This window comes from Paenibacillus sp. ClWae2A, from assembly GCF_032452295.1.
Lineage (GTDB): Bacteria > Bacillota > Bacilli > Paenibacillales > Paenibacillaceae > Paenibacillus.
The window spans coordinates 1-57,671 of the sequence record NZ_JAULSQ010000002.1; the positions used below are offsets into that span (position 1 = coordinate 1).

The window sequence follows — 57,671 nt, forward strand, 5'->3', positions numbered from 1 at the left end:
ACCTCCAAATAATTTATAGTTATTTGGAGGTTTTTCTCTACACTTTTAGATTATTTCTTGGATTGAACCTCGACAGCACATCCTTCTTCCGCTCAACAGACACCTCTGTATAAATTTGGGTTGTGCTAACGTTGGTATGCCCAAGAATTTCCTGAACTGATCGTAAATCTGCACCATTATTCAGCAGATGTGTAGCAAAGCTGTGTCTGAGATAATGCGGTGTTGATTTTTTGCTAACCTTAGATAAGTCCCTGTATTTAGAGTAAATATCCTCAATGGAGTAAATGGAGAGTCGATCACCGTATTTATTGAGGAACAAGGCATCAGATTGGGGATCGAAATGTTCGCGGGCATGCAACCATGTTTTAATTTTATGGATGACTTCGCTACTTGAAATGTAGAGCAATCGCTCCTTACGACCTTTTCCAAAAATCAACACGGTTTTCTCTTCGAGATCGATGTGCTCCATATCAATATTCACTAGTTCTCCAATACGAATTCCAATAACATAGAGCAGTTCAATAATAGCATCGTTGCGAAGGTTGATTCTTCTTCTAAAACTCGTGTGTAATTGTTTCATGTGCTCTTGAGGTGCATTTAATAACTTTTCTACCTCATTGACAGAGAGTGTCTTTGGAATACGTCTTGCCGTTTTGAATTTTTTTCCGAAACCAATAATTGGGGACTCGATTATATCACCGTTTTGAACCAAATAATTAAAAAATGCTTTGAAGCATATGTACTTTCTTTTAATGGTCGAGTCTTTAAGTGTGTGTTCACTGTTTAATTGTTCCAGATACATGCGTAAATTTTCTCTGGTTACATCGTGGATATGTTTAGTATCAAGCCATTCTACAAGTCTGTTGAGATCAGACAGATAGGCTTTAATGGATTTAAGGGATAGATTTCGCTCTACGCTTAAATAAGTCTCATATTGCTTAATATAGCTGTTTAGGTTACTTGTACTAAGTCTCATGATGCCTCCTGATGTCGATGTCATATGTTGCCAATGGCCCGACCTACATTATTACGCATTGAACTCCATTTGTGAAGATGCCCAAAGGCATATATACAATATCCGAGATTTGAAAAACAAAAAAGAGCCGGATTCCCTCCGACTCGATACGTTCGCACTTATATAATTTTGCGGAACAGCTCCATCACTTCATCCTTGGATGGTTGATAGGGATTGCCTGGTGCACATGCATCTTTCATCGCGTTATCCGCAAGCAGTTCCACATCGGGATCTTTTACACCCAGTTCAGACAGTTTCTCAGGGATCCCGACTTCCTTCGATAGCTGACGTATGGCCTCAATGACGTAATCGGAACACTCCTCATCACTTCTTCCCTTCACATCCATACCAATTGCCTTAGCAATATGACGGAATTTGCCGGGTACATGCTTGGCGTTCAACTCTTCCACATAGGGGAGTAACATTGCGTTACAGACACCATGCGGCAGATCATATACGCCCCCCAGTTGATGCGCCATTGCATGGACATAACCTAATCCTGCATTATTAAAAGCAATCCCGCCAAGGAAACACGCATACGTCATGTGTTCCCGCGCTTCCAGATCACTGCCGTCTCTCACGGCTCTTGGCAAATATTCAAAGATCAGTTCAACAGCTGCTGCAGCTGTCGCACTTGTCACTGTAAATCCACCCGGTGTAACCATCGCTTCTACGGCATGGGTCAACGCATCCATTCCTGTGGCCGCTGTGAGACTTGCAGGTTTGCTGAGCATCAGCTCCGGATCATTAACCGACAGGGAGACTAGACTATTGCGGTCCACCATCACCATCTTCACTTTACGTTCCTCATCTGTAATCACGTAGTTTATTGTCACCTCGCTCGATGTGCCAGCCGTTGTGTTAAAAGCCACGAGTGGCACGGACTTATGTTTCGATTGATGCAATCCTTCATATTCACGGATATGTCCACCATTGGTAGCTACAATGCCAATGCCTTTGGCAGCATCCTGAGGCGAACCTCCGCCTATCGATATAATGGCATCACAGCCATGATCCTGGAATACTCGAAGTCCGTCATGTACATTCTGACATGTTGGATTAGGCTGAACCTCATCATATACTACGTAGTCTAACCCTAATTTTCTTAGTATAGACAGTACCTGCTCTGCAACGCCTGAAGTAATCAATTGGCGATCACTTACAACCAGCGCCTTGCGGATACCCATCTGTTCAATCATCTGGCCTGCTTCCTGTAAACATCCTCTACCCATCAAGTTCACGGGCGGAACATAATATGCATGTGTTGCCATCTGAACCAGCCTCCTGTAACCCCTGATTTACTATCTCCATTGTAACTGAATCCGTTTTCAGATATAGTGAAATAAATCACAATGAATTCGATAAATGTTACACTTGAGGGTGATTTTTCCCCGTAATGAAAAAGACGCCCCAGACACCCGAAGGTCTCCAAGCCGTCTTACTTATCTATCTTAAAGCTTTATCCACTACTTATACCTACCGAAGGTACTTACACTAAAAGCATCCTTACGAAGGCTTACAGCGCCTTATCGTTCACGCCGTCAAGCCATGCCTCAATATCGCCAATCACGGAGGATACACAACCGTCTTCGAATGGAGAGTTCAATCCAGCCAGTTCAACCAATCCGGTGAAGGACAGGCTTCCTCCCGCTTTGCACAATGTCAGATAGTCGGCCCATGCGGACTTCATGTCCTCATTGCTGCGTTTCCAGAACTGGAATGCACAGATTTGTGCTAACGTATAGTCAATGTAATAGAATGGCGATGAGAAAATGTGGCCCTGCTTATGCCAGAAACCACCTTGCTCCAAATACGCATTATCTTTGTAATTGATGTGTGGCAAATAGGTCTTCTCAATGTTGCGCCAAGCCTGCTTACGCTCCGTTGGTGTTGCATCCGGGTTCGCATACACAAAATGCTGGAATTCATCCACAGCTACACCATACGGAATGAACAACAGACCGGAAGACAGGTGATCAAACTTGTACTTGTCCGTATCTTCCTTGAAGAACAACTGCATCCACGGCCATGTGAAGAACTCCATACTCATGGAATGAATCTCAGCCGATTCATATGTCGGCCAGTTGTACTCAGGCACTGCAAAATCACGGCTCTCATACACCTGGAAAGCATGACCTGCTTCATGTGTCAATACATCAATATCACCGGATGTACCGTTGAAATTGGAGAAGATAAACGGCACTTTGTAATCGTTCAGGAACGTACAATATCCGCCGCCCTGTTTACCTTTTTTGCTGACCAGATCCATAAGCTCGTTTTCGGTCATCATCTGGAAAAATGCATCCGTCTCTGGTGATAATTCAGCGTACATTTTTTTACCATTATCAATAATCCAGTCCGCGTCACCTTTAGGTGTCGGGTTACCCGTCTTGAAGCTGAAGCCCTGATCGTAATAATACAGTGTATCCACATCAATCCGGTTACGCTGGCGCTCTCTGAGCTTGGTCGCTACAGGTACAATATAATCACGAACTTGTGCCCGGAAGTTGGCTACCATCTCAGCGTTGTAATCTGTGCGGTTCATGCGATCATAGCCGAGTTCTACATAGCTTGGATAACCCAGTTTCTTCGCGATTTGTGTACGAACTTTAACCAGTTCATCGTAAATGCGATCGAATTCAGCTTCATGTTCAGCCATGAAAGTATATCTGGCTTCCGAAGCACGCTCCCTCATGGAGCGATCCGTGGACAGTTCAAATGGATGAAGCTGTGGCAATGTGCGCTCTTCACCTTCGAACGGAATTTTGGCGGATGCGATCAACTGATTGTATTCTGTGGAAAGTTTGTTCTCCTTCTGGAGTTCTTCAATAATTTCCGGGCTGAATGTTTTCAGTGAAAGATCCGCGAGCTGGAACAGCTGTGAACCCCATTTTTGTTCCAACTCATTGCGGAATTTCGAGTTAACCAGTGCACGGTAAAAATCCGTGATATATTCTTGCACAATGGGTGCATTCTCATCCAGAAATTCGTTCTCCGCTTTGTAAAACTCATCATTGGTATCAATGGAATGACGGATGTAGACCAATTGGGCTTGCGTCTCAAAATCACTGCGCAGCGCGTTAATCTGATCCATGAATCCGCTCTGTTCTTCAACCGTTGCCGCAGCTTCAAAACCGCTCAACAGCTCACGGAAAGATGTCTTGATATGTTCCAGATTCGGACGTGTATACGTATACTCACTAAATTTCATTTATGTACACCCTTTCCTGTTTGGCAGAATTTCGGGAGTATCCCGAGTTAAACTACCCCCTATTATACAAAAGAGCAGCTAAAAAATCCCATAATTACGAAAAATATTTGTCCAACGGTCAAATTGTACAACATGAATGGTTACATATATTACGTGCTTATGTAAGGTCAGTGCCTCACAATTTTCCCCACACAAATAAGCCCGCCTCGCGTTAGCGAAGCCAGCTTATAGGTTGTCTCTTCTTTTCACATGAAAAATACTAGCTTTGGTCTTTATCCATAATCTGATAGAACCAGCCCATTCCGACCATGCCCACGACCATAATAACGGCCATAATAATGATATATGTCATGAATGTAACCTCCCTGCTTCCGTATATTCATCACACTACTACTAGTGTACACGGTGAAACGCCGTTTGAATTGACCGAACATTGACAAAAATACGAAATCTTTAATTTTAATAAATGGATTATTTCCTCGATCACACTAAATCATACGTACCTCACTGCACGGTTCAAAGTTTCATCCGCCATGCTTACGGTGTATACTATACTTCTATGAAATGGAATTTGGATTTTTACGTAGAAAGGTTGAAAGACATGTCAACTCGTATCCCCTTACGTCAGTTATTTCTTACTGTTTTATTAGCCCTTATGTTATCTGTTTTAACCGCCTGTGCTGATGGAGAAGCCCATCTAACGGTAAATATGGATGGATCAACGGATCTGGATCTCAATCTCAACGTAAAGAACTCGGCTCTTGGAAAAATTGGACAAGACAATCTCATGCCTCTGATCGCAGATGCATTGAATCGAAATAACTTCCAGGCAGAGGTTTCGGAACAGGGAGATCAGAAGCAACTCACAGCGACCACCCATTATGAAAAAAGCAATACAACCAGCTTTGATACATCCAAGTTACCACAAGGGATCAAGGTTGAACAATCAACTACACCCGGCTTCTTCACTTCCAAGATGCACATTACAGCGGAAGCCGACCTCATGGAGTCCATGCCCGATGGTGAGATCAAAAATCAGATTAACAAGGTGCCTAGTTTTCTCAAGAACCTCTTGTTAAAAGATGTTAACTTTGACTTTAAGTTGTCTTTGCCCATCAAAGCAGCCGATTCCAATGCGGATCAGGTGGAGGATGGCGGGAAAACGCTCATTTGGCACGTTTCACCACTCCAGATGAATAAACTGGATCTGACTGTACAGGTTCCCAATATTCGGAACATCATCATAATTGCAGTCATTGGTCTATTATTAATCGTTGCTCTGCTCATTTGGTTTTTTGTTCGTCGCAGACGGGCCAGACAGCGCCATAGTGCAAGATCACATCGCGGAAAAAATTAATTCCTTCACACCAATTTTATTTGTGACTTGCCAAACGGTGTTATGGATAGTAGAATACATCCGTACTGTGTGAACGGTTAATTTTTTATTAAGCAAAGCTAAAGAGGTGACAGGTTTCATGAATATCCGCGAATGCCCACTACCTGGTATCGGAGTTAAGTACCAGTTTGATACAAAGGGCGGCCATCAGTTAGTCATTATTGTGCATGAGGACGGACGCCGTGAATTATTCTCCGTTGATCCACAAGACAACGAAGAACTCACTCTGATTGCAGATTTGGAAGATGACGAATGCGTAACCCTCTCCGGTTTAATCGGAGGCTGGTCCTGATTCTTGATGTCAGGTGCCAACTAATTTGAGTAAATGACAGAATAACCTGTACCTTGAATATCAAGGCGCAGGTTATTTTTCTGTTACGTTACCCTTTGAGAGCGGATATATGGAACCCATGTATTCAGTACGCGGCTAATCTCCGTGGAATGAAACGGTTTGCTGATAAAGTCCTGCATCCCGCATTTCAGACACTCCTCACGGTCACCAGCGCCTGCAAAAGCTGTAATCGCTGCAATAACCGGTATTTCTGGGTGGGTCTGTCTGATTCGGCAGGTCGCTTCAATCCCATCCATAACTGGCATTTGAATATCCATAAACACCAGGTCATATTGAACCTTGTTCAATGAATCGACGGCCTGTGCACCATTCTCAACGATATCACACACTCCGCCAAACTTGCGCAGCATCTCCTCCAACAGATGACTGTTGACCGCTTGATCCTCAGCAATCAAAATTTTGATGTCATGGGCAAGACTAGCTCGATCCAATTGCAGGTCATCATTCGCGGTGATTTCGATCAGGTCATTACTTTCCTCTAACCACCGTTCAACCACGAGGGTGAACTGGAATTCTGCCCCTTCACCGATCTCACTCTGTACACCAATCGCTCCGCCCATTAACTCCACCAGTTTCTTGCTGATCGCAAGCCCTAGACCTGTCCCGCCAAACTTGCGATTGATGGCCGGATCAAGCTGTGAGAAGGATTGGAACAACTGATGCTGCTTTTCTATTGGAATGCCGATCCCCGTATCTCTCACCTTAAAGGTCAACATCAGGTTATCCTGACCATGCTCATCTGAGTAATCAGCACCTACGCTCACCATAATACGGCCCCGCTCTGTGAATTTAACGGCGTTACCCACGAGATTAATCAAAATCTGCCGGATTCGTGTCTCATCCCCTCGAATGCGTTCAGGAATCTGATCCGATACTTCACAATAAAGTTCAATATTTTTCTCTGATGCCTTCAGGGCAAACAGCTCCATCACCCCACCCAGCATCGCCTTAATATCTACAGGTGCGCGCTCAATATCCATTTTGCCTGCTTCGATTTTGCTGAAATCCAAAATTTCGTTCAAAATGTACAAAAGGGATTCGCCGCTATCAATCATGATTTCCGCAAAACCTTTCTGTTCATCATCCAGCTCGGTTTCCATTAACAGATGGGCCATGCCCATGATACCGTTCAATGGCGTACGAAGCTCATGACTCATGATGGCGAGAAACTCGGACTTTGCCCGGTCTGCATGCTCTGCTGCTTCCTTGGCACGTATGATGTCTTTAACAGATGTCATATCACGGAAGACCAGAACTGCCCCGCGGGTTCTACCCTGATCCATAATCGGCTTCAATTGGAACTCCGCCAGGAAACTGGACCCATCCTGTCTCCAGAATACGGATTCGGTACGCGGCAGACCTCGTCCCTCACGAACAGCCTGTAGAATTGGTGTATCCTTGGATGGGTAGGGGATGCCTTCGCTCTGCATTTGGATCATCATCTGCTCTAATGGTTTGCCATTCATTTCACTTGGACAGAAGTTCATGATCTCCGCAGCGGCCGGATTGGCAAAGTTCAGATTCCCATCCAGGTCCAGTCCAATAACCCCCTCAGACATGCCATTCAAAATCAATGCCCGTTCATAACTGAGATTCTCGATTTCCTCGACGTAACGTTTGGACTCTGTAATGTCACTGGTAATCCCATATACCCCAACAACTTTGTCCTCAAGTATAATAGGAACATTAATCACATTTGTTTCAATTCGCTGCCCATTTTTGTGAATTAAACCTATCTCGTAGCTCTGTGCAGTACCCTTCACCGTTTCCTCAAAATGATAGCGAGTCTTCTCCAGATCCACAGGATCAATGAGGTGATCAAAAGGTCGACTCAGCAGTTCCTCCTTGGTGTGTCCTGTCAACTGTTCTTGACCCATATTGGCTTTCAGCAGATTGCCTTCCAGATCAAGAGAAGCCACACCTAGGGGATTACAGTCAAATAACGATCTGTACTCCTGCATGCTTAACTGTTGTTGCTGGCTGGCTGTGATATCCCGGGTTACAGCGACGAGTTCTATCAGTTCACCTGCACTGTCATACACATAATGTGTAATGGTATCTGCCCACACCGTAGATCCATCCTTATGCAAAAGACGATAACTGATCCGTTTGGGAGCCAGACCCTTCCTCTGCTCTTCCACGTACGCTTCAACCAAAGGTACATCCTCCGGATAGATAACGAATGTTCCCGGCTTACCTATAACTTCTTCCAACTCATAGCCCAACATGCTCTTACAAGCATTCGATACATATTTAAATGTACGACTCGAATCGGCATCATGTATTGCAATCAGATCTAATGAAGACTCCGCCAGCAGGCGAGAGATGCGACTGCTCTCTTCCAATTGCTTACGTTGTACAATGAGGATTTCCTCTGCATCTTTTTGTTTCGTAATATCAGCAGCTTGTACTAGCAGATACAAAGGCTCACCATTTGTTTCATCCCTAACAATGCAAGCTCTAATGGTTGCCCATAATAACGAACCATCCTTTCGTTTCAGACGAACCTCCGTCTCGTACATCGGACTTGTTTCATGGGTCATTTCCCAGAACTTGCTGCGGAATTCCTCCATGTGCAGATCTTCTTCGTAGATCATATGTATGACCGAAGTATCGATCAGTTCATCTTCACTGTATGCAAGCATCTCGCAAAATGCAGGATTAAGCTGCAACCATCGTCCATTTACATGCGATGCGACAGCAATGCCAATTGGAGCGTGCGTATACAATTGTTCGAACAGAGATCGGCTCTCTGTAATGGATTTCGACATCACATGTCCTCCTTTATGAGATTCTGAATGTATTTCGTATGAATAGATCCACCTGAACATAACTTCATCTATAGAGTACTACCCCAAATGCCATGATTGATAAACGAGGTCAGACAAAAGTCCACATGAATCGACATCTTTAATTATCGATATGAACGACTTTCTTTAAAATATACCAATTCGAACACATCACGTCATATACTACACAATACCCGTGCTCTCCTGATTATACAATGTTGAATATTCGAATAGGAACGGAGGTTATGGATTATGATCATTGTCGCGAATCAACCCGCCCTGCTGAACCGCTCGGAATGGTCTGATTTTGAATGGTATTGGTTACAACAACTCCAGAATCGTCCAACGAGGTATGTGTACCAGTCCATGGATCATCTTCGATTTGAATGGGACTTGAGGGGCTCTCTCGTGGATGCCGCGGAAGGACTCGATCGAAGCGGTGTGAGCTTTGCATCCTTTGAAAAATCCAGATGTAATCCTGCTTACTGGAATCGTAATGCGGAAGGTGGGTTTGAGCTAAGATCAAACGTGACCCCCGCCGACGGCATCCGGGATATCTGGAGGAATGGACACTTATATGCCTTTGAATGTGCAACAGCTACCGTTATTGTGCTGTACGGTGGCGTCCTGGGAAGCATTCGCGAAGATGCCTTTAATTCCCTGTTTCGAAATCTGTTACTCTTTGATTGGCATTATGACGGTGACCTGCGATTGACCGAAAAAAACGGTAGTGAGACCGCCCTACCAGGGGATGTACTGTATTTCAAAAATCCGGATGTTTCTCCCGAAACCCCCGAATGGCAGGGAGAGAATACAATCATGCTGCGCGAGAACTGGTATTATGGTCATGGCATTGGTATTGCAAGCGGCGAAGAAATTATACGTACCCTGAATCAGTTCCGCGTTCCAGGTAGCCGGGTCTCCGCCTACTTAATGGATATGGTTATCTATCCGGACTTCTTTTATTTATCCCGATTCGCCAAAAACAGCCAGAATAATATTGCCGCTGGTTCCACGCCTGTATTACCCGGACAGTTATATGTACGACTTGGTTGTAGCCGTTATTTACGCAGCTGAACTACTGGAACGGAAACGGCTTTTGCATTAAATTGCACGATACCTCAAACCAAGTGACGACAAACAAGCCCAATACAGCAGCAGTTCGACTGCCACCTCATTGGGCTTTCTTCACATCCATGGGATCATTATTGTATCGACATTCGCCTTACCTTTGTGCTACATCGAGGATCACTCCTGACAGTTTACGCATTCGGGTCCAGTTGTACCACAACCTGTTTACCACTTACCTGAACACCCGTGGTTTTGCTACCGAATTCAGCCAGCGATTTACTGAGTTGCTCTGCCCACTCCTTGCCTGCAACTCCTTCTTTGGCTCCATGCACCTGAATGACGAGTTTTACCGAATCACCCTTCTTCAGAATGCGTTCCGCTTGAGATTGCTTCGTATCCCGGTCATGATCCTCCATCGCAAGGTTCAATCGAATTTCCTTTACTTTCCGTTTATCGGGGGATTTACTCGCTTTTTTCTTCGCCTGCTGGGCTTCCACTTTGGCCGCTCCAGCTCCAATCAGCTTGCATGGCGGTGGACTCGTCATCAAGGACAAGCACACCAGATCTACTTTATGCTGCTTCGCAAGTAGAAGTGCTTCCTGCGTGGACATGACCCCCAGATCTTCACCATTCAGGCCGGTCAGCCGCACTTCGGCTGCTTTAATCTTTTCGTTTTTGATCATGATTCTTCCTCCTCTACATCAAAAGCCTGTCCTGACCATTTACGGATCAGAGCAGGCTAGGATGGTGTTGCTACTTATTTGTAATACATATCAGCGTACAAATACGCCAATCGGCTTGATTTACAACGTGTTGAATGCTTCCGTCAGAACCGGTACAATTTGTGATTTGCGTGATACTACGCCTTTCAAAATAGCTCTGCTATCAGACAGCGTCACATTGTAGGCTTTCTCCACAGCTTTAGTGGATGTACCATATGCCAGAGCTACGGAATCGTTGTTCAAAATGTCTGTTACGACAAATACAAACAGGTCGAGACCTTTGCTGGAAATGATCGCATCAATAGCTGCTTCAAGCTCAGGTTGTTTCACGAGAACATCATTCACGTCAACAGCATTAACCTGTGCAATTTCCACTTTGGATTGACCCATTACGAATTCTTTTGCATCCAGGGAGATTAGTTCAGCAATTGTTTTTTGGCTCAGATCCGCACCGGCTTTCAGCATGTCCAGACCATAGCTGTCTGCATCTACACCAGCAATGGCAGCCAGTTCACGCGCAGCGGCTACGTCCTGCTCTGTGCAAGTCGGGGATTTGAACAACAGGGAATCGGAGATAATAGCAGACAGCATCAGGCCAGCAATCGGTGCACTCACTTCGATGCCATTTTCTTTGTACATTTTATTCAAAATAGTTGCTGTACAACCTACAGGCTCTGCACGGAAATACAGAGGTCCGCTTGTCTCAAAGTTAGCAATACGGTGATGGTCGATAACTTCAACAACAGTTACTTCCTCAATATCGCTTACACTTTGCTGACGCTCGTTGTGGTCAACCAGAATAACTTTGTTTACTTCATTTGCAGCTGTTTTAATCAGACGTGGTGCTGCAATTTTGAATTGATCCAGTGCAAACTGGGTTTCACCATTGACTTCGCCGAGACGAACAGCTTCAACGTCTTGACCCAATTTTGTTTTCAGATCCGCATAGGCGATTGCCGAACAGATCGTATCCGTATCGGGATTTTTGTGACCGAAGATTAACGCTTTTTCCATATTCATAGCCCTCCGTCAATTCTGATTTAGAATAATACATGTCATATTTTAATCATACCCTACTGATTATAGCGCTAATAAGGCTTAATTCCAATCCCTTTACAGCGAATTAATTGCAAATCATTCTCAGGTAAGTCACTTTGAAAAAAACATACTCTCTGTAATTCTAATTCACAGAGGTCTTGGCCACATTAGCAATCAGGTGTTTCTCCAATTTCTCCCCTTCACACAAGGCCTGTACCAGCGCTCTGCCTGAATCCGGTGTCATTTGGCCATACCAGTCACCTTGTGGATACACAATCGTTACGCACGCATCGTCACACCGACCATTACATTTGGTACGTGTTGTATGGATGAATCCTCCCGCCTGCTGCTTAACAATCTCGTCCCGTACCGCCTGAGTTACTTCTTCCCCATCGTTACGCATGCATGTTCCACCATTACAGAGTAAAATGTGATGTTGCAGTTGATCCAGATTATAGATAGCCAAACTTGGTTCATTCCCCTCAAGTCGATATGATATGTATCGTGTTTATTCCATTGTACAACCTTATAAATTAGCATACGAAACTCTGATACGCAACGAAAACATTAAATCTCAGGCTCTTCCGCGCTCTGCCCTTGCCGTACAAAAAAGGTCTGTAGACTGCCGTCCTCGCTAATCTCCAGCAGGTTCAATTGTGCTCCGTAAGCACAACCACCGTCAATGCCAATTTTGTCTCCGCTCGGGTCAAACCAAATGCCTGTCTCATCATGCAAATGCTTCACGGGGGTGTGTCCAAATACGACCGTCTCTCTAATCGTCGTTGGTCTGGAATAGAATGATTCACGAATCCAAATAAAGTCCCGCTCGGACTGGCTTCTCCAATCCTCGATATCCGGGTTGATCCCGGCATGCACAAAAATATAACCTGGAATCTCATGCACCAGCGGAAGCTGATCCAGAAAACGAAGATGGTGTTCATAGTGTGTACGTATCCACTTTTTGGCTTCAGCATAAGCTTCCCAATCTATCTGCTGCTCATCATAAGTAAGCTCCAGATCCAGATAACTTGCCATCGTCTGTAGTCCGCCATTACGAATCCAGTGTTGATCATATTGCTCAACATCCTGAGTAAGCGCCTTCACCATCATGGCATCGTGATTGCCTTTGATCACCATAATATGGTGCTGTTGTTGAAGCTGCATAATCTGTTCGATGACCTGTTTGCTGCTTGGACCTCGATCCACATAATCACCGAGTAAAATCAATTCATCCTGCTGCGGATTATAATCTGCAAGCTTAAGCAGTGCATTAAATTCATCGTAACAGCCATGAATATCACTAATGACACATCTGCGCATGTGAATCTCTCCTCTCCCTGATCACGCAAGAGTATAACCGGAATCTTGCATGAGCAAGATTCCAGTCTGTTCAGAGTAGTTATTCCCGCTTGCTCACCATTAGTCCTGCTTGAGTCCAAAGGCTTCTGCAATCAAGCCGAATGAGCGCAGACGTGCTTCAAACGAATGGACCGCTGATGCGATAATGACTTCATCCGCTTCATGACGTTCAGCCATAGCGGTAATTTTGTCTCTCACCTGATCCGGTGTACCCACAATGGAAAAAGAACGGCGCTGGCGGATCTGTTCCATCTCCATCGCTGTGAATGGATAGTTGTTCACCGTTTCCAGGGATGGGAAGGAACTTTGTTCAAGACCTCGTCCAAGACGCAGGAAGAAAAGTTCATTGCTGCGCGCCAGTTCAGCCGCTTCTTCCTCTGTCTCCGCGCAGAATGCCGAGACAGCAATCATGGAATGTGGTTTGTCATTCAGGATGGACGGCTTGAAATGTCTGCGGTAATGCTTCATCGCTTCTTCGCCGCCTGGTGTTCCGAAGAATTGGGCAAACGCATATGATGTCCCTTGCGCTGCAGCAATTCTCGCACCTTCGGAGCTGGAACCCAGCAGCCATACTTCAGGAACCGTTGGAACCGATGGTCCGGCAACCAGAGATGCAAACCGATGATCCTCGGGCAATTGCTCATGGAAGTATCCGCCCAGATCCGCAATCTGCTGAGGGAAGAATTGTACATTCGATGATTTGCCTTCGTTCAACGCTCTGCTGGCAATCGGCATTCCGCCTGGTGCTCTGCCAATCCCAAGGTCAATCCGCCCCGGATGCAAAGCTTCCAGCAGACGGAAATTCTCTGCAACCTTATAGGCACTATAATGAGGCAACATGACGCCACCGGAACCTATGCGAATTCGATCCGTATGTGCAGCCACATGTGCAATCATAACTTCAGGACTGGAGAAAGACAGCGCACCACTGCCATGATGCTCCGACATCCAGAAACGGGAGTACCCCAATTGATCGGCATGTTGTGCGAGTTTGACCGTTTCCTGCAACGTATCTTGTACACTCCGTCCTTCATTGATATGTCCATGTTCGAGTACACTCAGTTTCATATATATTCAATCCTCTCGTCTGTTGCTTCATGATTTCTGTGAATATGAGTTATGCGAATATTACACGCTATTACTCACTACATTCTTACTCATTTCATTGTAACATTAATTATTACAGTTTCAAACTTTAGTTATCCTCTTTATTACCACACTTGTGCAAGAAACATGCAAAAAAAACGCCACCAGTTAATGAACTGGTGACGTTTTGATCTAACCTCTTGCAGAAAAATTGATTTATGGGGCACGTTTCGGTAACAACTTCACATACTCGTCAGACAGTTTCATCAGGCTGAGCACATGTTCATAGTCGGCACGATAGGGTTCCAAATCTGTTACCGGTTCATATGTTTTGAGAGAGTAGGCTGTTCCATCGTCAAACCCTGCACCCGGAATAAACATGATGTCATTGTTGACAAATGAACCCGTCGGCAAGTAATACCGGATACCGAAGGCATTATGATCCATGTTGAGCAGATCATGCCCGAAGGCCGTGAACTTCTCATCCTGGAGCGAAACGCCCATCAGATTCATGATTGTTGGTAACATATCCAGCTGACCGCCTGGCTGCTCAATGACTTGCCCTTTGGTCTGTTTGGGCGTGTGGATCATTAACGGAATGTTGAATCGACTAACTTTACCGTCATAAGGAACGCCCAGATTAGCCTGAATCTGCTGTGTAATCTCTTCGTCAGCAGGCAGACCAAAGTGGTCTCCGTAGAGCACTAAGGTTGTGTTATCCCATAATCCATTCGCCTTCAACTCATTAATGAGTTGACCAATGGCATAGTCCGTATAGTTGATCGCTTGCAGATAATCGTGAAGCAGTTTGTTCGTGATGGTTGCAGGAATCGTGATTCGTGCACGATCAGCTGGGATCGTAAACGGCGAGTGGCTGGATGCCGTAATGAACTGAGCATAGAATGGCTGATTTGCTGCCTGATGCGCAGTCATTTTTTCCACACCTACACGGTACAACTCTTCATCCGATGGTCCAAAGTCATTGAATCTGTCATTATTGAAGCTGGGCTTGTCGAAGTAACGAGTGAATCCGAGTGCCGGATACATCTTGTTCCGGTTCCAGAAGGTGACGTCATTGACGTGGTACGTCTCGGACTCATATCCCTCTTTGCCCAGTAACTTCGGAAGACTCGGCAGTTCACGGTCACTATACCCTGCCGACATGGGAACAACGCCGGTTGGATAGATAGACGTGTTCGACATGAACTCAGCGTCTGATGTGTTTCCCTGTCCGATCTGTTGGAAGAAATGAGAGAAATAATAGCTTTCTTTCGCCAGATCATTCAGTACCGGCGTTAACTCCTGACCGTCTAGTGAAGCATTAATCGGGAAATTCTGAAAGGACTCCAGTTGCAGTACAATCAGGTTGCTGCCTTTGGCCTGACCAAAATATTTGGCTTTCACGGCTGTACCGTCACTTGGTTTATCCTGATACGGATACTGGCTAACCAGCTCATTGATCTTGGCGATCGTTTCATTAATGTTGCCATTCGCAATGGCCTCATTTTCTTTGCTCGTCAGAATGGCAGACGATACCTGATAGTTCAGGAAACCGAGATTCTCGGCGCGAACCAGCTCGTTATCAATCGTTTCCCCTTTGACAATAAAACTGCCTGACAGCACGATGCAGAATGCAGCAGTAAGCGCAACGCCGAGCTTGCCCCAGTAACGCCTGCGAATTCTGCCAAACGTCAAACCGCTATCGCGGTAACTGCTGTGGTTACGCCCGCCAGCACGTCTGCGCATAATCAACCATATTGGCAATGCCAGTACGATGTCTGCAAAAAACAGAAAGTGCTCCGGTCGTACTAGCGGTCCGATACTTCCCCTCACTTGGGCAACTTGCCCCAGCTCACTTAGCGCGGTATAGGTAGGTACCGAACTGAAATGAACGTTATACAGCGTAGCCGCGAACAGCACCAGAGAAAACAGAATATTGAATCCCCCGTATACTGCTCGCTTCCAGCTTTTGGGCACAATCAGATCCAGCAGGCATACCAACGTTAATGCACCTAATGCGTCAGTTAACAGACCGATGCCAGACAGACCCTGGAAAAAGAAATACCGCAACAATGACAGCTTCAGCAGCATAAGAATGAATAACACGGCGAATAAGGTCCGTGATGAAGTTCGTTCATTTTTGGAATTATACATGGTCGCTTTCAACCCTTACCCTGAAATTTTACGTTCCTTTTACAAAACGCATATTTCAGTATAACAGTTTTCTGGTTGCTATTCCATGGAAGTTCCGTGTAGGACGGGGTGAGCGTTACGCAATTGTAGATATATCCGTGTTCTGCGTGTCCGCTCCCTCTCTCTGTCCCTTAATAGCTGCTTGTGCAGCAGCAATTCGTGCATAAGGGATCTGTTCAGGGAAACAGCTTACGTAATCCAGACCAATGCGGTGGCAGAACGTAATCGACTCCAGATCCACAACATTTTCTCCACAGATCCCTGTCTTCAGATGAGGTTTTCGAATTCGACCTTGGACTACCGCCATCTCAATCAGTTGTCCGACTCCCTCAATGTCCAGCACATGAAATGGATTATTGGTTATCGTACGAGAGTCCGTATCCAGTTGAATGAATCGCTTCTCGGATTCATGGCGACTATATCCAAACGTCATCTCTGTCAGCTCATCCGTGCCAAACGAGAAAAAGTCAGCCTGGCGAGCAATGTGAGTCGCCGTCAGCGCCGCTCTCGGAGCTTCGATCATCGCCCCAACTCTATACAGACAATGCCGCTTCTCCTCACCAAGCACTTGGTCAGCCACATGATCCACCAGATCTCTCATCACCTGAAGTTCATGCACATGGCCGATCTGCGGGATCATAATCTCGGGACGTACCCACCAGCCTTGCCGGATGCCTTTCACCGCTGCGCGGAAAATCGCTTCAAGCTGCATATCAACGATCTCCGGGAACACCGTACTCAGACGACAAGCCTGTTGCCCCAATGTCGGATTATGTTCATGCAATTCACTGACTCTGCGAATTACGCGCTCGAGTTCCTCCAGTTCAATCTGATGGTCTTCATGCTCCTGCCACTCCTCTGCTTGTAACCACTCACGTCGTTTCTCCAACACTCCCAGATCCGGTAACAGTTCATGCAACGGCGAATCGAGCAAACGTATCGTTACCGGATATCCATCCATCGCTTCGAATATCTGTTCAAAATCAGACTGTTGCATCGGCAACAGACGCTCCAAACCACGCCTGCGTTCGGATTCACTGTCTGCTAAGATCATTTTTTGTACAAAAGGAAGCCTTGAAGCAGACATGAGCATCTGTTCTGTACGGCACAATCCAATCCCTTCCGAACCAAGTGCCCTAGCTGTAATCGCTTCTTGTGGATGATCTATATTGGACAGTATCGTCAGTTCCTTTATTTCATCCGCCCATTCGAGCAGAAGCTGTAGTTCCGGTGAACATCTTGAGAACCCGTTCAACATCTCCGTCAAATGACACGGCTCGATACGTAATAGCGCATCCGCTTTGGAGATTACTCCTTCATGCACAAAATCAATAGTACTCTGCAAGGCGGCCTTAGCACTCAAGCACGCTGGACTGACATGCAGAAGATACAGCTCCCCTGAATCGATAATGAATTGGATTTTTTGAACTTCTCCCATATCATTCTCCAGATAACTGCAAGCATCCAACAGAAGACCATATAATCCAGGTTCTTCTCTCCGTAACTGGCCCAGTCCTTCATCCTGAGTTTGGGAAAGAGCAGATGCAATGTACTCGCCTGTCATGCCTCTTTCCCCCGTAGCCGGATGACGGGAATATACCGTGCCGCTGCCGCTGCGTTCACCTTGCTCACCATTGACCATCACCTGAATAAGAGCCGCAGCTCCTTGATGATCTCCTGAGCGTGGAGTGGTTTGGAGACCAGGTTCTTGTTGTGAGTTGAGTCGAGATGCACGTTGTGTATGAGAAACCGCACGAATCGCTTCTTTTAATTGTAATTGGACGTCTTGAGGGAATGGATGAAGCCCTATATCTTCTATTAATTGCTTATATTCTGCGATGGCGAATTCCAGTTTCGCTTCATCGAGGATCGAAAGGTCACCCAACTTCTCTTCGAATAGGGTGTACGGGATGCCATGTACTAGCTGACCATAATCCTGTAATAAAATTCGATAACAATTAAGCGCATACTGTCGATCATTAGTTTGCTTGGCGAGCCCCTCAACCGTCACATCATTCAGTCCCACATGAAGCAAAGCAGGGGATTTCGTATCATGGGAACTCGCTTTACTTGACCTCACGGCAAGCAGCAGCGGTGCTAAAGAATCACCGAAGAATGTTCCTGTTTGACCTTCCAAGTGCCGAACTGCGCTGCCAATCTTTTGAACTTCTTCTGTGGAAAGATGTCCAAGACGGGTACAGAACGCGCGACAGCCTTCCCTTGTTACAATGAACCCGGCCGGAACGGGCCAACCTGCCTGAAGCAACGCTGCAAGTCCAGCCCCTTTACTACCCATCAGCCTTTTCATCTCTGCCGTACCTTCTTCCAACAGAACTACCCGTTTCGTCATTACAGCGCTCCCATCTGCCATTACATGGCTATGCTTCAAAGGCAACCCAACCATTCGAATTACCCTTTAGTTAATGGTATGTTGCAATGAGGCAGTCAAGGACATTTGCTTCAGCAATTTGTGTTGGGAATGTAAAACGTATTTTCTATCTCAACGTATACGTTTGCCCTTTTTGAATACCGCCGCGCGCGCGGGTACAGAAGCTAGAGCGTGCTGGGCGTTTAATGCCCGAACTAACATAAAGTCAGCCGGATCACCAACGCTTGGGGTTAACTTGCCATTACTCACCCACGTATAGGTGCCCAGCAACCTGTCATCACTGACCCAATTTTCACGTTCAGCCATTCGGGAAGCTCGCTGCAACATGTCCCCGTTGCCGAATGGAGACCAGGCATCACGGATGTTATCGGAGCCAAGCATGAAGTTAACACCTGTTTTGAGGATTTGGCTTCCTCGCGGCATTGGACGATCTATAGGTACACTAGATACAAGTGATACTCCGGCTTGTTTTAACACATCAAGGGTAGGCTGTACGTCCAATTCCGTTTGCTCCCCCAAGCAATAGGCATGGCTAACCGCTGTTCGATGCTGAAGTCCTGCCTCCATTGTCAGTTCAGCAAATCGCCGTAAGGTGGCTAAACCGGTTTCACCTCCATCATGAAGATGAAGATCTATCCCCTTATCTGCAGTTGTAGCGATATCAAACATCATCTGTAAACTGCGTTCCATATCCCCATCCAGACCTGCCGGGTCGACACCACCAACCAGATCGGCACCCAGTGCCAGAGCCTCCTTCACGATCTGTTCAGATGATGAACGAATGAGCCCTTGCTGTGGAAATGCTACAATCTCAATGTCCATGTAATCACAAAGCTCTTCTCGTACGCGTAGTATGGCCTCCAGATTTCGGAGCCCCACCTCAGGATCCACATCAACATGTGTACGAATGCGCGTTGTACCGTAATCAATCATTTGTTCCGCAAGAACTTTCGCCCGTTCTCCTACTGTTTGAGTCAATCCACCCAGCAGCTTTTTTTCATATGCAAGATGTGATTCCAGTGTCTGAAACGGCTCTAGGGGTATCCAGCGTTCACCGATATGATGTTTATCCAGATGGCAATGCATGTCTGCAAGTGTGGGAAGGTACACAAGCCCGGCAGCGTTCCATGATTCGGAAGCGCTCTGGCGAGCATGTATGATTTGATCCTGATCCGTGGATTCTGCTATGACCTGTGTAATCTTCCCCTCTTCAATAACCAACGTGTGTGTTCCCGTAGGCAAAAGTACATTATCGATAACTAATTTCATGACATTCTCCATCCTCCACTTTCGTAGTCAGAAGGCGACCATTCTTCCATACTCCAACAGGTCGCGGTCGTTCAATAATCAGTTCACGCCTTGACTGCACTGGAAATATGACCAGATCGGCCTGTGCTCCAGCTCGAAGACCGTAATTGTCTATTCCCAGCGCCCGTGCTGCACCAAGTGTTGCCATCTCCACCAAAGTATCGGCATCCGCTTCACTGCCCATGTAGGCCGCATGGGCAAGCAACCAAGCGATATCAAACGGATTGCCATTACCAAAAGGTGTAAAGGCATTTTGAATATTGTTAGCGCCGTAAATCACGTTGACCCCTTCGTCCCGCAACAAACTAACCGGCGTTATGCCTCTGCGGGTGTTATCGTTATCCGATCGGCCATTCAGGTACAGATCTGTTGCTGGAAGTGTCATGAGATGGATATCCGCTTGTGCAATCTTTCTGGCGCATAACTTCACCTTTTCCCGAGGCATAGCCGCAAGCGATGTTACATGGCCAGCCGAAACTCTGCCCTGGAACCCATAATCCAAGGTCTTATTCGCAATGTGAAGTATAGCTTCATCTTCAGGATTTAATGAGAAATCAGCATGGAAATCAAGGGGGCGATTGTACCGCGCAGCCAGTTCAAACGCAAAATTCAGGTGGTCATCCAGTTTAGGATCAACATAAGTGATTCCACCAATTACGTCGGCTCCCACCCTGACTGCCTCTTCCATAAGATCTGCGGTACCTGGGGCACTAAAAATTCCTTCTTGCGGAAAGACCACAATCTGGATCCCCATCATGTCCTCCATTTTTTCTTTCACAGTCAACGCACTGTTCATCGCCCGTAGTCCCAGCATGGGGTCCACTTCAACATGACAACGGAGTCTGGTTACGCCGTAACTGGACAGTTTTCGGATGACTTCTATAGATCTTTTGATCATATCGGACTCCGTGAACCCTGCCTTAAGCGCAGCTGTCATCGAGATCGCTTCCTGCAATGAGTCAGCATCACCAGGCATGCGATCAAGCAAAAGCGCCTTTTCCAGATGGATGTGTGGTTCAATTAATCCTGGCAGGACGAGACCACCCTTAGCATCAAATATACATCCATACTGCCCATGATTTTCTTCAAGTTCTCCATGGATCATACCTGTCATGTCACTTATGGATGAACCCCCACCGTCCGAAGACGGCAGGATCTGCTCAATGGTTGTACCATGCAATACGATATTATGAAGTCCATAACTCCCGGGAATCCGGCAATTATGAATGAGTTGGCGGATCATGTTGACCACTCCTCAGTCCTTATTTCAGAAAGCTTGCGCTATTGATCTCAACAAAACCGGATGGACTAATCCATACCCCATCCACATCTTTGGAGAGGGCTGCCAAATTCTCGCCATTACGGAATGGTAGAATTGGAACATCGTTCAGCTCAAGTTGGATGGCTTTTTCATAAATGGCTGTGCGTTTATCCGGGTCGGTTTCTTTCCGGGCATCTTCAATGAATTGATCCACTTCCGGATTATTATAGAAGGAATGATTGCCAGGAACTCCTTTGGAGGTGCTGTGAAACAGGTTGAACTGATTATAATCCGCATCGCCTGTTGCATTCCCCCATCCACTCAGGAACATTTCGGTTTCCCCTTTTGCTGCTGCATCAATGTAAGCTCCAAACTCCAGCACTTTCACCTCAAGGTTAATTCCAATACCTTTCAACTGAGACTGTAATACTTCCGCTACGTTCACCCTTGTTTTGTTATCACTGGTATATAGCGTGGCCGAGAACCCCTCTGGATACCCAGCCTCAGCAAGCAAGGACTTCGCTTTGTTCAGATCATAACTGTATCCCTTCACATTGGAACTGTATCCGATCATCGTTGTTCCGAGTGTGGAGTCCGTTACCTTGCCAATATTGTTGTACACGCCGCTGACGATAGATTCCTTGTCCACCGCATATGCTACAGCCTGACGAACCAACGGGTTGTTAAATGGCTCTTTGCTTGTATTAAACCCTATATGGTCCGTAGAAAAAGCCTCGTAACGCCCCAGTTTCATGGTTGAAGAAGCTTCAATCCGTGCAATCTCCGTGGAGGGAACCTGTTCTGCTACCTGAGCCTCTCCTGTCTCAACCATCGCCAAGCGGGTCGTATCTTCCGGGACGGTTTTAAACTCCACTTTATCGATGTTTGGTTTGTCACCCCAATAATTTTCATTTTTAGCAAGTACAATTTTGTCTCCTGGTGTCCATGATTCAAATACAAATGGTCCTGTTCCGACAGGTTCCTTCACCATATCTGTTCCCGCCGATTCTATGGAAGCCGGGCTGAGTATATTTCCTTCCGCACTGGCAAGCAGCGACATGATTGGAGCGTAAGGATAATTCAGGATGAACTGAATCGTATGCTCGTCCACCGCCTTCACTTCCTTGATCATGGAGAACATGCCTGCTTTGGGTGTAGTTGGAATACGTTCAAACGTTTTCTGCACAGCCTCTGCATTAAAAGGTGTCCCATCATGGAAAGACACTCCCTCACGCAATTTGAACTCCCATGTTGTATCATTCCGTTGCGTCCATTCCGTAGCCAGCAATGGTTGGTACTTGCTGTTCTTGTCCATTAAGACAAGCCCTTCTGTTATTTTATGATGGTATACCGCCATCGAATTAATCTGGGAACTGTACTGAGGGTCCAGATTATTGGCATCACTCTGTCTCGCTATGACCAGTGTACCGCCCGATTGGCGTTCTCCCGGAGAGACCGCTTCACCACCTGCAGTAGATGTTCCTCCCGATGAACAGGCACTGATTACAAGTGTCATGGACAATGCCAGCATGCTTCCGACAAACCCTCTTTTTTTCATAATAATCTCCTTCTTCCGTTATGAATTGAATGATGTTATATGTCTGAATGTTACCCGTTAACAAGATTCCCCTGATATATGAATGCACCTCGCGTTGAACGCCTTGCGATCGCTTCAGCCGAGCAGGAAGCCTGCACAAGAACCGCTGTCGCTGGATCACCAATGAGAGGCCATTGAACATTACCCTGTTCATCTAACGGGGTGATTCCCCCTGTAATATATCCCAGCGTCTCGGCTAATCCCCGTTCTGAACTCCATCGCTCACGCTCAGCCAACCGTCCAGCTCGTTCCAATATGTCACCACGGCCAAAAGGTCCCCAGTGATCCGTGATGGTATCTTCACCCAATTCAACTCGAACTCCGTATTTCTTCAGAAGAGAGTAAGGCATCCAGCGGTTAAGCGGTACAGTCGATGTTATCGAGATATCCAGTTCCGCAAACCGTTCGGCCAGTTGCACCTGCATCGCTTCTGTAACGTCTGCAAAACCCAGTGCATGGCTCACATTCACTCGCCCCTGCCAACCGGCCTGCTCCGTCATCGCTGCAAGACGATTCATCGTAAATGTGCCCAAATGACCCGGATCATGAATGTGAATATCCACTCCTGCATTGGCCTCCACCGCCAGGTCCATGATGGTAAAGAGTGATTTTTCAATATCATTATCCACCGTTGCCGGGTCAACCCCACCTACCCAGCGTGCACCGCGTCGCAGTGCCTCTTTCATTTCTGCAACAACGCCACTGCGTAGAAGACCATGTTGTGGAAACGCCACGATCTCACATGTGAGACTCTGGCTAAACTGAGCCGCAGCTGACACGGTTGCTTCAAGGTTGGCAAGCCCAATTTGAGGATCAATATTGCAGTGGGTTTGCACATGCGTAACTCCGCTGGATTGAAGAAGAGACAATACTTTTACAGCCCTCTCCTGCGCATGCGGCAATTGCCGTGGCAATAGTTCACGCTCCTCTGCAATTCTTTTGAAAATTCCTTCAGGTGGCGTCGGCGCGATCCAAGGTCCACCGTAATACGTTTTATCAATGTGAATATGCATTTCGCGGAACCCAGGTAAAAGCAGCATCCCTCCAGCATCCCGATCCGAGCTTGGCATGGCCAACTCCGCTTCTCCTTCATTCATCAATTCTGTAGTAACCGTTAACGAATCAAAAATATTACGATCTTCCGTTTTAACGATTCGCATGATTTTCCCATGTTCGATCCATAGATCAAACAATTCACTTATGGTCCCGGTTATATGATCATTCTCATAACGATACCCTTGTTCCAGACGGACATTGCGTAACCAATACGGTGTATGCTGATGCTGTAAAATGCTCCTCATCCCCTTTTTCGTCAAATGATCTGAATCCAATGAACATCCGTAGGTTTGTCCAAAGGGCTTACTCATGCACCTTTCGGTGTCCCTTCTGATCATCCCAGATGAGATGTCCTTTGGAGAAAACCGCTTTTCTTGGTGCTCTGCGGGCTACAGCTTCCGCTGCACAACTCGCATCCACCAATACCAAATCTGCCAAATCGCCCGGAACAGGCCACACTCGTTCACCTTGAGCATCCAGTGTTTCTCTGCCTCCCGTGATCAGTCTCAGCGACCGGGCTAACGAACGCTCATCAATCCAGGCAAACCGTTCTGCGAGTCTTGTAGCACGTTCCAGAATGTCTCCGTTTCCGAAGGGTTGCCACGTATCATAAATGTTGTCACACCCTGCTTCCACGTTCACTCCATGCTCCCACAGCAGTGGCACAGGTGGCAGTGTTCGGCCATGAGGCGCACTGGTTATGATGGTTATTCCCGCCTCTGCCAACAGATCTGCTGTAGATCGCGCTTCTGCCTCACTGACTTCGCCAAGTGCAAATGCATGACTGATCGATACGTTGCCCTGCAGTCCTGCCTCCACAGTTAATCTTGCCAATCTCTTCATTGTATAGGTGCCCAAATAATCCGGATCATGGAGATGCAGGTCAATACCTGCACTCGCTTCAACTGCAAGCTCCACCATCAGTTGCAAACTTGCCTCCAGATCTGTGTCCATTGTTGCAGGATCAACCCCGCCGACCAGATGAGCCCCTTGCTGAAGCGCTTCACGAACCAATGCCTTGCTGCCCGAACGCAATAAACCATGCTGTGGGAACGCCACGACCTCATGTGTAATCTGATGACGATAAGAATGGAACAAGTTCAGAACGGGTTCCATTTGTTTGGTTCCTGCTTCAGGATACACATCGATATGGGTCCGTATATGGGTGGAACCCGCTTCAATCAGACGTTGAAGCAGAAGTTCAGCCCTTTGCAGCGGCGGTGTAACAAGCTGTGGAAGAACCCGTTTCTCGATTTCACATCTACCCGCCACCCCGCTGGCGGGTATAACCGCTTGCCACGGTTCTCCCAGCAACGTTTTGTCCAGATGAACATGCTTCTCGGTGAATGAAGGTAACAACAACATTCCTCTGCCATCGTACGCGGGCTCCGCCAGAATCTGTTCTCCGTCCATGTTGACCGAATTCATCCTGTCAGCCGCAATGACTTGCACAATCACCCCTTCTCTAATCTGTACATGACTAAGTTCTGTTTCCGTACCCCGTACATCATCCCCGTCAAAGACATAGCGGCGTTCAATCTGAACATTAAGCAGCCAGTAGTCTGTTGAATTCATGTTATCCAATTCGCATCTCCCCCTTCTTAGCTTCTTTTTTTGGAGTTGGAGGCTATCAAACCTGCCTTGAATTTCATTCTAGCGATTAATTGTCATGTTTATTTACATGATCTTTACTTAAATTTTCGTTTTTTTTACTTCATGAGTAAAAATCCTTTATCTTTCATTATTTTGTGTTAGTTTTATTAACATATCAAGCGATAAAGGAGGCTCCTATGAATCAATCTGTGATCACACCTGCTGCTCCACACACGGTAATAAGACCTGGTCAACTGCGTAAGTTTCTTACCCGTATGGCAGCAAACAAACTAGCCTCTGCCGGAGGCCTCATTGTTCTCTTCTATATTATTGTTGCTCTTTTTGCCCCATGGATTGCTCCATACGATCCTTATAACATTCATCTGCCTGACAAATTACTCCTCCCCTCCTGGGATCATTGGATGGGTACGGATGATAAAGGCCGTGACCTGCTTAGCCGCATTATCTACGGAACACGTTTATCCCTATTAATCGGTGTTGCTGCTGTAAGTATTGGTGCAATCTTCGGCGTGTTTCTGGGACTGGTAGCTGGTTACTACGGTGGCTGGCTGGATGCCATTATTATGAGAATCATGGATATCCTTCTAGCCTTTCCGGGTATTTTGCTCGCTTTGGCTATTGTTAGTGCACTGGGAGCAAGCCTGATCAATGTCATGATTGCTGTTGGTGTCTTCTCCATTCCCATGTTCGCACGAATTGTAAGAGGCTCAACACTGACCGTCCGTAAGCTTGAATACATTGATTCCATACGCACGCTTGGCGGAAGTGATCTGCGAATCATTCTTGTGCACATATTGCCCAATATTATGTCGCCTATTATCGTGCAGATTACGTTGCGCCTCGCAACTGCAATTCTGTCCGCTGCAGGTCTTTCCTTTCTAGGTCTGGGTGCTCAGCCTCCTTCCGCAGAATGGGGTGCCCTGTTAAGCAGTGGACGTGATTACATGTTCAGTGCCCCATATCTGGCTCTTTTCCCCGGCCTCGCCATCTCTACACTTGTGATCGGCTTCAATCTGTTTGGTGATGGTCTCCGGGATGCACTTGACCCCAAATTAAAATAACTTTGCTCATGAAAGGAAGAGAACACCATATATGCTGACTTACATTGTGCGACGCCTCATTCAGACCGTTCCCGTTATATTTGGCGTAATTCTGGTTGTCTTTCTTATTATGCAGATGGTCCCCGGAGACCCTGCCGTTCTCATCGCCGGAGACGGAGCATCTGAAGAAACGGTACAAGCGATCCGCCATGATCTGGGACTTGATCGACCTCTTCCGCTGCAATACATCCAATATGTACTCGATGTGTTTCGCGGAGATCTGGGAACCTCGTATCGCTCAGACCATCCGGTAATGGACGAAATTATGCTTCGTTTGCCCACAACCATTCAATTGGCATTGGCCAGTATTGTCATCACGATTGTACTCGGTATGATAGCGGGAATTGTATCCGCTACCCGCCAACATAGTACAGCGGATCGCCTGATCATGCTGGTTGCCCTGCTGGGCATCTCACTCCCCAGCTTCTGGCTGGGCATGATGTTAATCTCCTTTTTCTCCGTCAAATATCATCTATTGCCCGTTACCGGTTGGGGAAGCCTGGAACACGTCATCTTACCTGCCATTACGCTTGGTGCTTCGGGAGCCGCCATCGTTGCCCGCATGACCCGTTCCAGTATGCTGGATGTCATTCATCAGGACTACATCCGTACCGCACGGGCAAAAGGTCTGAAAAATAGACTCATTGTGTACAAACACGCCCTCAAAAACGCGCTTATTCCCGTGATCACTGTCATCGGATTGCAATTTGGAACACTGCTTGGCGGGACGGTTCTGGTCGAATCTGTTTTTGCTATCAATGGTCTGGGGCGATTGATCGTCGATGCCATCCGTATGAGAGACCTCCCTGTCGTACAAGGAGGCGTACTTGTTGCTTCTGTCATTTTTGTATTCGTGAATCTGGGTGTGGATCTGTTATACCGGTACTTCAACAAAAGGATTGAGATGGATTAAGGAGGAGATTGAATGGTCAGGGTAACGCAGGAGAAGTTGCTGGAAGTACAAGGACTGCAAACATACTTTTTTACGGACGAAGGAATTAGCAAAGCCGTTGATGGCATTGATTTCAGTGTATATCGCGGAGAGACAGTAGGTCTGGTTGGAGAATCCGGTTGTGGAAAAAGCATGACATCTCTCTCCATCATGCAGCTTCTAAGTCGTCCGGGCCGAACGGTCGGAGGTCAGATTTTGTTCAAGAATGAGGATCTATTGACCAAGTCTGAAGAACAGATGCGGCGCATTCGTGGCAAAGAGATATCCATGATTTTTCAAGAGCCGATGACCTCGCTGAATCCTGTTTATACCGTCGGAGAACAGGTTGCTGAGGTGTTCAGGCTGCATGAGAACCTGGGACGGAAAGAAGCTTGGGCAAAGGCCGTTGAACTTTTGCGCATGGTAGGAATACCCTCCCCTGAAGAACGCGCGCATCAGGAACCCTTCCGGCTTAGTGGCGGCATGCGTCAACGCGTCATGATTGCAATGGCTATGGCTTGTCAACCTGATCTGTTAATCGCAGACGAACCCACGACAGCGCTCGATGTAACCGTACAATCTCAAATTCTTGATCTGATGAAGCAACTCCAGCAGCGTATGGGCATGTCCATCATCCTGATCACACATGATCTGGGTGTTGTTGCAGAAACCTGTGACCGCGTAGCGGTTCTATATGCAGGACAGATTGTTGAATACGCCTCTGTGGATTCCATATTTGATAACCCCAGACATCCATACACCCAGGGACTGCTTCAGTCACTGCCAAGGATCGATGAGGACCAGGAAGAGTTGTTAGCCATCCCGGGAACTGTTCCGAGTCCTTATGATCTGCCTTCAGGTTGCCGATTCGCCCCCAGATGTGCTTTCCGCAAAGATATCTGTTCTATGGCTCAGCCTGAGCTATTGAATATTTCCGATGAAGAATCAGTACGATGTTGGATGTATGACGAAAAATGGAGTGACTGTGATGTAAGCGGCCACCCGCACATCTCGAATCAGGAAGGGAGCAGATTAATATGACAAGCATCCATGTAACCCCCCCATTGTCCGCAACAGACATGAAATCTGCGGCACTTTCGAGTTCTGATGTCCTTGCTGATATCAGGCATTTGAAACAATACTTTCCCATTCGAGGAGGCCTGCTCGGCAGAGTGGTTCACCATGTCAAAGCTGTGGATGACATTAGCTTTCAAATTCATGCAGGTGAAACGCTTAGTATTGTAGGGGAGTCAGGTTGTGGCAAATCAACAACAGGACGTTCCATCCTGCGACTCGATGACCCTACGAGTGGAGAGATTTATTTTCAGGGCAAAAACATTCTAGAGTTAAATAAAGCTGAGTTAAAGCGAATGCGCAAGGATATGCAGATTATTTTTCAAGATCCCTTCGTCTCTTTAAACCCACGCCAGACCGTACGGCAGATTTTGAAGGAAGCACTGGAAATACAGAAAGTAGTCCCTCGCGGCAAACAAGATGACCGTATCCGTGAACTGATGGACAATGTTGGTTTGCGTCCGGAGCATATTGATCGTTTACCTCATGAATTTAGCGGTGGGCAGCGCCAACGGATTGGAATCGCTCGAGCACTTGCACTGGAGCCTCGATTAATTATCTGTGACGAAGCCGTCTCCGCGCTGGATGTATCCATTCAGGCTCAGATTATTAATTTGCTTAAAAAACTTCAGAAACAACATCAACTGACATACCTGTTTATTTCCCATGATCTTGGTGTGGTCCGTCACATCTCTGATCGTGTGATCGTGATGTACCTGGGCACCATCGTTGAGATCGCTGATAAAAAATCACTGTTTGATCACCCGCAACATCCATATACACGTGCACTGCTGAGTTCCATTCCATCGACGAAACGTAATCAGCCGAAAGAACGTATTCAGTTAACCGGTGATGTCCCTTCTCCCATCCATCCACCTAGTGGATGCCGGTTCCATACACGTTGTCCGTTTGCAGTTGATCGCTGCTCTTCTGAAGTTCCCGAACTGCGCACCATTCATGAGGGACATCAGGCTGCCTGCCATCTGATTTCCTAAAATCATGCATCCTTTTTGGGCACCATTTACAAATTGCTTCCCTTCTATTGAATCACTTACCAAAATACATTAATATGACAATACATTTCTCTTTCAACTTCATATTTTAATAATTTTATGATTTACGGATGGCTCTATCAGATTGAATAGACACCCAATGTTAGCATTTAGCATGGAGGACCATCATGATTAATCTTGATCAATTTACCCTCATCGTCCTAATATTCATAATCGCTCCCATTGTGGGGGCGATTGCTCTATTGATTTTGTTTTTTTTCGAGAAACAGCTGGACTTGCTTCGGATGCAAACAAGGCAGATCGAACTGGAGAAAGAGTTTCAAAAATCACTGTATGTACAGCTCAGTCAACAGATCCAGCCTCACTTTATGTTTAACACCCTCAACGTCATTCTCAGTCTGGCCAGACTACGTCGTACCGAACAGGTTGTTGGTGCACTTGAGGTTTTCTCCAAATTCCTCAAATTCAAGTACAATACCGATGAGCCCATGATTCGTCTCGAAGAGGAGATTCGTTATACCGGTCATTACCTGGAGATTCAGCATCTACGCTTTGGTGAACGGTTGCGACTTGTCACAGATTACGATGAGAATGTGCTTAATGCTTTCATCCCTCCCTTTGTGCTTCAAACGATTGTAGAAAATGCGTTCAAACATGGACTTGAACCAAAAATGGGCCCTGTCGAGTTAACCATCCGTTGTCTTCGAAATCAAAAACAAGTGTTGCTTACCGTAATCGATAATGGTGTGGGTCTCACACCAACATCCTCAGATGAAGTAATTCAAGGACATGGGCTGGAAAATATCAGAAAGCGACTGCATATCTTTTTTGGTGAGGAGAGTTCTCTCCGCTTATCAGCTGGACCACAAGGAGGAGCTATCGTTGAGGTCAGTTGGCCCTATACTCAAGAAGAGATATTGAAAGCTCATTAGAAACGGAGAACGATACATCACGAATAGGGGGACTTCATCATGAATGTATTGCTGGTTGATGACGAACCTCTGGAACTGGAGCAGCTGGAATTTCTAATTCAGCCTCAATTTCCTTTCTGGCGTCTCTACAAAGCTGCCGATGGAACACAAGCGACATCGATTGGACAAGAAGTACAGATTCAACTCGCCCTGCTTGATATTAATCTCCCTGGCAAATCCGGTCTGCTCGTTGCCGAGGACCTGCGCCGTCTTCACCCCGAAATTCATATTATCATGATCTCTGCACACCACAACTTTCAATACGCTCGTCAATCGATCAAGCTGAAAGTTATGGATTACATCACCAAACCCGTCATTGAACAGGAATTGCTCGAAGTACTACATGAATTTGATCATAATGACTCGCCGGCCGTGCAGTCCAAAGTCATTCAGGAAGCACTCCAGATTATGCAAAAACAGTTTTCAGGAAAAATCAATCTCTCCGGGCTCGCCTCAGCTGTTCACATGAATCCAACCTATCTGAGCCGACTCTTCCATGAAGAAGTAGGCATCTCGTTCTCTGAATATCTGAATCAATTACGAATGGAGTACGCCAAACAACTTCTTCACCGTCATTCAGATTTGAATATTGCAGACGTTGCTGAGCGATGTGGCTTTAACAGTCAGCACTACTTCTGCACACAATTCCATAAACATGTGGGGATGCCACCCAAAAAGTTCCGTGAGAAGAGGAGTTAAGATGCGTTACAATCATTTCCGCGACAATTTGGCGGCGCCTGTCAAACTGGGGATCGGACTTGGAGCCATTGCGCTGCTTGGGCGATGGCTCACCGGGCTCAATATTGTAGATTCACCTGAAGCATTGATGCGTTATGGCTTGTACGGCACTTTGGGGTACTCTCTCGCGACAGCCCTCGCGCTGATGTTATTTGGATGGCTGGGCAAATATGTGAGAAGCCACTCCGGTGACGCAGTAACACTGAGCCAATGGCTGACAGCCAAACTGACTCCTTTAGGTGCTCGTTTGATGACTGGATTGTTTGCGATACTGCTTCTGGAAACGGTGCTCCTGCAAGGAATGGTATCCGGATTCTTCTTTCATCAATTATTCGGTCTTCCCGAAGTTGCTGGGCGAACGGCTTTTATCGTCATCTGCTCTTTGCTTGCAGGTTTTATTGGATTACAGACACTCTATGCATTGGCTATTCCCCAAGTCATTCTGACTTTCAGCGTTGCCATCATGTTTCCTTTGTTTTATTTTATCCGCCAAGGTGTTGACCCGGTTTACTCTGGAATTCGCCTCTATCATCCTTATATGCTTGTGATCGACAACCATTCTGCCCTGCTTTTTATCGCAACGGGTGTATTGGTTGGTCTGGGACAGGTTATCGCTGATCCAGCTACCTGGCAGCGTCTATTTCACATCGAACGATCCAAAATTGTGCCAGCATATATGATGTCAGGCATGATGTATGCTACGGTGCTAATGGCTTTTCTACTGCTCGTTATGGTCTCCATTCATTCTGGTGGGCTGGCAAATATCCCGTCTCTGATCTATCCGCTATTGTCCATTACCCATTCACCCGTTTTGTTTGGGATGTTGATTATATGTCTAATCCTGATGTTCACGGTGTCCTATATGAGCCGGTTTCAAGCCGTTCTGAAATTATGTATGGAACAATTCAACTTTGCCAACTCCGGTGAAAAACGTACCCGGAACATCATCATTTGCATGGCCATGTTTGTAGCGACCTTCATCTCCCTATCCGTATCGATGACGCCAATTCAAATCCTGTATTTGTTCGGATCATTGCATGGATGCATGCTTGGTCCCATGCTGCTCCTGAGTTTAATTCATAAGCGCCCACACGGCATTGCAGTTCCCCTTATCACACTGGGGGGATGGATCGCTCAATTTTTGCTGCAGCTGCTTTCCTCTTTTTCGGGGCTTGAACGAATCTGGATCAGCAGTGCTGTATCGGCTGTCCTAACCTGTATTTATCTACTCGTAACGCTAGGTCTTCGTCGCCACACTCAACACATGTCAATGGATTTAGATCGCTAATTCATCGTAGTGAACAAAAAAGAAGCCCCTTCAGCTAAGCTGAAGGAACTTCACATTTTTAGTATTCACTTACCTCAAACGTCAGCACCCGATCAAACAGGATATAATCCTTCCGACTCTTAAATGGCCCTTTGTTGTTGTCGTGTTTATCGATGGCATACGAAGCTTTTCCGCTTCCCGCTTGCTTGGCTTCATACCAGTCGATGAAATCATTTACTTCTTTCATGCTTAGGTCGAATTCTTTCTCCAAGCCCGTTGTCATGGTAACGACCAAGATGGCACGGTTGGTGGATGGTTGCTCTGGTTGTTCCGGAGTTGTAGGTTCTTCAGGTTCTGGGTTAGGGAGCTCTTCTCCATACGGAGTAGCAAGTGCTTCGTTGGAGTATTCAGTTTCAACACCATTAATCGTAGTCGTTACAACAAAATAATACGTAGTTCCGTTTGTAAGAGCAGGAATGACAAAGTTCCCATTTTCATCTTTTGTAGCAACAACAGTTTCAGTATATTTTCCTGATTCCGTCCCATACCTCACAATATAATTTTCTGCACCATCTATGGCTCCCCAATTTAGGCTGACCTGAGTATTTCCAGGAGTTGCTTTCAGATCAATTATATTTGGATTCATCATCTCTACTACACCTATCGTAAGTTCATTGATATGAGCCCATGACGCCGCTCCATCTACTTCTATCTTGATACCTTCGTAGACCCCCGGAGTAATTGCAACTGGGTCGGTTATCGTAACAGTTTCATTAACATACCTGCCGACTTTAGGGCTTACCAAAATCCATTTACCATCTTTGAGACCGTACACTGTGTAATAGTTATTGGATTTAGGATTAGAATACGCAGCGACTTGAATAAAGTTAAGACTTAATTCCTCTGGAAAAACATATTGAATTGTTCCTTTTGTTGCACCCGAATTCCAACGAGTATCCAACTTACCGTCAATAGAATTTTTACCATAATTCGCACTATATGTACCATTTACTGTTACAACTGTTTCCTTTGGAGGTGAAATTCCTTGCATCCCTTCTACTGTAACTACTTCTTCATTTGCTGCCATAGCTACGTTCATGCTCATTAAACATAATAACACTACCGCAAATACTGTTTTCTTAAACTTAGCAATCACTCTATTATCCCCCTATTAATATAATAAGTTACTAATGTAATATGTACTTAAAAATATGTCTAAACATAAACTTGCTCATCTATAAAATTCAGCTAAATTCTTGCAATTTTATTTTTTTATTGGATATAAAAAAGAGCCCAAGAAGAATAAATCTCTCCTTGCGCTCCCATGTTGTAAATCTAATCAATTCCCTATTCCCATTCACCTTTTTTGACGTAAGTTGCATCATAAGCAACAATTCATTCGTTTTATCTGTTACCTTTTGTAAATCATCGAACACAATTTCTTCTTCGGCGTAATCTACTAAACTCGAATCCACTTTCTCGTAGACCCCACAATCCTTTACATAAATTATATCTGGATGGTTGGAATCATATCGTAAGCTTTCAGGAAGTTCTTCACCCGAAATTTCATGCGATTCGGCAACCATAGTCGTCGATACCTCTGTAACAGGAATCATTCCAATAACAGCTACTACTAAAAGTGAGGCCCAGATTTTTTTCTGCATAGGATGTCTATTCTCCAATTCATTTTTCCTATATCATACAGCAAATCAGATTAATAGAATATTTTTTAAGTTTTATTCGAAGTTGAATTTTAATATTGAAACCAGCTTGTTGTAGTTTTAGCTCCCATTCCTCAAGCCATAAACCGCAATATATCCTCAATCTTCTTCCCATGAGAAATCACACCGTAGTTCATCCACGACATAAAATCCACTTCATACACATTGCCACTCTTCACCGCAGGCAGGCGTTTCCATTCGTCCCTTTCGAGCAGTTCGCGCTCATCTCCAGGTTTAGCAGAATTTCCAGTGTCAAATGTAATCAACAAGTGATCCGCATGAAGCTGACTTAACTGCTCCAATCCAATGAAAATCCTCCGCTCGTGTCTTGTCCATTGCTGTACACGGGAGTGCGGAGTCAGTCCAAGATCTTGATAAATTACAGGGCCAACGTAGCCCTGCTGATCCCCATAGAGAGTAATGTCAGATGCAGATATACGCAAAAAAGCTACTGTTTGTCCTCGCATATAACGTGATAACCGACTTTTAGCTTCCAATGCTTTGTCCTCATACGCACCAATTACATCTTGAACCCGATTCACTTTTCCCAACACATCGGCTGTTGATCTCAAGATGGAGCGCCAATCTTCTCCCAGATGTTCCACGTAAAACGTAGGTGCTACCTGTTCGAAGCGGTCCAGATTCCATCGATCATATCCCTTGTCCAGCATGATAAAATCAGGTACATTGCTCAGATTAAACTGTGCATCCTTCTGGCTCACATCAAATTCAGGTACGTCATCCAACCCCAAATATTGCTGTCTGCCCCAGTAATGATGCGAACATTGCAATACGGGTTTTACGCCAAGAGCCAACACAAAGTCTTCCAGATACGGGGCAAAGACACGAACCTCTTGACGGTGATGACGGCGATACAATCCAGGTGAAATACCAGCATATTGCTTGAAACGGCGACCAAAATAATACTCGCTGCTAAATCCCACATTCTGTGCAATTTCATGAATGCGATCATCCGTCAGTTGCAATAGTTGCTTCGAGCGCTCCAGCCGAACCGTATTTACATAATCAAGTGGAAGCTTGCCTGTAATTTTTTTGAATTGCCGAGTATAACTCGCTCTGGTAAGACCAATATCTGCCGCGAGCTCATCCACGGTTATGGTCTGATCGTAGTGGTCGCCAATATAACGAATTGAACTTTGAAGACGCGTACGCTCATCGGGTGCTTCTGTTTTGGGATCACTCTGGCGAAGCAAGGCTCGGAACCACTCCTGAAAACGTAGCTGTATCTCCCATTGCTCCAGCCAATCGCCAGTAACCTGTTGACGCAGCATTTGTTCCAAGGCTTCCAGACAGGAACTCCACGGACTGTAACTCAGCTGAATAAGAGGTAGCGCTTCTTGAGTCCCAATCCCTTTAAGAAATTCATGCTGCTCAGTCGTGATTATCGTAGGCGAATGGATTGAAATATCTTCTTTCAACTCAGCCACCATTAGATCAAGCTTATAATACTGCAATTCACTTCCTGTCCCAGGAGAACTTTCTATTTTAACGGATGTTCCCGATGGAACAAACATAATCATTCCTTTTTCCAGATGAGATTCCCGATCTGAGCAAACCATTGAACCCTTCCCAGACGTTACAACGAAAATGGAGTGTGAGGATGACATTCTATGTAACAAACGTTTATCGATATCAGATTTATGGTGATCTACGTATTCCATATGCTGAAGCGTGCATAGCCAGGGCTCGGGAATGAGTTGTATTATCGTGTGGCACATGTTCATCGTCCTTAACTGAGAATTATTATCATTTAAAATAGTGTATACGAAAAAAGAAAGCTCTTCAACCCTGGCTGAAGAACTTTCTTTAAGTAGTTGATTCAATTATGGAGTCATTTTTTCCAAGAGATCATCAATTTTCATGGAATTTGCTGTAATCGCACCTGATTGCCAATGTGATCTTTCCATAATATACACCTGATTGTTCTTAACCGCCGGAAGGGAGTTCCACAATTTGCTATCAAGTACCTTCAAGGCTTCCTTGTTCTCGGGAGATGACCATTCTCCATTGGAAGGGAACACAATAAGATGATCTGCATCAAGTTGCGGCACGGCCTCTTCAGACAGAATTTCCTGGTATTCTTCCATCTTGTTAACCAGAGGATGAGGTGTTAGGCCAAGCTCCGAATAAATAAATCCGGTGAACCGATTTTTCACACCGAACAGTGCCAGTGTATCATCGTTAACATTCAGTCGGACAACTGCGACGGTCTCGTCTCCAACCGCTTCCTGCAGTTTCGCCTTAGCATCTGCAATCTTGGCCTCAAATGCCGCAGCAACTTCTTCACCCTTGTCCGGTTTACCTACAACATCGGCGATGGTTTGCAAAATTTGATTCGAATCCTGCAGTACGCTCTCAGGCAGACGATACGTCGGTGCCACCTTGGAGTACATCTCATATTTCTCCATATCTACCCCACCATCTACAATGATGAGATCCGGATCATACTCCAACAAAGCCTCAATACTCCCCGTAGTATCAAATTGAGGAACATCCAGTCCTAAATAATCCTGTACACCCCACATCGGGTTATACCACTGCACGACTGGTGTAATATCGAGCGCCTTCAGATAATCTTCCACATATATTCCAGCAATCCGCTGTGGCTGAACCGGAATCGTTACATCTCCAAATTCATCCTGTACAACCCGTGTCGCAGGCTCTGTCTCGGTTTCAGTAGTATTTTCTCCAGAAGCTGCACTTTCAGTTTTAGTTGCAGGAGTCTGTTCCGCATTCGTAGCGGTATTTGTACTACATCCTGAAATCACTAGACCCATGAGCAGTAATGTAATCGCCCACCCTTTAAATCCTCTAATAAAACCTACCATGATACCCTTCACCCCTATATGATCTGTTAATGTAATCGTGAGAATGTTATACATAATATATAATGATTATCATTCTCATCTACTGCTTAGGTGAATTGTAACTCATGCTTCAGCCGACTCACAATGTACATTTGATGCTATTTTTTTATACAAACGAAAACAAGCCTGTTGGTCCCTCCCCCGCTTATCGCAGGGGCAACCTACCTTGTTGATAACTTTCCAACAGTTCACTAACAAATGAATCATGTACCATATCCTGTAACAGTGCAGCGCCAATTAAACCCATATCATCACTTACATACCCAGCTAACTCAGGTTCGCCGGTAAGAGCTAAAGTTTGTTTGAACGCCTGCTCCCTGCTTGTGCGCAGCACTTCTTCTTCTGCCACAGCGCTAGCTTGAGCCCATCGTTCAAAGGATTGCATCCACTCGTCAGCAAATGCAGAGGTATCCCTTTCATCAAGGTAAACTTCCACATCCAATCCTTCGAATGTCTGCTGGGTCAGAATACGTCCCTCGTTAAGATCCCCCAGTAGCTTCTCCACATCCGTTTTGCTCATTGATCTCCCCTCCAGTTCATTATCATGTCAAATACATCTCAGGTATAACAAAACGCTTCATCATTCGATTAGGATCGGCTGTAAAATGATCCAATTGAAGTTCCTCATATTCGCTAAGGATACTTTCAAAGATACGAGCAATCACACCACAATCTGCCAAAGCATTGTGCCTGTGAATTCCATCTGTATTCAGATCGTAATACCGAATCAGAAAATCCGTAGAGACAACCTCGGTAATCTCAGGATGAATGTAGGTGAACATCGCTTTTGTATCCAGCACCGGGTTAATCAACATCGGGAGACCATACTCATCACAATGCCGCTTCAAGATGGGCAAGTCATATTCATATCCTGCTTGTGTCACAAGAACGTTATCACCTATGAATTCCTGAAAGTTCTGAAATACTTCTACGAACGAAGGAGCCTCTACCATATCCTCATTCGAAATGCCTGTTAATTTCGCCACAGCTTCTGGTATTGGTTTGTTCGCTTGTGTAAGTGAAGAAAATGTTGTATTACATCGTTGACCTCTTTGGTAATGCATCGCACCAAATTGTGTCACACTCTCCACCACAGGATTAATGCCCGTACCTTCGAGATCAAATATGCAGTACATTCTCTCCTGTAATGAAGATACGCTTAGATTTTCAATAAAGTATGTATCAGGCAACAGCGTAATTTTCATCCGTCCCACTCCCTCTTCTCCACTATCATCCTGGCTAATGCATTACTTAATATACAGCTCAGTTACTCCCACAATCGAGTGACCTGAACCAACTCGCGCGTTCCATCAAACTGCAACTTATAGATATCCGGCATTGAAGTACTCTCCCAAAAGTCATACCCGTAGGAAGAGTCATAATGTTGTAAAATAAGCGTCATTACATCTCCATGGGTTCCGATGACTACCTTGTGACCCACATGTTTATCCAAAATTTTCTCGATCACCGCTACTGCCCTTGAGCGAGCCTGTTCACCAGACTCCCCACCTGGATACGCATACGTAGGATCACGGTACAACCGCTGCTTGGCTTCACGAAAATTATCATGCTTCACATCTGAACTCGACAACTGGCGTTCACGCAAATTTTCCTCTGTCACCACAATTCCACCTGACCGATCTGCCAGAATCTGAATCGTATCTACCGCTCGCCTGTAAGGGCTAGAATAGAACAGTTGAATCTGCTCCCCATGGAGCAGACTGGCAACCGTTCCTGCATCTTGATGACCTTGCTCTGTCAGTCCACGCTCTCGTTCCTGTCCTTCAACATATCGAGAATCCGCATGTCTGACAAAATACAAAAACGTACTGGCCTCATTCATCATCCATCCGCCAACCCTTTTTTCTTCTCAATGACAATCAGGCAGGTGCTGTCTGGCAAAGGCGCAGGGTCACCATTTTCCTTCATGAAGATAACTCGTTCACCAAGTGCCTCCGTGTACCCCTCCTGAAGGAAATGCTCGAAAGTGATAATCTCGGCTTGTTCACCCAGCGTTTCTCGAATACATTTTTCATAGGCTGTTGGCGTAAATATACCGAATTGTTCCTGAATTTCATGCACGTATGCCTCTTCGCCCCACGTATAGGTGTAAAGAAATTCCATCGCATCGTTGATCGGCAATACCACCTCGTTGTCTGAGATCCGCTCATATTGAATTGCACGTCCCTGAAAATCCTCTGCATACCGCTCCAGCCAGCGCATCCCATCCGGTTCCAGGAAACGAATCCGGCGCTTCTGTGCCTCCGGTTCACTCATGATGCCATCCCGAATCAGAATTCGTCCCCCAGGTGACAGGACACGGAATGAACTTCTAAGCGCTGCTACAACCGTGTCGGAATTAAATCTTCGACCGTCCAGTTCAATATAGGAATATAATTCATGCAGAATGGATGAAAAAATAACCGTATCCACGGTGCCCGGCTGCACATATTGCTCCAGTTGCAGGGCATCGCCCTTCATCACTTGCCAGCGATGTCCCTCACGCTGTTTTTTGCGTTCCAGCGCTTCAATGACATTGGCTGAGATATCGATACCAATCGGCTCCACTTCCGGTTTTTCCTGCTCAATCAGATCCAGCAGAATTCCTCCACCTGGACCGATGTCCAGTACTCGTTTACCAACGATATAGTCTAGCAGTACTTTTTTATAATCACCGGAGCTGTTCATATCGGACAAATACGTCTCTTCGTTGTGGAAGCGGTCATAGGCATCCCGGCGTAATCCGAACAGGTCAAATAACAGCAGTACAGCCTTCTCGTATAACGGCGACTTTTCCGCTTCAATACAGAATGCAATCAGCTTCTCAGCCGCTGGAGAAAATTCAAAGGTCACGAATAATGTATCCGGCAGATCCGCATGACGCTCAATGCGATGGGTTAGATGGGGATAGACGATCTGCTCTCCTGACACAATCTGTTCCCACGAATACTGTTCCAAATATTTTTCAATCATTCGTTTCTTGTAAATATTGAGCTTCTTGACGCCCTTGTAATCGTAATACATCGTATTCATCAATGGTTCGAAGCTGATATGGCGAACGATTTCAGATCGACTCTCCATGGATGTTGGATGCATGCTCTCGCTGCGAAGCGTCAACAGGAACACTTTCACCATCTCCTGCAACGAAAAATCCTGCATGGCCGATTCCACATACCATAATGTGCGATGAGCGAGTGGAGCCAGCGCCTGTTCTACATCCAGTTCCGTTTGGAGCTTGGCGTAAGCCGTATCCATAGCTTCTCCCTGCCGAATGGATGAACTTCTTAAGCGGGATAAACGTTCCTTCACGCTCCAGTCTTCATGATCTGGTCCAGCGATAATCCAGCCTACAATTCGCTGTACCTCAGCCTGAACCTGATTCCATAACGCTGGATCAACACCTGCAATAATGCACTCATTTAATGCCATCAGTATGGTGTGCAATTCATCTGTAGTAAGCCACCCTTTGACGATCAAGGCGTGGAGCGAAGCATTCTCGGCAAATGGAATCTCGCCGCGTATGTATTGACCAATAAGTCCATGCGTAGCAATTAGAGTTCGTATAATCTCATGCCTTGGTGTGTGTGAAGTCAGCGCAGCATGCTCGCTTATATCCGCATTGTTGCTTAGAGCACCACTCGGAGATCCAGGTTGATCTATACTCGTCTCCTTGGTCTTACCGATGTCATTATCCAGGTGCTCTGCTCCAGCGTATAGATCATATAACTGAGCGGACCCCACATTGTGTACAAACAAGTTAACGCTCTGCTTTTGCCATACCCGCCGCTGCTCCCGTGATCCGGCCTTCGCCGTCTCTGACCAGATTAATACGTCCTCCAGAATTTCTCGCACCCAAAAAGAAACCTGAAGTTTCTCCAGCACATGCAGTGTACGCTCGGTGTAATCCAGCACCGGATTTGTTCCCTCAAGTTCGGCAATGGAATGAATGCGTTCGAGGTTAATATGGGGCTTCTCTGCTGCTGCCAGCAGTTGCAGCCATAGCTGCTGCGCTTCCGGCGTGTTACCTGACTTGTATGATTGTATAGCCTTTAATGAATGCAGCATGAATACTCCCCTCTCTTTCTCTACCCTTTTATATAAAATGATCAGATTCGTCTAACCGACGAATTCGTTCCTGAACAAACTTGAGCAGCTGTTCCACCTCTTGAGCGGGCAAATCCTCGTCAAGACGCGCGGCAGCAACTGGCAGCATCCATGACTCTATTGCTTCACGTGTAATCCCGGAAAGTTGCATATAATGATGGATGTAAAATTCGACCAGCGATTCACGAGCCTTTTCAAAACCCATTCGTATAACTGGCTCTGTATCTTCTGGCAATGTGGCACTCATTAATATTACCCAGCTTCGAGCCACATCACCCGCAGGATCACCCGACATACCAGTCATCCAATCGATGACCCAGTATTGATCGCCAGCCTCACTGAGCATAACATTATCAGGGTGAAAATCGCCATGACAGATCTGTTGTTGATCAGGAAATGTTGTTAAGTAAGAAAGGACTCGCGCTTGATCGTCCTCCGACAATAATCGAACATTGTGGATCGCTCCCGATAAAATCTGCTTCTGTAAGGGGAGTGTCCCTTCATCATCTCGCTCGCAATGAAGTCTGTAATGGCAGTCAGCCATTTTAAACGCCAGCTGCTCTAGTAACTCCGGTTGCTGAACGATAAGTGATAACAGGGTAATCCCCTGGATTCGCTCAAAAACAATGCCTGCTCGCGACGTAGTATGTTCTATCAAGGATACTGCCTGTGGGACGGGGAGTCCTTTTTTGAATGCCAACTCACTTATTCTAAATTCATTCTGGACGGCTTCGTGAGGAAAATCCATTCGATATAACTTCATAATGTGCTCGTTCGAATACGCATAGATTTCCGCAGTTCTTCCCTGACCAATTCGCTCCATATCTATCCTCCCCTTAATAGAACTCACTGCCTCTGACTTTTGAAAAAACCATACAATCGACCAGCGTACCTGTGCTGTCCCGCCGCATCTTGCGCAATATACCTTCCAGTGTATAACCCGCTCGTTCGGCAACTTTGGCACTTCGCACATTGCGGGCATCACAGCGGATCTCCAGCCGGTTCGCCTCCAGATGAGTAATGGCGAATTGCTCAATGCCTCTCACCGCTTCTGTCATCAAACCCTCACCAGCTCGCAATGTTCGAATCCAGTAACCGATCTCAAAACAGCGGGCATTCCAGTCAATGCGATGTAACCCGCTGCTGCCTAAGAATTCATCCGTATGTCTATCACGCAAATGTAAAATCATGTCGGTACGTTCCAGATATTGCAGCCTTGCTTTGCGCACGGTCATTTCAGACTCTTCCAATGACGGGATCTTCTCGGCAAAAGGCAACCACAACCGCAGCTGCTCCGCACTCTCACGGACCGCTTCATTAACGGCTGCGCCATCCCCCCACTGCGGTGCTCGAATCGTGAGGCGTTCCGTATGGAAGCTCTCGGGTATCGTTAGCATAATTGGATTAAATGAAGACGATTCAGTCATCGATATATCTACTCCTCTACCTGAAATATGGAATCAATGATCAGCGGCAAATTATCCCTTACGGACACTGCTCCGAATACTGAACGGGCGTGTACCCCCTGATCCCCGAATACCTCCATCATCAGATCCGAGAATCCATTCAGCACTTTATGGTGCTCCTGATACGAAGCGGACGCATTAATGAATCCCTGCACTTTAACCACTCTCTTCACCCGATCCAGTGAACCCAACACATCTCGAACGACAGCAAGCACCTCCAGTCCAGCATTCCGGGCAAAATCATACCCCTGCTCTGTTGTGAAGTCTGATCCCAGTTTGCCACGTTCGGAGGTATCCGGTCCTTTCCCCGATACATACATAATTCCATTCACAATAACGGCATTGGCATATTTCGCTGCGGGGGCACTGGCCTGTGGCAAAATGATCCCCAGTTCATTTAATCTTGCTTCAATCATCGTATATTCTCTCCCTCTTTTACGGTCCTCACGGAACCCGATTCCTTGTATTCCTGCCTATAAACTCTTGGTGATACCTGAACGGTACGTTTGAACATCTTGCCAAAATGAGAGAAGTTACTGAATCCCGCAAGCCAGGCGATGTCTGTAATGGATTCCTCACTTTCTCGCAGCAAACGCTGTGCTTCCTTCACCCGTAACAGATTCAGATAATCACTGAAGGTAAATCCCGTTGTTTGTTTGAACAATCGACTCAGATAATGCGGACTAATGCGAAACATGCCCGCCACCTCCGGTAATGTCAGTGGTTTCTGATAGTTCTCATTCAGGTAACGTACAACTGCCTGTGTCTTGGGATGAAGAACCGGCTCACGATCATCGGAGCATAACCTGCCCAGGTGTTGATTCCGATAGGCATGCAGCAACAATTCAATAGCCCGGTGACGAAGCAACAGGTTGCTTCCCGGTTGGGGACGAAGCATTTCATCCACCATTTCGCTAACCATCCGTTCTAGAACATCAGTGACTTGAGATGGAAACCTTACGATGGGAATCTCCCAGCAGAAGGGTTCCTTCAATTCTTCAACGAAGTCAGGTGAAATCGACATGGCAGCGAAAAGCTCCGGCTTCAAATACAGCACCATCCGCTCATGGTCGGGCATACCGCTCTCCAATGTCTTGTGAACCGTATTGCGGTCAACAAACACCAGATCGCCAGCCTTTACCCGATAAGTCCGGTCCTTGATGAAATAAATACGCTCGCCAGACAACAGATAATACAACTCATAATGATCATGCAGATGGTCATCCGTCATAGAGAAGTATCCAATGCGACGATCATATTCGATGTGCAGCAAATCCGTGGGATCATGAAAATCTGCACGAAAAGGTTCTGTCATGTCGCCCTCTCTCCTTTCCATAAATTATAGCAAAATATGCGGCATTTGAAAGCGGTTACGCATAAAATGCGGCGAAAGAAGTACTCCCTTGTTATAGTCTAGAGCTATATTCAAGGAGGCGATAGACATGAGTAACAAGAAACGTTATGTATTAGTCGGAACCGGCGGCCGCGCCGAATTTTTTTATGGTGCTTTGACCCGGGATTATAGGGATACATCCGAGCTTGTCGGCTTTTGTGATATAAATCAAGTCCGCATGAACTACGCGAATCAACTATTGAAGGAAAAGTACGAGTATCCTGAGGTACCCACTTATCCTGCAGATCAGTTTGATCAGATGATTGAGAACGAGAAACCTGACTATGTCATCGTAACGAGTGTTGACCGCACCCATCACAAGTATATCATTCGTGCGATGGAACTGGGTTGTGACGTTGTCACCGAGAAACCGATGACCATTGATGAGGAGAAATGTCAGGAGATTCTGGATGCCGTCAAGCGCACTGGCCAGAACGTCAGAGTCACCTTTAACTACCGTTATGCACCGCACCATACTAAGATTCGGGAACTTATTCTGAATGATACCATTGGGAAAGTCACTTCCGTTCACTTCGAATGGCTGCTGAATACCCGCCACGGGGCAGATTATTTCCGCCGTTGGCATCGGGACAAGCGTAATAGCGGCGGACTGCTTGTGCACAAATCCACCCACCACTTCGACTTGGTGAATTTCTGGATTGGTTCGCAACCGGATACCGTGTTTGCATTTGGTGATCTGATGTATTACGGCAGAGAAAATGCAGAAGATCGCGGTGTAACGCAGTTCTACAATCGGGCAACCGGCAACCCGATCGCAAAGGATGATCCTTTTGCACTGCATTTGGATTCAGACGCACATATGAAGTCCATGTATCTGGATGCCGAATCGGAAGATGGTTACCAGCGCGATCAGAGCGTATTTGGGGACGGCATCAACATTGAGGATACGATGGGCGTACTTGTGAAGTATCGGAACAAAGCCATTCTGACGTACTCCCTCGTTGCCTACCAGCCATGGGAAGGTTACCGCATTGCCATTAATGGCACCAAAGGCCGGATTGAGATGAACATTGTGGAGCAATCTTATGTCAATTCATTGGGTGACAAAAGTAAGGAAGGTGCATTAATCGGTAAAACGTTGCGTGTTCTTCCGATGTTTGATGCGCCATATGAGGTTGAAGTGGAAGAGAAAGCAGGTGGACATGGCGGAGGTGACCCGGTTCTGCTGAATGATCTGTTTGGAGAGCCTGTTGAAGATCCGTTCCATCGTGCTGCTAACCACGTGGACGGTGCCAGATCCATTCTGACGGGTATTGCTGCCAATCGCGCCATCGCCACGGGTTTGCCTGTCAATGTCAATAATCTGGTTCGTTTCTAAGTCTCCCAGATCTGCACGCAAGTCGACGCTGTGAGGAGGAACATATGACAGAAGAGATACTAAATCGGCTGCGCAACATTTCGATTATGGATCAAGTTCAGCCAGTTAAACCGGAAGATCAGCAGTTATTACAGGAATGGCATGCCTCGGGTATCCGGTTTGCGGCATCAGGCGGTCAAATGGAAGCTACGTATGTTGCAGCTGTGGAGAAATTGCTTGCTTGCATCCTGCCCATAGGAGACAGCAATCCTATTTTACAAGAAGGTGGCATCTATCTCGGATGTTGGTTAGAGAGTACAGGTACCATCAATGCGGAGCTGCTGTCTCGCCTGCTGCCTTCCGTATCCGAAACAACGTACCTCGCATTTGCCAAGCAGCAAAGAGATGATGGATTGCTTCCGTATAAACTCACGGCAAACGGACCCTCTTTCCGGCAAATCCAGTTGGTAACTCCGCTGGCACGCAGTGTATGGAACCACTATCAGCTTCATGGCAATCATGGCAAGCACTCGCCTTTCCTGAACACCATGTATAAGGCTATGGTTCGTTACGATGAGTGGATTGCCCACAACCGTAATACCCGAGGAACCGGCTGTGTAGAGGCCTTCAGTACGTTTGACACCGGACATGACTTATCCCCGCGTTTCTGGCATGTTCCGGATACACCTTATATGAATGATGCTTCTGCCTATCACCCGGATTCTCCGATTCTGCCTTTTCTGGCACCAGATCTGACTGCCAATATCTATTGTCAGCGCATGTATCTGTCCAGCATAGCTGAAGAACTGGGGGAATCAGGAACGGATTGGAAAGCAAAAGCCCAGTCCAGCCTGGAAAGTCTCTTCCGTTATTGTTACGACGAACAGGATATGTTCTTTTATGATCGGGATCGCAATGACGAATTCGTCAGAGTCCAATCCGATGTGCTGCTTCGCGTGATGGCCTGCGAGGTGGGCGACCGTGAATTGTTTGATAACCTGCTGCGTCGGTACCTGTTAAATACAAGCAAGTTTTTCGCTAAATACCCGTTTACATCGATTTCAATGGATGATCCCAGATTTGATCCCTTTTCCTCCTATAACAGCTGGGGCGGGGCGTCCAATTTCCTGAGTCTCATTCGGGCACCACACGCATTCGAGTATCATCATCGATATGTGGAGCTAACCTGGGTATTGCAGCCTATCTTGTCCGCCCTATCCAAAGATAAGCGATTTGGTCAGGTACTAAGCCCATGGACCGGAGAACAAGGTTTTACCGAGACTTACTCCCCTACTATCCTTTGTCTCCTCGATTATGTGGAGCGACTATGCGGAATTATGCCTGTTGGATCGAATCAGCTCTGGTTTACCGGACTGCTCCCCATCGACATGGATCATGGTGAGATCGTATCTGGCAACACGGCTTATAGCCGAAAAGTCAACGGAGTAGGATATGAATTGGTCAACACGCCTGATCGCATGACGGTATATCTGGACGGCAAGGTTCATCTGGACGCCCCGTCAGGTATTCGGCTGGTGACAGATCGTAGTGGACATCTGGAGGCAGTCATCGGAATGAGCGTTCGCACCGTCGAGGGAGATCTCTTCTATCAAGGAGAGTGCATCCCGATTCGAATCAAAGGAAATGAAATGCAGCGTTACGCTAATGGAGGTTTCAGAACCGAGCGCGATATTGGCATCATCCATCCTACGTATCGTTAAATGTCCGTAAGCAAAAAGCGCAAGTTGCGGAGGTTTACTGCCCCTGCACTTGCGCTCTTGTATTTCTTTATTTTTACACCTTCCGGTTCCACGCCGGGTGACGATAAAATTCAATTGTATCAATATAATTTACCGTGAACTGCTGCTCAACATCCGACAGGTTCAACAGTTTGCGGTCGATTTGCTTCATCCCCATGACCACATCGTGCCTTAGCAGGTCCATCGCAATTTTGCCTACAAACCCGCCTTCCATCTCCTTATGCTTGGTACGAAACTCTTCATTGTAGATCAGTTCAGGCGTGAATGCCGCTTCGACGAAAGCATTAACGAGCGTAAGCTCATTGCCCTCGATCTGCACTGCCATATAATAATTGCCACGCTCATCCTTAATGAGGTCTTTATACATCTCTACGATCATGTGAATCACTCCTCTATTATAAAAGAAACCCCGTTAGCCGTAACGAACATGGGCTATCAAACGTACACCTTCCTACCCCGTTCCTTCATATACTAGGTACAAATGGCGAACGGAGGAATACTTATGAGCTGGCAGCATCTCCATACTGGAAAAACACTTCAGCAGCGTCTGGCAGAACTCCAGGGGCACCTTGCAGAACTGAATACTCCACTCTCCGGGTTGGAACCGGGACGTATTCGTCGTGTCTATCCAAAGCAGTTTATCAAAGTAAACCGTCAGTTATTCATTCCTCTCAGTCTGAATTCCATTCGGGTATTTGATATTCCTCGAACACGGCGAGGCGTCAGAGTGGGAATCCGCACGACTTTCCCTTCCAGGAATGCATTTAACAATATCAGACTTGTGGGCGTGGGACTGGATTATCTTGAACTCCAGGGAAAAGGCAGATTCCCTTCCCGTATTTTATTTCCTCTCTCGAGCGTCGAGTCGATCTATAGGCCAACCGCTGGAAGAAAGAGCCTGAAACGGCCGTGTAGCCGGAAGTAAAGCTGGTTCTTTTCGCAAGCCATACAATGGTTCCCAAATGTCTGCATACGGGTGCTCCCTTCCAATATATAATTATAACCCATGCAACCACTTATCTGCTGAAGAATCATTTTATGTCAAAAAGCGGTGAGAACAGAACTGCTTCTGTATCTCACCGCTCAGCCAGTTACGGATCAAGCTGACCCTTCACATGTGTATATCAGATGCCTGTCCATACATCCTTGGCATAACGACCTTCCTGCTGAAGCTGATTAAGCCAATCTTCTGCTTCCTTCGCTGACTTGCCATGAATATCAGCGTATGCCTGCTGGAGTGTGGCTTCCACATCAGGTGCCATCTTGCTGCCATCACCGCAGATATACAGATGCGCACCCTCTTCAAACAAAGGAATCAGGTGACGGGCATCGTCTCTCATCAGATGCTGTACATAACATTTCTCCTCCCCGTCTACACGGGAGAAGGCAGTATGAAGCTTCACAAGCCCTTCTTGCTGGGCTGCTTCCAATTCATTTTTGTACAGATAATCATGCTCGGGATTCCGGCATCCAAAGTACAGGTGGGCTTCGCCAACCTCTTGACCTTGTTCCTTCAATACATGCCTTGCTTGCAAGAAACCTCGGAATGGAGCAACACCTGTACCCGGGCCTACCATGATGACGGGAACCTGTGCATCCTCCGGCAGTTGGAACCCGGATTCCGGTGTCCGCGTGAACATCACGATCTCGTCACCCGGTTTCAGGTTAGCCAGATAGTTGGACGCAATACCTTTGTATTCTCCCTGTCCACTCCATGCCGGGGCGCGCACAACACTGACCGTAATACTCGCTTGATCGGGCTGAACACGTGGTGAACTGGAGATCGAATAATATCTGGCTTTTAGTGAAGGCAGTAATTCAAGGAAACGCTCAAACGGCAGTTCACATGCCTCATATTTCACCAGATAATCCAGCATGGAGATCCGTTTGTTCCGCACTTCATCCATATACACAGATTCATCAAGCAGCGCTTCAAGTTCTTTCTTATGCGGTGGACATACGGTGTATGCTGCCATTTCTCTCAACTGGGCACGAGTTGCCGCCTCCTGAAGCTCAACGCTATGACTGAGCAGATCATACAGGTTCACCGGTTGATGCAGCGGCAGATGCGCGGCACTGCGACCGGATGCATCCAGAACGAGATGCTCCGTTCCGGTGAATCCATAACGACGAAGTACACGTTCCACCAGCTCCGGTGGGTTCTGCGGCAGAATGCCCAGGTGATCGCCTTCCTTGTAGGTTATGCCTTCAGGCAATTTGATCTCCAGGTGACGTGTGCTGCGTTCACTGCCCGCGTCGTGAAGCTCCCTGTTCTCAAGTACTTCTGCCACATGTGCATCATACGTATCCGCAAGCGGTGTTACGGCGAGCCCACTGACAAACTGTACAGATAGTGAGCTGCGTTCACTATTGGAGCTTGTGTTCAGTTTCAGTCCCATCGTTCGTGCGAGATCTGGCCATAATTGCTCTGTCCAATCCCCCACCTGTTTCTCAAAATCTCCGCTGGCATCTGATTCACCCAGCGGTGATAACCGCTCTGCTCCTCTGGAAGATAACTGTTCATCTATTAAACGCGGAATACGCTGATAGGTGCTGGCCCAGTTGTGGTCACCACATCCAAGAACGGCGAAACGCACACCTTTGAATTCATTGGCATCCGCGTGTTCAATCCACTCGACAAACATCTTGGCATTACTTGGCGGCTGACCGTTATAGGATGCACTGACAATAATGACGGCACCCTCCTTTGGCAGTTTGCCAACACGATCATCCAGCGCAGCGACCTCACTCCGAAAACCCTGATATCTGGCGGTATCCGCAATTTCACGTGCAATGCCTTCAGCGGTGCCCAGATTGGAACCGTACAGAACAAGCATCGGTGTGTGGTGGGCATTTGCTGCATCCGGCTCCGTTCTTTTGGCAACCGGCTTTGGTTCTTCGACCGCTACACCCGGAACGGCCATGACTGGTTGCCCGCCACGCGCACGTACACGAATTGTGAAGTTATCCGGTTTAAGCGTCAGCGTTTCTTTCACTTTTAACTGATAATCAGAATGATCTATGAAGTCAAAATGCTTCAACACCATGCCCAGTACCAGCGTTGCTTCCTGAAGTGCAAACTGCTGACCAATGCAGGCCCGTTGACCGTTACCAAAAGGTTTATAGGCATCATGCGGCACTTTGCTCGGATCTTCGAACCGTTCCGGGCGGAATTCCTCTACATCGTCTCCCCAGGCTTCGCGGTCACGATGCAGCTTGGGAATAAGTACACTGACGCTGTCTCCTTTTTGCAAAGGATATTGACCCGCAAGTACCGTGTCCTCTTTTGCATACAAAGAAAATGCCGGGGCCGTAGGCCATAAGCGCAATGCTTCATTCAAAACCATACGAACGTACTTCAGATTGCGAACCTGGTTGTACGTGGGAACCGGATCTTTCAGTATCTGATCCACCTCAGCTTGGGCTTTAGCCAGCGTATCCGGATTCTTCATCAGATAATAAACGGCGAAGGATAACAGTCCACTTGTGGTCTCATGTCCAGCAATCAGGAAGGTAATAATCTGATAACGGATGTTCTCATCATCCAGCGTTTCTCCCGTTTCCGGGTCTTTGCCGCTGAGCATGTGGGACAACAGATCATCTGCCCCTTCCTGCGGTTTCTCTTTGCGCTCGGCAATAATGTGATCCACCAACGAGAACATGGAACGGATATCCTGTTCAAACTGTTTCTTTTTGGTGATCATCAACTTGTCTTGCAGACGCAGTCGCTGCAATGAACTCATGGATTCATCCAATGCACGGACCATGCTCGTAATGAATGGATGTGGTTCTTCCCGATAGAAGCTGTTAAACCGATAGTTGAACCCACACAGGCCAATCGTGTCGAGCGTAAGACGTGTCATATCATCCGGAACGTTAACCGTCTCATCCGGGTTCAACCGTGACCATTTCTGAACCAGCTGCACAGCCAGATCAATCATTTTGTTGTGATATCCCTGCATCGCACGTTGACTGAAACTTGGCAGCAACACGTTATGGGCTTTTTTCCAATTCGGTTCTTCGGTCCAACTCGTAAAGAGTCCATCTCCTGCAAAAGCACGAACCTTCGCAAGGGGTGCCCACACCCGTTTGTCGAATTTGGATTCATCCGTTACCTCAGCGACCAGCTCGTGACCGGAAATATACAATTCACTTCGCCCAGGATACTCCATACGAAAGATCGGTCCATATTCTTCAGCCAGTTTCACCAGGGATTGCACCGGCTCTTCAAAGTTCAATTGCGGCAAATTGCCCAGTGGGCCAAATGTTTTCGGTTGAGGCACTGAAATTGGTGGCATGACGCTCACTCCTTCTTTCCAAGTTAAGAGTTCTACAACTAAAAATAATGACTTGATTTACAGACGCGATTACACTTACTCTTCAGATCAACAGATTCAAGTTATTTTTTGCACATTTTCATATTTCATCCAGATAACGATAAAACCATCAAAGAACTAATTGACCGAAATGGTATATTGGTCATTTTTGATTAAAAAAAATGGAGGACTTCGTTATCTTCTTTTACCCTAACATTTCCAGTTCTAATCTTCAACAGTCCCAAAGTCATAGGACCTCAGGACAGGGATTAAGGTATACTTATGATTTCTTTAACAGAATCTGAATAGCCGACTCCATCTCTAATGGAGCAACTGTCGTTTCATAACGGCCATGGACGTTCCCACTGCGGTCAATCAGGAATTTGGTAAAATTCCATTTGATCCCGTCTCCTTGGTACAATTCTGGTTGCTTCTCCTTCACAAAGGTGTCCATCCACTGTCCCTCCTTCGTGTTCAGATCATAACCTTGAAATGGCGCTTGGTTAATCAGATAACGGAACACTGGATGCGCCGATTGCCCAACGACCTCAACCTTCTCCAAAATCGGAAAGGATATCTGAAACTGACTTCTGCAATACTCGGCTATTTCCGTGTTACTCCCAGGTTCTTTATCGTTAAACTGGTTGCACGGGAACGCCAGAATTTCCAGCCCCTGATCACGATAGTTCTCATACATCTGTTGAAGTTCACTGAACTGGCGGGAGTAGCTACATCGGCTAGCTGTATTCACAATAAGCAGTACGTTCCCTTTCAACGCAGAAAAATCACCCTCGTGGCCGTTCATGAACGGAACCTGGTAAGAAAATATACTCATATGTATTTCTCCTCCTCTTCTTTTTCGTATCTCATATGAATTCTCTCTTGCGATGGATTATACACCTCGATTGTTAATAGGTGAAATATATAATAAATATAATATTAATAGTTTTTAACTATAAAACGTAAACAAAAAACTGCCCTCAGCAGACTAATTCTGCATCTAGGACAGTTATTAAAATCATGATTGGCCATCACGCTCAACACACCGTTAACCCATAATCAAACCATATACAATACCTGGTCCATGTACGCCAATGGTTAAATCATTTTCAATATCGGAAGAGCGGCTTGGCCCTGAAATAAAGTGGATGCCTGCCGGAAGATTCTCTCTTCCCGCTTCGTCAAATCGATTCAGCGTCTCACCCAGTCTGGTGTACAGTCGATCCACTGGAATAATGATGATGAGTACCGTAGGCAACAGACTCACTGACCGACCTTTTTCCGGTGAAGAAAGTACAGTGACCGAACCTGTGTATGCTGTTGCATAATCCGCCATGACCACACCGATATCAGCCTCAGCTGCACGTGCCCTCCAGTTCTCATCCGCTTGACTATTCCAGACTGAGATCTGCACATCCGGTAACTGCCCTTCCAATCCGAGATCTTTTAACGCCTGTTCATTCTGACGAATGATATATTTCGCACTCAGCTCATGCGATTTGTTGGCAATGAATTGAGACACTTCTTCCATGTTCTGAACCCGGGCAATGTGGGCGCCTACACTCACAAAGTTATCTGTAAATGCTTGAATACGCTTCTCTTCATCCCATTCCAGCTCAGTCCAAAAGTCGGGTGCTCCTCGAAAAGGTTGGGTCGGCGCATGTCGTTGCCTTGGTCTTCTCAATTTCGAAGCGATGTCGTTCATGAACTGCTCCTGTTGCTCCATGGACTTCTTCTCCAATTGCGCGAGCCATTGCTGATGTTCAGTGACCATGCTTATCCTCCCCTTCCTCTCGTTCACGAATAATCTGCTCCATGCGGCTGCGAACGGAAGAATTCATGGTTGGTTGCTCCTGGTTCAATTCCTGATCCAGCTTGTTCCATTGCTGACGGAAAGATTTCTTGGCGAGACTTGGCGCAACCCGATAATTATTCCAGCCTTTGAGTGGACCCAGCTTGAGAGAAATGCCGTTGTTGCGTACAACTGCCTTCTGCCCGATCTGTCCCAGACGTATGGCCGCACTGAAGCGTTTCGAATTGGAAACCACGGCAGCAAAACCCTTCATGCCCATGCTCTCCATTTTGTTTCCATGACCATCCTCTACCTTGCGTCTGCGTAAATAAACGAGCATATCATGCAGCGGAATTTTGACCGGACATGCTTCATAGCAGGCTCCGCAAAGACTCGAAGCACCGGCAATATCATTCCATTCATCAATGTTGCCATTGAGTGCAGGTGTCAGTACCGCGCCAATCGGACCACTGTATGTTCCACCGTAGGCATGACCTCCAATATGGCGATATACCGGGCAAGCATTCAGACAAGCACCGCAGCGAATACAATTCAGCAGTTCTTGAAATTCGGGATCACCGAGCTGAAGGGATCGACCGTTATCCACGATAATAATGTGCATTTCATCGGGTCCATCCGCATCCGCTGTTCGGCGAGGACCTGTGATGCCTGACATGTACATTGTTAATTTCTGACCTGTTGCAGAGCGCGGCAACAAGGTTGCCATGACCTCCAGATCCGTCCACGACGGGATGATCCGCTCCATGCCCATGAGTGTAATCTGCGTTTTGGGAACAGTGGATACCATACGGGCATTGCCTTCATTTTCGAACAAAACCATGGAACCTGTCTCTGCAATCGCAAAATTGCATCCAGTCATGCCGATATCCGCTTCGAGGAATTTCTCGCGCAGCTTTTTGCGAACAAATCCGGCAAGTACCGTCGTGTCCGGCTCCAGAATTTCACCCGCTTCCTTCGATAACAACTCTGCGATCTGATAGCGGTTCTTATGGATGGCTGGAATGACAATATGAGAAGGGGCTTCGCCTGCCAGCTGAATGATGTATTCACCCAGATCGGTCTCGATGGCTTCAATGCCCGCCGACTCCAGCACATGATTGAGATGTACTTCCTCCGATACCATCGATTTGGATTTCACCACCGTTGAAGCTTGCTTATGCGCCGCAATATCCAGCGCAATCGCCGCTGCTTCCACCGATGTATCTGCAAAATGAATATGAACCCCGTTCGCACGGGCGTTATTCACAAATTCATTCAGATAATAATCCAGATACGCAATTGTATGCAAACGAATCTGACGGCCACGTTCCCGCCACTCATCCCAGTTTCCATGTTCTTCTGAGGCAGACTTCTTCCCGTTACGCAATCGTTCAGTCGTGAATTTGACTGCTTTACGCAGAAAATCATCATTCAAGGCCAGTCCGGCACGTTCTTTGACCGTAGTATCCATAACTCCCGGTTGGCTCATCCTGTTCGCACCCCCTCATACAGTAGTTCCGCCAGATGCATCACACGCACCGGTTCATTCCGATAACGAAGATTACCTGCGATATTCATCAGACAGGCCATGTCCAGACCAACCAGTACTTCGGCTTGTGTCTCTTTGACATGATCAACTTTCTCCGTCACCATCGCTCCTGAAATATCGGACATTTTAATGGCAAACGTACCCCCGAACCCACAGCAATCCTCAGCAAACGGCAGTGGAACCAATTCCAGTCCTTTCACCTGAGAGAGCAGCGCCATCGGTTCATCCTTTACACCCAGTAGACGACTGCCGTGGCAGGATGGATGATAAGTTACTTTGTGGGGGAAATGTGCGCCCAGATCGGTTATCCCGAGTACCTGAACGAGAAATTGAGTGAATTCATAGGCTTTCGCTTCCAATCGTTTTGCCTTCTCCAACCACACTGGTTCATCCGCAAACAGCTCGGGATAATGATGAATCATATACGTACACGATCCCGAAGGACATACCACAAAATCACTGTCGTCGAATGCTTCAAGAATCGTTTTTGCGGCTACACGAGTCTCATCCCAGTACCCGCTATTGTAGGAAGGCTGACCGCAGCAGGTCTGCACCGGCGGGAAATCCAGCCGAACGCCATGAGCGGCGAGCAATCTGACCATGGCCTCCCCCACTCGGGGATAGATGGCATCGCTGAGGCAGGTAATGAATAAGGAGACCTTCATAATTACACGCTCCTATTAACTGATTAGTAGATGAATTAACTAAGAATATTGACTAAGAATATTTACAATGAACACTCCGATGACAGAATAACCTTCCGATCGCTGTTATCCCCAGATTTTTTAATTTACTTTTTAAAGGGTAAAATCCGGGGATAAAGGCGCAGTATATGCTTCCGATGCAGCTTTCTTTCAGAAAGCTTTTAGCTTCGCTTCTTCAAGTTATTTCTGTCCTCTACGTTTCGTGTAAATGTTTAGTTCAATTTATATAGATAAAATATAAAATCTTAAACCGTGATGATACCAATATCGTATCCGCTCAAACGGTCGGTCTGTTCAGCCTCCAATGGCTGATCGGTAACGATCGTATGGACTGCATTTAACCCGGATACCCGGGCAAAAGCACGGACACCAAATTTACTGGCATCTGCAAGTAAGATGACTTGATCGGATATGCCAACCATCTTCTGCTTCAGCCTTGCCTGGAGTTCATTGGATTCACTGATTCCGCCACCTTCGAGATGTACACCTTTGCACGACATGAACATTTTATCCACGTGATACGTTTCTAGAGAACGCTCCGCGAGCGGCCCAACAAAAGACAACGAGCGAGATGCCAACTGCCCCCCTGTTGAGATGACCTCAACCTTGTCACGGCTGCTGAGTTCAGTGGCGATTTGGATCGAGTTGGTTAAGACCGTCAGCGGAAAATCAGGCATGTTCGCCGCCATATAACCTGCCGTTGTGCTCGCATCCAACAGAATGCGATCACCCGGAATAATCATCGCCAGAGCCGCTTGCGCAATCCGCTTTTTCTCTTCCACATGGGTTGTCTCCCTGATCCGGTAAGGGATCTCCGGTTGATCTTCCTTCACACTCACGGCACCACCGTGAGAGCGGCGCAGTCGACCTGCCTGTTCCAGCCGATCCAGATCCCGCCGGATGGTTTCCTCCGTCACCCGGCAGCGCTCACTAAGCTCGGATACACGCATACTGCCCTTTACATTCACCATCTCCACAATTCGGTCATACCGCTCGGCTGCCAGCATGTTACACCTCACTCCCCGCTTGTGAATTAGATGAAGCCGTCACACGCAGAAATCTGCCGTAAGCTTCTTCCCAGATTGACCTGTCCTGCGGCTCATACGCAGTTACCGGAAATGAATCTCGAATGGCCTTACGGGCTTCCCAGATATCTTTAAAAGCTCCGCTCGCCATCCATTGCACAGCCATATTCCCGATGGCACTTCCCTCTGCCGGACCTGCCCATACCGGCTTGCCAATGGAATTTGCAGTCCACTGACATAACAGGCGGTTCTGGATACCTCCACCGACCATATGCAATCCGTTGAACGTCTGACCCGACAATTGCTCCGTCCATTCCAGAACTCTTCTATACTTCAATGCAAGACTCTCCAGAATTGCCCGGCCAATTGCCCCCTGATCCTCTGGTACCACTTGCCCTGTATCCCGGCAATACTGACGTATTCGGGTCGTCATATCCCCTGCTGGCATGAACAGTTCATCATCCGGATCAAACAAACTGGCAAATGGAGGTGCCTGTTCCGCCTTCGCCAATAAGGCATCGTAGCTAATTCCCTGCCCTTGGCGATCCCACTCTCGCATGCTTTCCTGCAAGATCCATAAGCCCATAATGTTCTTGAGCAGACGGAATGTTCCACCCGCCCCGCCTTCATTCGTGAAGTTCAATGCCAGACTCTGGCTACTTATCGCAGGATGAACTATCTCCGTACCCATCAGGGACCAGGTCCCACAGCTCAGATAAGCAAATGAACGTTCCGTTGCAGGAACAGCCACAACGGCTGAACCCGTATCATGCTCCGCAACAGCGATCACGGGAATCGGGGAAAGTCCCAGATCGTTACAGATACTGCTTCGCAATTGTCCAACACGGGTACCTGGCAGCACAGCTTCACCGAACAGTTTCTCCGAAATGCGAATATGTGCCAGCAACTCACTGTCCCACTGACCCGCCAATGGATTGTATAATTGTGTTGTGGTTGCATTGGTGAACTCATTCACCGCTTCTCCTGTCAGGAAATAACGTAGCAAATCCGGAATCATGAGAAAACGCTCTGCTTCATGAAGTAACGGGGAACCGCTGCGTTGAAGCATCGCCAATTGATACAA

General features: G+C 46.7%; 49 protein-coding genes (1 of these 49 running past the window's edge). 13 read left to right on the forward strand and 36 right to left on the reverse strand.

Annotated features, from left to right (window positions below; translation table 11 throughout):
- Nucleotides 1-37 precede the first annotated feature (37 nt).
- The 3 genes from QVE09_RS05910 to QVE09_RS05920 all read right to left on the reverse strand — a co-directional run bounded on the left by QVE09_RS05910 (nt 38) and on the right by QVE09_RS05920 (nt 4,226).
- Nucleotides 38-976, reverse strand: coding sequence for a tyrosine-type recombinase/integrase (locus tag QVE09_RS05910; RefSeq protein ID WP_315936104.1), 939 nt, complete (start codon nt 974-976; stop codon nt 38-40).
- A gap of 158 nt (nt 977-1,134) precedes the next feature.
- A complete protein-coding gene (locus QVE09_RS05915) occupies nt 1,135-2,286 on the reverse strand; it encodes an iron-containing alcohol dehydrogenase (protein WP_315936105.1) in 1,152 nt (383 codons plus the stop codon).
- Between the two features lie 245 nt (nt 2,287-2,531).
- Nucleotides 2,532-4,226, reverse strand: coding sequence for a M3 family oligoendopeptidase (locus QVE09_RS05920; protein WP_076217123.1), 1,695 nt, complete (start codon nt 4,224-4,226; stop codon nt 2,532-2,534).
- A gap of 601 nt (nt 4,227-4,827) precedes the next feature.
- Here QVE09_RS05920 and QVE09_RS05925 point away from each other — a divergent pair.
- Together QVE09_RS05925 and QVE09_RS05930 are read left to right on the forward strand one after the other, a co-directional pair.
- Nucleotides 4,828-5,583: a hypothetical protein gene (locus QVE09_RS05925; RefSeq protein WP_315936106.1), complete on the forward strand. Its 756-nt coding sequence runs from the start codon at nt 4,828-4,830 to the stop codon at nt 5,581-5,583.
- A gap of 118 nt (nt 5,584-5,701) precedes the next feature.
- Nucleotides 5,702-5,914 carry a cation:proton antiporter regulatory subunit gene (locus QVE09_RS05930; protein WP_017688899.1) on the forward strand — a complete coding sequence of 71 codons (213 nt, stop codon included), beginning with the start codon at nt 5,702-5,704 and terminating at the stop codon, nt 5,912-5,914.
- Between the two features lie 83 nt (nt 5,915-5,997).
- Here QVE09_RS05930 and QVE09_RS05935 read toward each other — a convergent pair whose 3' ends face one another.
- Nucleotides 5,998-8,745, reverse strand: a complete 2,748-nt coding sequence (locus QVE09_RS05935; protein WP_315936107.1) for a PAS domain-containing hybrid sensor histidine kinase/response regulator — start codon at nt 8,743-8,745, stop codon at nt 5,998-6,000.
- A 270-nt stretch (nt 8,746-9,015) separates the two neighbouring features.
- Between QVE09_RS05935 and QVE09_RS05940 the strand changes: the two genes are divergently transcribed.
- Entirely contained in the window at nt 9,016-9,840 is an 825-nt protein-coding gene (locus tag QVE09_RS05940) for a protein-glutamine gamma-glutamyltransferase (RefSeq protein ID WP_315936108.1), read from the forward strand.
- A 185-nt stretch (nt 9,841-10,025) separates the two neighbouring features.
- Here the strand turns inward: QVE09_RS05940 and infC are convergent, their stop codons facing one another.
- The 12 genes from infC to QVE09_RS06000 all read right to left on the reverse strand — a co-directional run bounded on the left by infC (nt 10,026) and on the right by QVE09_RS06000 (nt 25,418).
- On the reverse strand, nt 10,026-10,517 hold the full coding sequence (gene infC, locus QVE09_RS05945; protein ID WP_315936109.1) for a translation initiation factor IF-3: 492 nt from the start codon (nt 10,515-10,517) through the stop codon (nt 10,026-10,028).
- 120 nt (nt 10,518-10,637) lie between these two features.
- Nucleotides 10,638-11,570, reverse strand: a complete 933-nt coding sequence (locus QVE09_RS05950) for a manganese-dependent inorganic pyrophosphatase (RefSeq protein ID WP_017688903.1) — start codon at nt 11,568-11,570, stop codon at nt 10,638-10,640.
- Nucleotides 11,571-11,736: 166 nt separating this feature from the next.
- On the reverse strand, nt 11,737-12,060 hold the full coding sequence (locus QVE09_RS05955; protein ID WP_315936110.1) for a (2Fe-2S) ferredoxin domain-containing protein: 324 nt from the start codon (nt 12,058-12,060) through the stop codon (nt 11,737-11,739).
- Nucleotides 12,061-12,161: 101 nt separating this feature from the next.
- Complete coding sequence (locus tag QVE09_RS05960; RefSeq protein ID WP_315936111.1) at nt 12,162-12,914, reverse strand: metallophosphoesterase family protein; 753 nt, start codon at nt 12,912-12,914, stop codon at nt 12,162-12,164.
- Nucleotides 12,915-13,013: 99 nt separating this feature from the next.
- Nucleotides 13,014-14,021 (reverse strand): LLM class flavin-dependent oxidoreductase, encoded by a 1,008-nt coding sequence (locus QVE09_RS05965; RefSeq protein ID WP_315936112.1) that lies wholly within the window; start codon nt 14,019-14,021, stop codon nt 13,014-13,016.
- Between the two features lie 234 nt (nt 14,022-14,255).
- Nucleotides 14,256-16,193 (reverse strand): LTA synthase family protein, encoded by a 1,938-nt coding sequence (locus QVE09_RS05970; RefSeq protein ID WP_315936113.1) that lies wholly within the window; start codon nt 16,191-16,193, stop codon nt 14,256-14,258.
- A 115-nt stretch (nt 16,194-16,308) separates the two neighbouring features.
- Nucleotides 16,309-18,582 carry a putative PEP-binding protein gene (locus QVE09_RS05975; RefSeq protein WP_315936114.1) on the reverse strand — a complete coding sequence of 758 codons (2,274 nt, stop codon included), beginning with the start codon at nt 18,580-18,582 and terminating at the stop codon, nt 16,309-16,311.
- Between the two features lie 150 nt (nt 18,583-18,732).
- A complete protein-coding gene (locus QVE09_RS05980; RefSeq protein WP_315936115.1) occupies nt 18,733-19,890 on the reverse strand; it encodes an amidohydrolase family protein in 1,158 nt (385 codons plus the stop codon).
- The gene (locus QVE09_RS05985) at nt 19,871-21,172 is read right to left on the reverse strand and encodes an amidohydrolase family protein (RefSeq protein WP_315936116.1); all 1,302 of its coding nucleotides are present in this window, start codon (nt 21,170-21,172) and stop codon (nt 19,871-19,873) included. Before QVE09_RS05985 ends, QVE09_RS05980 begins: the two co-directional genes overlap by 20 nt.
- 19 nt (nt 21,173-21,191) lie before the next feature.
- Nucleotides 21,192-22,748 (reverse strand): glutathione ABC transporter substrate-binding protein, encoded by a 1,557-nt coding sequence (locus QVE09_RS05990; protein WP_315936117.1) that lies wholly within the window; start codon nt 22,746-22,748, stop codon nt 21,192-21,194.
- A gap of 50 nt (nt 22,749-22,798) precedes the next feature.
- Complete coding sequence (locus QVE09_RS05995; RefSeq protein ID WP_315936868.1) at nt 22,799-24,088, reverse strand: amidohydrolase; 1,290 nt, start codon at nt 24,086-24,088, stop codon at nt 22,799-22,801.
- Nucleotides 24,089-24,146: 58 nt separating this feature from the next.
- Nucleotides 24,147-25,418 (reverse strand): amidohydrolase, encoded by a 1,272-nt coding sequence (locus QVE09_RS06000; protein ID WP_315936869.1) that lies wholly within the window; start codon nt 25,416-25,418, stop codon nt 24,147-24,149.
- Nucleotides 25,419-25,633: 215 nt separating this feature from the next.
- Between QVE09_RS06000 and QVE09_RS06005 the strand changes: the two genes are divergently transcribed.
- The 7 genes from QVE09_RS06005 to QVE09_RS06035 all read left to right on the forward strand — a co-directional run bounded on the left by QVE09_RS06005 (nt 25,634) and on the right by QVE09_RS06035 (nt 32,572).
- Entirely contained in the window at nt 25,634-26,518 is an 885-nt protein-coding gene (locus tag QVE09_RS06005; protein WP_315936118.1) for an ABC transporter permease, read from the forward strand.
- A 31-nt stretch (nt 26,519-26,549) separates the two neighbouring features.
- The gene (gene nikB, locus QVE09_RS06010; RefSeq protein WP_253434434.1) at nt 26,550-27,470 is read left to right on the forward strand and encodes a nickel ABC transporter permease; all 921 of its coding nucleotides are present in this window, start codon (nt 26,550-26,552) and stop codon (nt 27,468-27,470) included.
- A 12-nt stretch (nt 27,471-27,482) separates the two neighbouring features.
- Nucleotides 27,483-28,529 carry an ABC transporter ATP-binding protein gene (locus tag QVE09_RS06015; RefSeq protein ID WP_315936119.1) on the forward strand — a complete coding sequence of 349 codons (1,047 nt, stop codon included), beginning with the start codon at nt 27,483-27,485 and terminating at the stop codon, nt 28,527-28,529.
- 38 nt (nt 28,530-28,567) lie between these two features.
- The gene (locus tag QVE09_RS06020; protein ID WP_315936870.1) at nt 28,568-29,557 is read left to right on the forward strand and encodes an ABC transporter ATP-binding protein; all 990 of its coding nucleotides are present in this window, start codon (nt 28,568-28,570) and stop codon (nt 29,555-29,557) included.
- Between the two features lie 185 nt (nt 29,558-29,742).
- Nucleotides 29,743-30,507 (forward strand): sensor histidine kinase, encoded by a 765-nt coding sequence (locus QVE09_RS06025; RefSeq protein WP_315936120.1) that lies wholly within the window; start codon nt 29,743-29,745, stop codon nt 30,505-30,507.
- 39 nt (nt 30,508-30,546) lie between these two features.
- Nucleotides 30,547-31,245, forward strand: coding sequence for a response regulator transcription factor (locus QVE09_RS06030; protein ID WP_315936121.1), 699 nt, complete (start codon nt 30,547-30,549; stop codon nt 31,243-31,245).
- 1 nt (nt 31,246) lies between these two features.
- On the forward strand, nt 31,247-32,572 hold the full coding sequence (locus QVE09_RS06035) for an SLC5/6 family protein (RefSeq protein ID WP_315936122.1): 1,326 nt from the start codon (nt 31,247-31,249) through the stop codon (nt 32,570-32,572).
- A 58-nt stretch (nt 32,573-32,630) separates the two neighbouring features.
- On the opposite strand, the gene QVE09_RS06040 is transcribed toward QVE09_RS06035, so the two are convergent.
- The 12 genes from QVE09_RS06040 to QVE09_RS06095 form a co-directional block, all read right to left on the reverse strand.
- Nucleotides 32,631-33,707 (reverse strand): fibronectin type III domain-containing protein, encoded by a 1,077-nt coding sequence (locus QVE09_RS06040; protein WP_315936123.1) that lies wholly within the window; start codon nt 33,705-33,707, stop codon nt 32,631-32,633.
- Nucleotides 33,708-33,795: 88 nt separating this feature from the next.
- Nucleotides 33,796-34,215, reverse strand: coding sequence for a hypothetical protein (locus QVE09_RS06045; RefSeq protein WP_315936124.1), 420 nt, complete (start codon nt 34,213-34,215; stop codon nt 33,796-33,798).
- Between the two features lie 131 nt (nt 34,216-34,346).
- Nucleotides 34,347-36,017 carry a helix-turn-helix domain-containing protein gene (locus QVE09_RS06050; RefSeq protein ID WP_315936125.1) on the reverse strand — a complete coding sequence of 557 codons (1,671 nt, stop codon included), beginning with the start codon at nt 36,015-36,017 and terminating at the stop codon, nt 34,347-34,349.
- Between the two features lie 99 nt (nt 36,018-36,116).
- Nucleotides 36,117-37,121, reverse strand: coding sequence for an ABC transporter substrate-binding protein (locus tag QVE09_RS06055; RefSeq protein ID WP_315936126.1), 1,005 nt, complete (start codon nt 37,119-37,121; stop codon nt 36,117-36,119).
- Nucleotides 37,122-37,305: 184 nt separating this feature from the next.
- Entirely contained in the window at nt 37,306-37,680 is a 375-nt protein-coding gene (locus QVE09_RS06060) for a hypothetical protein (RefSeq protein WP_315936127.1), read from the reverse strand.
- A gap of 22 nt (nt 37,681-37,702) precedes the next feature.
- Complete coding sequence (locus QVE09_RS06065) at nt 37,703-38,365, reverse strand: 3'-5' exonuclease (RefSeq protein WP_315936128.1); 663 nt, start codon at nt 38,363-38,365, stop codon at nt 37,703-37,705.
- A gap of 62 nt (nt 38,366-38,427) precedes the next feature.
- Entirely contained in the window at nt 38,428-39,006 is a 579-nt protein-coding gene (locus QVE09_RS06070) for a histidine phosphatase family protein (RefSeq protein WP_315936129.1), read from the reverse strand.
- A complete protein-coding gene (locus tag QVE09_RS06075; protein ID WP_315936130.1) occupies nt 39,003-41,225 on the reverse strand; it encodes a class I SAM-dependent methyltransferase in 2,223 nt (740 codons plus the stop codon). Before QVE09_RS06075 ends, QVE09_RS06070 begins: the two co-directional genes overlap by 4 nt.
- Nucleotides 41,226-41,253: 28 nt before the next feature.
- A complete protein-coding gene (locus QVE09_RS06080) occupies nt 41,254-42,087 on the reverse strand; it encodes a phosphotransferase family protein (protein WP_315936131.1) in 834 nt (277 codons plus the stop codon).
- 13 nt (nt 42,088-42,100) lie between these two features.
- Nucleotides 42,101-42,691: a GNAT family N-acetyltransferase gene (locus QVE09_RS06085; RefSeq protein WP_315936132.1), complete on the reverse strand. Its 591-nt coding sequence runs from the start codon at nt 42,689-42,691 to the stop codon at nt 42,101-42,103.
- A gap of 8 nt (nt 42,692-42,699) precedes the next feature.
- A complete protein-coding gene (locus QVE09_RS06090) occupies nt 42,700-43,146 on the reverse strand; it encodes a RidA family protein (protein WP_047842646.1) in 447 nt (148 codons plus the stop codon).
- Complete coding sequence (locus QVE09_RS06095) at nt 43,143-44,045, reverse strand: AraC family transcriptional regulator (protein WP_315936133.1); 903 nt, start codon at nt 44,043-44,045, stop codon at nt 43,143-43,145. Before QVE09_RS06095 ends, QVE09_RS06090 begins: the two co-directional genes overlap by 4 nt.
- A gap of 127 nt (nt 44,046-44,172) precedes the next feature.
- On the opposite strand from QVE09_RS06095, the gene QVE09_RS06100 reads away from it, so the two are divergent.
- Both QVE09_RS06100 and QVE09_RS06105 read left to right on the forward strand, forming a co-directional pair.
- Complete coding sequence (locus QVE09_RS06100; protein ID WP_315936134.1) at nt 44,173-45,462, forward strand: Gfo/Idh/MocA family oxidoreductase; 1,290 nt, start codon at nt 44,173-44,175, stop codon at nt 45,460-45,462.
- A 44-nt stretch (nt 45,463-45,506) separates the two neighbouring features.
- Nucleotides 45,507-47,162: an MGH1-like glycoside hydrolase domain-containing protein gene (locus tag QVE09_RS06105; RefSeq protein WP_315936135.1), complete on the forward strand. Its 1,656-nt coding sequence runs from the start codon at nt 45,507-45,509 to the stop codon at nt 47,160-47,162.
- Between the two features lie 73 nt (nt 47,163-47,235).
- Here the strand turns inward: QVE09_RS06105 and QVE09_RS06110 are convergent, their stop codons facing one another.
- Nucleotides 47,236-47,580: a hypothetical protein gene (locus QVE09_RS06110; protein WP_076318676.1), complete on the reverse strand. Its 345-nt coding sequence runs from the start codon at nt 47,578-47,580 to the stop codon at nt 47,236-47,238.
- A 123-nt stretch (nt 47,581-47,703) separates the two neighbouring features.
- On the opposite strand from QVE09_RS06110, the gene QVE09_RS06115 reads away from it, so the two are divergent.
- Nucleotides 47,704-48,126, forward strand: coding sequence for a hypothetical protein (locus QVE09_RS06115; RefSeq protein WP_315936136.1), 423 nt, complete (start codon nt 47,704-47,706; stop codon nt 48,124-48,126).
- 199 nt (nt 48,127-48,325) lie between these two features.
- Here the strand turns inward: QVE09_RS06115 and QVE09_RS06120 are convergent, their stop codons facing one another.
- The 7 genes from QVE09_RS06120 to QVE09_RS06150 form a co-directional block, all read right to left on the reverse strand.
- The gene (locus tag QVE09_RS06120) at nt 48,326-51,499 is read right to left on the reverse strand and encodes a bifunctional cytochrome P450/NADPH--P450 reductase (protein ID WP_315936137.1); all 3,174 of its coding nucleotides are present in this window, start codon (nt 51,497-51,499) and stop codon (nt 48,326-48,328) included.
- A 298-nt stretch (nt 51,500-51,797) separates the two neighbouring features.
- Entirely contained in the window at nt 51,798-52,352 is a 555-nt protein-coding gene (locus QVE09_RS06125; protein ID WP_315936138.1) for a glutathione peroxidase, read from the reverse strand.
- 213 nt (nt 52,353-52,565) lie between these two features.
- The gene (locus QVE09_RS06130; RefSeq protein WP_315936139.1) at nt 52,566-53,291 is read right to left on the reverse strand and encodes a LutC/YkgG family protein; all 726 of its coding nucleotides are present in this window, start codon (nt 53,289-53,291) and stop codon (nt 52,566-52,568) included.
- The gene (locus QVE09_RS06135) at nt 53,281-54,798 is read right to left on the reverse strand and encodes a LutB/LldF family L-lactate oxidation iron-sulfur protein (RefSeq protein WP_062833994.1); all 1,518 of its coding nucleotides are present in this window, start codon (nt 54,796-54,798) and stop codon (nt 53,281-53,283) included. Before QVE09_RS06135 ends, QVE09_RS06130 begins: the two co-directional genes overlap by 11 nt.
- Nucleotides 54,795-55,523 carry a (Fe-S)-binding protein gene (locus QVE09_RS06140; protein ID WP_017688927.1) on the reverse strand — a complete coding sequence of 243 codons (729 nt, stop codon included), beginning with the start codon at nt 55,521-55,523 and terminating at the stop codon, nt 54,795-54,797. Before QVE09_RS06140 ends, QVE09_RS06135 begins: the two co-directional genes overlap by 4 nt.
- 284 nt (nt 55,524-55,807) lie before the next feature.
- The gene (locus tag QVE09_RS06145) at nt 55,808-56,569 is read right to left on the reverse strand and encodes a DeoR/GlpR family DNA-binding transcription regulator (RefSeq protein ID WP_315936140.1); all 762 of its coding nucleotides are present in this window, start codon (nt 56,567-56,569) and stop codon (nt 55,808-55,810) included.
- A 1-nt stretch (nt 56,570) separates the two neighbouring features.
- Nucleotides 56,571-57,671: the 3' portion of a rhamnulokinase gene (locus QVE09_RS06150; protein WP_315936141.1), read on the reverse strand. The gene runs 393 nt beyond the window's last position; only the last 1,101 of its 1,494 coding nucleotides appear in the window; its start codon lies beyond the right edge, outside the window — the gene reads right to left on this strand; the stop codon is at nt 56,571-56,573.

What these genes read in the sequence shown, in the direction of transcription:
- QVE09_RS05910 (WP_315936104.1), bottom strand. Translation starts at nt 976, where the DNA reads ATGAGACTTAGTACAAGTAACCTAAACAGCTATATTAAGCAATATGAG.
- QVE09_RS05915 (WP_315936105.1), bottom strand. Translation starts at nt 2,286, where the DNA reads ATGGCAACACATGCATATTATGTTCCGCCCGTGAACTTGATGGGTAGA.
- QVE09_RS05920 (WP_076217123.1), bottom strand. Translation starts at nt 4,226, where the DNA reads ATGAAATTTAGTGAGTATACGTATACACGTCCGAATCTGGAACATATC.
- QVE09_RS05925 (WP_315936106.1), top strand. Translation starts at nt 4,828, where the DNA reads ATGTCAACTCGTATCCCCTTACGTCAGTTATTTCTTACTGTTTTATTA.
- QVE09_RS05930 (WP_017688899.1), top strand. Translation starts at nt 5,702, where the DNA reads ATGAATATCCGCGAATGCCCACTACCTGGTATCGGAGTTAAGTACCAG.
- QVE09_RS05935 (WP_315936107.1), bottom strand. Translation starts at nt 8,745, where the DNA reads ATGTCGAAATCCATTACAGAGAGCCGATCTCTGTTCGAACAATTGTAT.
- QVE09_RS05940 (WP_315936108.1), top strand. Translation starts at nt 9,016, where the DNA reads ATGATCATTGTCGCGAATCAACCCGCCCTGCTGAACCGCTCGGAATGG.
- infC (WP_315936109.1), bottom strand. Translation starts at nt 10,517, where the DNA reads ATGATCAAAAACGAAAAGATTAAAGCAGCCGAAGTGCGGCTGACCGGC.
- QVE09_RS05950 (WP_017688903.1), bottom strand. Translation starts at nt 11,570, where the DNA reads ATGGAAAAAGCGTTAATCTTCGGTCACAAAAATCCCGATACGGATACG.
- QVE09_RS05960 (WP_315936111.1), bottom strand. Translation starts at nt 12,914, where the DNA reads ATGCGCAGATGTGTCATTAGTGATATTCATGGCTGTTACGATGAATTT.
- QVE09_RS05965 (WP_315936112.1), bottom strand. Translation starts at nt 14,021, where the DNA reads ATGAAACTGAGTGTACTCGAACATGGACATATCAATGAAGGACGGAGT.
- QVE09_RS05970 (WP_315936113.1), bottom strand. Translation starts at nt 16,193, where the DNA reads ATGTATAATTCCAAAAATGAACGAACTTCATCACGGACCTTATTCGCC.
- QVE09_RS05975 (WP_315936114.1), bottom strand. Translation starts at nt 18,582, where the DNA reads ATGACGAAACGGGTAGTTCTGTTGGAAGAAGGTACGGCAGAGATGAAA.
- QVE09_RS05980 (WP_315936115.1), bottom strand. Translation starts at nt 19,890, where the DNA reads ATGAAATTAGTTATCGATAATGTACTTTTGCCTACGGGAACACACACG.
- QVE09_RS05985 (WP_315936116.1), bottom strand. Translation starts at nt 21,172, where the DNA reads ATGATCCGCCAACTCATTCATAATTGCCGGATTCCCGGGAGTTATGGA.
- QVE09_RS05990 (WP_315936117.1), bottom strand. Translation starts at nt 22,748, where the DNA reads ATGAAAAAAAGAGGGTTTGTCGGAAGCATGCTGGCATTGTCCATGACA.
- QVE09_RS05995 (WP_315936868.1), bottom strand. Translation starts at nt 24,088, where the DNA reads ATGAGGAGCATTTTACAGCATCAGCATACACCGTATTGGTTACGCAAT.
- QVE09_RS06000 (WP_315936869.1), bottom strand. Translation starts at nt 25,418, where the DNA reads ATGAATTCAACAGACTACTGGCTGCTTAATGTTCAGATTGAACGCCGC.
- QVE09_RS06005 (WP_315936118.1), top strand. Translation starts at nt 25,634, where the DNA reads ATGAATCAATCTGTGATCACACCTGCTGCTCCACACACGGTAATAAGA.
- nikB (WP_253434434.1), top strand. Translation starts at nt 26,550, where the DNA reads ATGCTGACTTACATTGTGCGACGCCTCATTCAGACCGTTCCCGTTATA.
- QVE09_RS06015 (WP_315936119.1), top strand. Translation starts at nt 27,483, where the DNA reads ATGGTCAGGGTAACGCAGGAGAAGTTGCTGGAAGTACAAGGACTGCAA.
- QVE09_RS06020 (WP_315936870.1), top strand. Translation starts at nt 28,568, where the DNA reads ATGAAATCTGCGGCACTTTCGAGTTCTGATGTCCTTGCTGATATCAGG.
- QVE09_RS06025 (WP_315936120.1), top strand. Translation starts at nt 29,743, where the DNA reads ATGATTAATCTTGATCAATTTACCCTCATCGTCCTAATATTCATAATC.
- QVE09_RS06030 (WP_315936121.1), top strand. Translation starts at nt 30,547, where the DNA reads ATGAATGTATTGCTGGTTGATGACGAACCTCTGGAACTGGAGCAGCTG.
- QVE09_RS06035 (WP_315936122.1), top strand. Translation starts at nt 31,247, where the DNA reads ATGCGTTACAATCATTTCCGCGACAATTTGGCGGCGCCTGTCAAACTG.
- QVE09_RS06045 (WP_315936124.1), bottom strand. Translation starts at nt 34,215, where the DNA reads ATGCAGAAAAAAATCTGGGCCTCACTTTTAGTAGTAGCTGTTATTGGA.
- QVE09_RS06050 (WP_315936125.1), bottom strand. Translation starts at nt 36,017, where the DNA reads ATGAACATGTGCCACACGATAATACAACTCATTCCCGAGCCCTGGCTA.
- QVE09_RS06055 (WP_315936126.1), bottom strand. Translation starts at nt 37,121, where the DNA reads ATGGTAGGTTTTATTAGAGGATTTAAAGGGTGGGCGATTACATTACTG.
- QVE09_RS06060 (WP_315936127.1), bottom strand. Translation starts at nt 37,680, where the DNA reads ATGAGCAAAACGGATGTGGAGAAGCTACTGGGGGATCTTAACGAGGGA.
- QVE09_RS06065 (WP_315936128.1), bottom strand. Translation starts at nt 38,365, where the DNA reads ATGAAAATTACGCTGTTGCCTGATACATACTTTATTGAAAATCTAAGC.
- QVE09_RS06070 (WP_315936129.1), bottom strand. Translation starts at nt 39,006, where the DNA reads ATGATGAATGAGGCCAGTACGTTTTTGTATTTTGTCAGACATGCGGAT.
- QVE09_RS06075 (WP_315936130.1), bottom strand. Translation starts at nt 41,225, where the DNA reads ATGCTGCATTCATTAAAGGCTATACAATCATACAAGTCAGGTAACACG.
- QVE09_RS06080 (WP_315936131.1), bottom strand. Translation starts at nt 42,087, where the DNA reads ATGGAGCGAATTGGTCAGGGAAGAACTGCGGAAATCTATGCGTATTCG.
- QVE09_RS06085 (WP_315936132.1), bottom strand. Translation starts at nt 42,691, where the DNA reads ATGACTGAATCGTCTTCATTTAATCCAATTATGCTAACGATACCCGAG.
- QVE09_RS06090 (WP_047842646.1), bottom strand. Translation starts at nt 43,146, where the DNA reads ATGATTGAAGCAAGATTAAATGAACTGGGGATCATTTTGCCACAGGCC.
- QVE09_RS06095 (WP_315936133.1), bottom strand. Translation starts at nt 44,045, where the DNA reads ATGACAGAACCTTTTCGTGCAGATTTTCATGATCCCACGGATTTGCTG.
- QVE09_RS06100 (WP_315936134.1), top strand. Translation starts at nt 44,173, where the DNA reads ATGAGTAACAAGAAACGTTATGTATTAGTCGGAACCGGCGGCCGCGCC.
- QVE09_RS06105 (WP_315936135.1), top strand. Translation starts at nt 45,507, where the DNA reads ATGACAGAAGAGATACTAAATCGGCTGCGCAACATTTCGATTATGGAT.
- QVE09_RS06110 (WP_076318676.1), bottom strand. Translation starts at nt 47,580, where the DNA reads ATGATCGTAGAGATGTATAAAGACCTCATTAAGGATGAGCGTGGCAAT.
- QVE09_RS06115 (WP_315936136.1), top strand. Translation starts at nt 47,704, where the DNA reads ATGAGCTGGCAGCATCTCCATACTGGAAAAACACTTCAGCAGCGTCTG.
- QVE09_RS06120 (WP_315936137.1), bottom strand. Translation starts at nt 51,499, where the DNA reads ATGCCACCAATTTCAGTGCCTCAACCGAAAACATTTGGCCCACTGGGC.
- QVE09_RS06125 (WP_315936138.1), bottom strand. Translation starts at nt 52,352, where the DNA reads ATGAGTATATTTTCTTACCAGGTTCCGTTCATGAACGGCCACGAGGGT.
- QVE09_RS06130 (WP_315936139.1), bottom strand. Translation starts at nt 53,291, where the DNA reads ATGGTCACTGAACATCAGCAATGGCTCGCGCAATTGGAGAAGAAGTCC.
- QVE09_RS06135 (WP_062833994.1), bottom strand. Translation starts at nt 54,798, where the DNA reads ATGAGCCAACCGGGAGTTATGGATACTACGGTCAAAGAACGTGCCGGA.
- QVE09_RS06140 (WP_017688927.1), bottom strand. Translation starts at nt 55,523, where the DNA reads ATGAAGGTCTCCTTATTCATTACCTGCCTCAGCGATGCCATCTATCCC.
- QVE09_RS06145 (WP_315936140.1), bottom strand. Translation starts at nt 56,569, where the DNA reads ATGCTGGCAGCCGAGCGGTATGACCGAATTGTGGAGATGGTGAATGTA.